Origin of the sequence: Martelella mediterranea DSM 17316 (genome assembly GCF_002043005.1) — a bacterium.
Taxonomy (GTDB): domain Bacteria; phylum Pseudomonadota; class Alphaproteobacteria; order Rhizobiales; family Rhizobiaceae; genus Martelella; species Martelella mediterranea.
On the sequence record NZ_CP020331.1, the window covers coordinates 1 to 57,671 of the forward strand.

Below are 57,671 nucleotides of genomic sequence, written 5' to 3' on the forward strand. Positions count from 1 at the left end.
ATGACCGAAACAGCCGCATACACCGCGACCGGCGACACAGCGGCAAAGATCGAAGATTATACCGAGCGTCTGTCGGCAGAGCTGCAGTCGATGCGCCACCGCATCTATCCGCCGGAGGCACGCAAGCAGTTCACGCGCACCTTTTCCACGCTCGATCTCGTCAAGCTGCTCGATGTGCCGGAAAGCACATTGCGGGCTATGACCATCGATGGCAAGGGGCCGCAGCCCTCGCGCGCCGATAATAACCGGCGCATCTATCAGGTCGGACAGCTTGCCGAGCTGCGACAGTTTCTGGCCGACCGCCGCCCGGACGACGCGCTCAGGCTTTGGCCGCGCCGCAGGGGAGGGGAGAAGCTGCAGGTCGTCGCCACCGCCAATTTCAAGGGCGGCAGCTCAAAGACCACGACATCGATCCACCTATCGCATTATCTGGCGCTGCAGGGCTACCGGGTGTTGTGCATCGATCTCGATCCGCAGGCTTCGATGACTTCGATCTTCGGCCTGCAGCCTGAATTCGATGTCGGCGAGAACGAGACCGTCTATGCGGCGCTGCGCTATGATAATGAGCGTCGACCGCTTTCCGATGTCATCCGCGAGAGCTATTTCCCCGGCATCGATCTCATCCCGGGCAATCTGGAACTGATGGATTTCGAGTTCGATACGCCGGCCTATCTCGCCCAGCGCGAGCGCGACGAGCTCGGCCTGTTCTTCGAGCGGCTGAAGAATGCGATCGCGTCGGTCGAGGGTGACTATGATTTCGTGGTGCTCGATACGCCGCCCTCGCTCGGCTATGCGACGCTGGCCGCGCTTTACGCGGCGACCGGCCTGATCGTGACGGTTCACCCGGCGATGCTGGACGTTGCCTCCTGCAACCAGTTCCTGATCATGATTTCCGATCTCGCCGATACGCTCGCCCAGTTCGGTGCCCGGTTCGATCACGATTTCCTGAAATTCCTGATGACCCGGGTCAATCCCAATGACGGGCCGCAGAAATACATGTCGAGCGTGATGCGGCGGCTGTTTGAAAACGATGTGCTGGTCTACGAGGCGATCGAATCGACCGCGATCGCCGGCGCCGGCGTTGCCAAGAAATCACTCTACGAACTGGAAAGCGGCGAGGTCGGTCGCGAGGCCCTGAAGCGCGCGATCGAGAGCGCCGACAATGTGAATGGTGAAATCCTGGCGCTTCTTCGGGCCGTATGGGGCAGGGCATCATGAAGAAGAACATCCTGAAAATGATGGCGGAAGCCAACAGTGAGGAGAAGGGACCGGAACCACCGGTCCCCTCGCCGCTTTCGCGTTCCAGGCGCGGTTCGTCCGTGGTCAGCAATGTCGGCAAGGCGCTGAACACGCTGTCGGAATCGAGCAGCGTCGTGCTCGATCCGGGCAAGATCGACGCCTCGCCCTATCGCGACCGGTTCGAAAGCGATGGCGAGGCGACTGAGGAAATCGAAAGCCTCGCGGCCTCGATCCGTGCCGAAGGGCAGAAAATGCCGGTTCTGGTCCGGCCGCACCCCAAGGCCGAAGGGCGCTATCAGCTCGCCTACGGCCATCGCCGGCTCGCCGCGATCCGGTTGCTCGCCGCCGAGAGCCGGACGCCCGCCGAGGTGACGATCCGCGCCTATGTCCGCCCGCTCGATGACCGGGAATTGCTGGTGGAGCAATCGCTCGAAAACGGCGTGCGCGAGAACCTCACCTGGATCGAGCAGGCGCTGTGGGCGGCGCAGCTGCGCGAGGCGGGTTTTTCCAGCGTCGCGATCGAGCCGGTGCTTGGCCTTTCCAAGACGCCGATCTCGCTGATGCTGAAAGTGGCCAATGCGGTGCCACACGATATCATTTTCGCCATCGGCCGCGCCAAGGGCGTCGGCCGGCCGAAATGGATGGCGCTTGCGGAAACCTGCCTGAAGGGCGGGGGAGAAGAAGCGGTATCCCGCATCCGCTCCATTCTTGAAAGCCAGGCTTTCCAGTCCGCCGATGCCGCGCAGCGCATCGATCTTGCGGTGAAGGCCGCGCGCGGCGGCCAAGACAGGCCTGCGGAGAAGTCCGTGCGCGAACTGGTCAGCAATGGCAGGAGCCTTGGCCGGATCGCTACGGGCGCCTCCGGCACCACGATATCGATCGCAAGGCAGGAATCCGGCTTCGCCGAATGGCTTTCCGAGCGCATGGATGCCCTCGCCGAGGAGTATTTTTCATCAACCACCGGCGCCAATCGCGAAGATTAAAAACAGCGATGGCCCGATGGGCGATAACCGAAACAGCAAAAGGAGAGAAACAGACAAAAGAAAAGGCCCCCAAACGACAAGCGTCCGGAAGCCGATAAGTTCTTAGCACCTACTGATTCGCATTTCCGGCCGTCCCAGTCAAGAGGCTGCAGTTCATTCCGTGGACTGCGGACGGGATTTCTTTTGCCTTTTTGAAAGGTGAACCTATGGACAATGCGATGACAACGACGCCCTTTGGGCGGCGGCCGATGTCGCTCGCGATGCTTTCAAACCAGAAAGTGGCGCGGGAGGCCCCGAAGGGGGCGCGGCTCAACAAGTGGAAACTGTTTCATACCGTGCGGGAAGCACGTACGGCGTTGGGGGCGAGCGATCGCGGCCTTGCGATCCTGAACGCGCTTTTGACCTTTTATCCCGAGAACGAACTCTGCGAGGAGACCGGCTTCGTGGTCTGGCCCTCCAACGAGCAGTTGATCGCGCGCGCCAACGGCATCTCGCCGGCGACGCTGCGCCGTCACCTGGCCGTCCTGGTCGAGTGCGGGTTGATCATCCGGCGCGACAGTCCGAACGGCAAGCGCTTCGCCAGGAAGGGCAGGGGAGGGCAGGTCGAGCAGGCCTATGGCTTCGACCTGTCGCCGCTGGTGGCCAGGGCGGCCGAGTTCGAGGCGATGGCCGCGCGGATCGCCGAGGAGCGCCTGGCGCTGAAATGCGCCCGCGAACGGCTGACATTGCTGCGCCGGGACATCGTCAAGATGATCGAGGCCGGGCTCGATGAGGGCGTTCCGGGCGACTGGGCGAAGATGAGCCGTGTTTACCGCGACATCATTGACCGGCTACCGCGCCTTCCAGACCTGGCGATCGCCGAAGATATTTGCGATGCCCTGGCTCTGCTGCATGAGGAAGTGCGTGAGACATTGGAATTTCACGTAAATTCGCAAAAAATAAACGCCAATGAGTCTCATGCTGAGCGCCACAAACAGAATTCAAACCCAGAATCCCAATCTGAATCTGAATATGGCTTAAGAAATAAATCAGAAGCGAGCGGCAGCGCCGACGAAACCGACAACCTGCACAGCCTGCCGAAGCGGGAATTGCCGCTGGCACTGGTGCTGGATGCCTGCGAGGGCTTTCGGGATCTGGCAAAGGGAGGCTCGATCCGTAACTGGCGGGACTTCCTGGGCATCGCCGAGATCGCCCGGCCAATGCTGGGCGTCAGCCCCAGCGCCTGGCGGGAGGCGGCCGAAATCATGGGCGACAAACAGGCCGCGATCACGTTGGCAGCGATCTACCAGCGCGGCGAGGCCGTCGTCAGCCCCGGCGGCTATCTCCGCAACCTGACGGAACGGGCGAGGGATGGCCAGTTCTCCGTCTGGCCGATGGTCATGGCGCTGCTGAGGGCAAGGATCGAGGCAGGGAATGCCACGCAGACACCGCCTACCGATGACGACGGGACAGGGGAGGACGGCCGTGACGATGGGTTGACCGTTTCTTCCGCTCTCGCCCGCTCCCTGAAGAAGCCGCGATCGTGAACAGGCAACCGTCGCCATCCGACGGCAGCGTCGCTTGTGAAAACGCTGTTGACGAACTATATATGACTACAGTGGTTACGAAGTAGGATTACGATAATGAGGGAAATTCAACTCAGAGATGCGAAGGCGACGTTTTCTGCTGTTGTCGATCAGGCCGTGCACGGCACGCCGTCGGTGATCACGCGGCGCGGTCGCAAGGAAGTGGTCGTCTTGTCCTATGAGGAATACGAAAAACTCGCGCATGTGCCCAGTTTCGGCCGGCTTCTGGCTGCCTATCCAGGCGAGGACAATACGATTGCCGAGCGCAGTGATAAACCCGGACGCGATGTCGCGTTTTGATGTATCTCGTCGATACCAATGTCATTTCGGCACTTGCGCCGTCGAAACGCGGAGGCGACGTGGCGCTGATCGGGTGGCTTGACAGGGCAAGCGATGCGCTTTTCTTGTCCACGGTGACGGCTGCCGAGGTGCGCGCCGGGATTGCCAAGGCGGAACGGGAACGATCGACGACGAAGGCAGAGCGCTTGCAGGCGTGGTGGCAGAGCATCGAATATCTATATGGCGAGAAAATTCTGCCATTCGATCTTTGCTGCGCCCATGCCGCAGGCGAGATTCTCGATGCCGCCCGCGCCCATCAGCCGGGCTTTGCCGATATCGCCATCGCCGCGACTGCAAAGGCCCATGGGTTGACGATCCTGACCCGCAATCTCCGCCATTTCGCACCGCTTGGCGTTCCGGTGCATGATCCGTTTCAGTCGCTGCCGGGTTGAAATACCTTTGTTGGAGGAGCGAGCAAAAGGCGACCATCTTCCAGGCCGATGCGCGTAAACCAGCGGTTTCTGATTGATGGCCCAAGCGCACTCGACCACGGTCGGCCAAGCAGTGAAATCAACGCGCCTATGGCGTGAAGCTCCCAAGCCTCAATAGGTTCGGATTGCCGCTTACAATGGATTTGATTTCGCTGTGGGACTCTTGACGGAGTAGAGTGCTCTACAGCCCCGCCGCCTTTGTGAGATTGACGCGGAACCGGTCACGCCTGCGCTGATAGCGCCTTGTCATTTCGGCGGAGGCATGGCCGAGCTGTTTCTGGATGTAGCGCTCGTCGACTTCGGCCGAGGAGGCGAGGCCCGCTCTCAAGGAGTGACCGGAGAACAGTTTTATCCGTTCGGCCTCGGGCAACTCGCCGCGAATGCCGGCGGCAAGAACGGTCTTCTTGATGAGGCGGGCAATCTCCTGGTCCTTCAGCCGTTCGGAACCGACGGCCTTGCCCTTGTCGGTGACCCGGCGAAACAGCGGGCCATGGCCGATCCTGCCGAGCTTCAGCCAGGTTTCCACGGCATGGACAGGGCAGGTGAGATCGGAGGAGCCGCGGCCGATCTCCACCTCGCGCCAGCCGGTCTTGCCGCGCAGCGTCACCAGCAGCCCCTTGTCGAGGATTTCGATCCAGCCGTTTCCGTCCTCGGTCTGGTCGCGGCCGCAATCGAGCGCGACGATCTCCGAGCGGCGCAACCCGCCGGCAAACCCCATCAGCAGCATGGCGCGATCGCGCAGGCCTCTGAGCGTGCCCCGGTCGAGCGTTTCGACCATGGCGATCAGCTCCTCGGGCAGGATCGCCTCCTTCTGGCGCGGGGGGGCGGCATGGCGATTGCGGATGCCGGCGAGCACGGTGGCGATATGCCGGTCGCGGCGATCGAGCGTGAGGCCGCGCTGCGCATAGTTCCACGCGATCGCCGACAGCCGCCGCTCGATGGTGGAAACCGCGCTCGGCTTTGCCCGCGGGGCCGCTTCCCCGGAGGCGAGGGCCGTGATGTAGAGACCGACGGTCTGCGGATCGGGCGGCAGGGTCGCAAGCTCCTTGCGCCGGCACCAGCTTGAAAAATGCGCCCAGTCGGCGGCATAGGCGCGCCTTGTATTGGCCGCGCTCGCGGCGTCGACGTAACCGCGGGCGCGTTCGACCAGCGGCGCGAGATGGCCCGTCAACGCGCCCGACGGCTGCAATTCATAAGCGGCGCTCGTGCCGAGAGACGGGCTGGCGTGCGGATCGACGTCGTTTTCGGGCATTGAGGGCCTCAAAATGGGGTTTTTCTCTATAATGAGCATTATGAACGATAATGCAAGATTATCAATCATAATAGCAAAAAGACAAGCTGTGCGCTTTATGTCGATTATGCTGGCATTAACTGCTCGTTTCGGTTAGCGTTGGCGCCATGGATTCGTACGCCGCGCCACCCGCCAGAACCGCCGCGACCACCGCGCCTTTGCCAGCTTGGACCCGCCCGCGCGGGCCCCAATTGAGCGAAGCCGATGCCGCCTTCTCGGCCGGTATCGCTCTGAAATCCCTTGATGATCTCGTTCGCTCCGAACCCGTCTGGGCCGGCTGCTGGCGCGAACGGCAGGCGCTGAAATGCGCCGCCGCCGCCGTCCGCCTGACCGGCCGGGGCGAGGACGAGGCGGCGCTGCGCGATGCCGTCCTGCTCACCGCCGCCGGCGACGATCCGGGCCCCGCCGGAACGATGTTTCTGGCCTACAAAAGGCTCGTCGCCCGAAAACCCGGCTTTTCTGTGAAACAGGTCGAAGAACTTGCCGACCTCATGGGGATCGCTTGGAATGATGATCTCGCGTCGATCCTAGAGCTGGCGGAAGCCGCGCTCCAGTCCGGTCGCGCCGTTCCCTTCGTGGTCGCCGACCTTGTGACCGCAATCCTCGCCGCCCGTCCGGACGCCGAACCTTTGGCCTGGGCGATGGCCGACATGCTGATCGCAACCCTGTTGAAGTGGAACCGGCCCGTACCTTTGATGATAGCGGAGCGTTACGGCCCTGCGTTTCGGACCATTGGGGGTAGGGGGCGTGTGCGGCCAGGCGAACCGGCTTTTGCCCGCGCGGTCTGTCTGGCGCTTGCCGACGGGGCCGGGGCCGCATTGCGGACGGCGGGTGCGATCGCGCGCCGGGCCGACATTCTTGTGGCCGTCGCCCTCAAGGTGCGGACGAAGGGGGCCGGCCCGGTCATTCAGACGCTCTTGGAGGAGGACGCCATGCCGGCTTCAGCGCCCGGCAGCAAGCTTTCCCGCTGGGCCGCAACCCGCCTGTTCGAACGGCTCGAAGGTTTCGGCGCCGTGCGCGAATTGTCGGGCCGTTCCTCCTTTCGGATTTTTGGATTGTGACGATGGCCGGAGCAGCGGAGAACAGGCCATCCCGCCGCAGGAAAGCGAATGCCGCAGATCAAAAGGCGGGAGGCGAACGCCTCTTTGATCGGGAGCTCGAGGCCTTGCCGCCCGAACTGCGCTGGCGCGAATGGATGCTGCGGGTCGAGGCGGTGATCTTCGCCGCCGCCGAGCCGGTCACCCGCGAGACGCTTTCCCGCGTCGTCGGCAAGGCCTGCAGCATCGATCTTCTGATCGACGATCTTCGTGAAGAACTCACCGGTCGGCCCTACGAGATCGTCGCGGTCGCCGGCGGCTGGCAGCACCGCAGCCGCCCCGCCTATGCCGACGCGATCCGCGCCTCTGCGGCGCCCACAAGGGGCGGGGTGTCAGCCCTTTCCGAATTCGAGTCCATGGTGCTGATGGCCGTCGGCTACTTCCAGCCCATCACCCGCGCCGAACTGTCAAAAATCTTCGGCAAGGAGGTCAGCCGCGACACCATCGGCGCGCTCCGAAGCGCCACCCTCATCGCCTCCGGCCCCCGCAGCCCGACACCCGGCGCGCCCTACACTTACGTCACGACGAAGCATTTCCTCTCCGCCTTCGGCATGGAAACGCTCCGCGACCTGCCCGATATCGAGGCGCTCGAGGATGCCGGGTTGCTGAGCCGCAAGGCCGTGCAGGAGGAGGCGATGGCGGCCGTGGGCGAGGGCGAGGAGGAGTGAGGCTGTTGCCGCATGGCGCGCGGAGGATTCAATGACCAGCTCCTGCGATGTTAGCGGCAAGCATGGTTGTTGGTGTGGTGGCCCTGCGTATGAAAGGCAGCCGATTGGGCGGTCTACCCTGCGTTCTAACTTGCGCGGATCACCCAGGTAGAAGGATGAATGCCGTCATCGGCACAAAGGGCCCGACCTCTTCTGGGCCTACAAATAGTTCATCGGCACGGCGGTGGTGTATTTCAACTCCTCCATACCGGTAAACGAAGAGATGTCGGTGAAATCGAGGCGGGCGATCAGCTGTTTGTAGACCGCGTCGTAGACCTCGACATCCGGCACCACCAGCCTCAGCAGATAATCCATTTCTCCGGTCAGGCGATAGGCCTCGACGATTTCGGGTATGTCGCTGATCGCGCGCCGAAAGCTCTCGAGCCAGTCCATGGAATGGCGCGAGGTGCGCACGGCGACAAAGACCGTCATGCCGACATTGGCCTTCCGGCGGTCGACGATTGCCACCTTGCGCGCAATCAGACCCGTTTCCTCGAGATTTTTGATACGCCGCCAGCATGCCGATACCGATAGCCCGACGGTGTCGGCGATATCGGTGACCGGCATATCGGCATTCTGCTGAAGAAGTTCGACGATCTTGCGGTCGCGATGATCAAGCATGGGAAACCAATCGCGTGGAATTATCTCTGAATAAAAAATAATCGCATAATATAAGGTTAATGCAAGAAATTATGGCAGGCTTCGGCCGTTTTCCTGCGATCTTCGATCTCATTTTGCAGCGCAACTGAGCTATCTTGCTTTAAAAGCATGAGGAGCAAGACCTTGAAAAAGACAATAGGCATGATCGGCGGCATGAGCTGGGAGTCGACCGCAGTTTACTATAAGGAGATCAATGAACTTGTGCGAAAGCGATTTGGCGGCCTGGTCTCGGCCGACATTCTCATGCGCTCGGTGGATTTCTCTGAAATCGTGGCCTGGCAGAAGGCTGGTCAATGGGACAAGGCGAGCGCCTATCTCGGGCAGGTCGGTCGGAATCTTCAGCGCGGCGGCGCGGATTGCGTACTGATCTGCACAAATACGATGCACATGATCGCAAATGAGGTTTCGGCGCAGTTCGATATCCCGCTCATCCACATCGTTGATGTGACCGGGCGGTCCTTGAAGGCGGTCGGCATGAAACGCCCGCTGCTGCTCGCAACCCGCTATACAATGGAGCAGGGGTTTTATCGGGATCGCCTTGAATCAGAGCATGGAATTTCAGCCATGGTGCCGGACGCAGCCGACCGGCAGGCCGTACACGATATCATCTTTGATGAGCTTTGCTGCGGCATCGTGCAGGATGCGTCGCGGGAGGTTTATCGCGGCGCGATCGAGAAGGCAAAAGCTGCCGGCTGCGACAGCGTTATTCTGGGGTGCACGGAGATCGGGTTGCTGATCGGGCCTGCCGATACCGATCTTCCCGTGTTCGACTCGACGAAGCTTCACGCGGCCGCGGCCGTCGATTTCGCCTGCGCGGAAGACCAGGACCGATTGCGGGAACCGGCCTGACGGCTAAATGCCGATGGCATGTAAATTGCTTGATCCATCCGTCAGATAGGGTGCTGAACAAGCATCTTATTTGGTAAAAGTTTCCAAAGAACGGAGGCGCCGCGCAAACCGCTTTCTCATTTCAGGGGGCAAAGACTGCTAGCTGCTATCGACATCGCATCACAGCAAGACAGGTGTCACTTGACCAACGATCTTTCACGAAAAAACAAAAGAAAGACCACAGAGGAGAACGACATGAATGGACTTAGAAAATCGGTACTGGCGCTTTCCGCCGGCATAGCGGCATCGGCGCTTGCGACGGGATTTTCGTTTGCCGCAGACGGTGATCCGATCAAGGTGGGCTATCAACTGCCGCTGACGGGCTCTACCGCGCAATACGGCAAGGATTTCCAGACGGCTGCCGAAATCGCGCTGGAAAAATTCAATGCGTCCGGCGAACTGCCGGTCCCGGTGGAAATCATCTATGAAGACTCGCGTTCGGATGCCAAGGAAGGCGTCACGATCGCACGCAAATTCGCCGACAATGACGAAATCGTCGCGGTGCTGGGCGATTTCACCTCGGGCGTCTCGATGGCCTCCGCCCAGGTCTATCAGCGCGAAGGCATGCCGCAGCTTTCCCAGACGGCATCGCATCCCGATTATACGAAGATCTCGCCCTATCAGTTTCGCAACATCACCACCCAGGCCCAGGAAGGTCCCTTCAACGCCGACTGGATGAATGAAGAAGGCTACAAGAAGATCGCCGTCATTTCCGAGCAGACGGACTGGGGTCAGACCGTGGTCGACAACTTCGCCGAAGAGGTGAAGGCGAATGGCGGCGAGATCGTCTTCTCGGAATATTTCAATCGCGGCCTGCCGGATTTCCGCTCGATCATCACCAAGATCGAGCGCGCCGAGCCGGACGCGATCTATACCGGCTTCTTCTATGAGGACGGCGCCAATTTCCTCAAGCAGGCCAAGCAGCTCGGCCTCGACATCCCGATCTTCTCCACCTCTGCGGCCTATAGCCCTCAGCTGATCGAGCTTGCGGGCACCGATGCCGACGGACTTCACCTAACGGCGACCTTCATGCCGAACGACGACCGCCCGGAAGTGCAGGAATTCGTGGCCGCCTGGGAAGAAGAGCGCGGCGACCTGCCGGGCCAGTTCCCCGCCCAGGCCTATGACGCCGTCAACATCATGCTCGACGCGATCGTCAGGGCCTATCCCGACGTCACCCGCGACAGCGTGCGCGATGCGCTTGCCGGAACCACCGATTTTCCGGGCGTGACGGGCGTGACGACCTTCGGCTCGGATCGCGAGCCGCAGAAGGAACTCACCAAGGCCGTTGTCGAAGGCGGTGAATTCACCCCGGTCTCCAACTGAGATCGATGGCGCCCGGCGGTCGCTTGATCTGCCGGGCTCTCCCGCTTTTCCGGAAACGCGCTATACTTGCGTCCCCTGGTGCGCCCGGCCAGAACCGGGCCGGCCACTCATGCGGAGTTACGCACCTTGCTTGATCCCTATTATCTGCAGCAATTGCTCATCGGCCTTTCGCTCGGCGTGACCTACGCCCTGATGGCGATCGGGTTCACCCTGATCTTCGGCGTTCTGAACGTCGTCAACTTTGCCCATGGCGAGGTCTATACAATAGGCGCTTTCGCCGGGCTCCTCGCAATCACGGCGTTCGCGCCGCCGCTGCTCATTGTCCTGTTCATCGCGCTGGCGATCGGCGCGCTCGCCGGTTTCGGGCTTGAGCGGATAGCGTTTCGTCCGTTCCGGCGGTTTTCGGATGAAGCGTCGCTGAAATCCCGCGCCATGCGCGAGGCGACGCTGATGTCGTCGCTTGCGGTTTCGATCGTGGTGCGCGAAGCGCTTGAGCTGATCTTCGGATCGCAGATGCAGGCCGTGCCTTTCGATTACATGATCAACAAGCCGATCCAGCTCGGCGCGGTGACGATTTCCAACGGCGACATCATCATTCTGGTGGTCGCCATCATCATGCTGGGCGGTCTGCAATATGTCCTGAAGCGCACCCGGATCGGCCTTGCCATTCGCGCCGTGTCCAACAATGCGCTCGGCGCGAAATATGTCGGCATCAACACCGACATGACGATCGTGTCGACCTTTGTCGTCGGTTCGATGATGGGGGCCGCCGCCGGCCTGCTTGTCGGGCTCTATTACGGCGCGATCTTCCCGGCCATGGGGTTCGTGCCCGGCATCAAGGCGTTCGTGGCTATGATCATGGGCGGTCTGACATCGATCCCCGGGGCGGTGATCTGCGCCCTGCTTCTCGGTCTTTCCGAAGGCCTGGCCACGACTTTCATCTCATCCAACTGGTCGGATATGGTGGCCTATGGCTTCCTGATCGTCACCCTCATCTTCTTCCCGCGCGGCCTGTTCGGCGCAAGGAGGGAACGTGTTTAAGCTCCCGTCCTCCCGCCTTTTGTCCGTCGGTCTGCCGCTCTTGCTGCTGTTCATCATCGTGCCGGCGGCTCTTTACGGCTTCGATCGCGGCTATTTCTATCAGATCGCAAGCCTTGTCCTGATCTTCGTTCTGCTGTCGGCGTCGCTCAACATGGTCTCCGGCACCTCCGGCCTGCTGCATCTCGGCCATGCCGCCTTCTACGGCGTTGGCGCCTATACCGCCGCCCTGCTTGGCGCCGATTACGGTATCGGTTTCACGCTGGGGCTGCCGCTCGCCGGACTTGTCGCCGCGCTCATCGCCTTTCTGGTGGCGCTGCCGACCATGCGGCTGGTGTCGATCTATTTCGCCGTGGCAACGCTCGCGATCGGGCAGATGCTCTATCTCATCATGCTGAACTGGGTCGGCTTTACCAAGGGGCCGAACGGCGTCATGCTGTTTGACGGCATGAGCGTGTTCGGCTTCTCCATCACCTCCGACACGGGGATTTATTTCGTCGTCGCCGTTGTCGTGACAGTTTCGATCTTCCTTATCCACCGCATCAGCCACTCCTATTACGGCAATGGGCTGAGAGCGCTGCGCGAGGACGACCAGTGCACCGATGCGATGGGCGTGAACACCGTCCGGCTGAAGATCGAAGTGTTTACGCTTTCGGCCTTCTTCGCGGGTCTCGCTGGCGCACTGTGGGCCTACACGACGGGCTATATTTCGCCAAAGGACTTCGATTTCTCGGTCTCGATCCAGATTCTGGCGATGGTGGTTGTCGGCGGGCTCGGCTCGCTGCCGGGGGCGATCATTGGCGCGGCGCTGCTGATCCTGTTGCCGGAGGTGCTGCGCGATGTCGGCGACTTCCGCAACATCGCGGTCGGCCTCGTCATGTTCCTGGCCATCCTGTTTCTGCCCAAGGGCCTCTTCGGCGAAGTGCCCGCTCTCTCCCTGATCCGCCGCCAGTTTGGCGACCGCTGGGCCGCGGCCCCGGGCGACAAGAAGGTGGGCTGGCGATGAACGTGCTCGAAATCCAGAACCTCTCGCGCCATTTCGGCGGGCTGAAGGCGGTTGACGACATCACCACCCATGTCGGCGAAGGCGAACTTGTCGGCCTGATCGGCCCGAACGGCGCCGGCAAGACGACGCTGTTCAACCTGATTTCCGGTTTCACGCCGGTGTCGGGCGGAAAGGTCCGGTTCAAGGGCGAGGACATTACCGGCCAGAAGCCCTTTGCGATCGCCAAGCGCGGCATGTCGCGCACCTTCCAGAATTTGCGCATCTTTCCCAACATGACCGTGTTCGACAACGTCTCCGTCGGCGCGCTGGGGGCGACCGGCATGAATTTCTTTCAGTCGATTGCAGGCGGTAGAAAGCGTGCCGAGACCATCTCGGAGGCAAGCTGGAAGGCGCTGGAGATGACGGGCCTGACCGAGGTTGCCGACGATCTTGCCGCCAACCTCTCCTATGGCCGCCGCAAATATCTGGAAATCGCCCGCGCGCTGGCGATGGATCCGCAATTCCTGATCCTCGATGAGCCGGCGGCGGGCCTGAACGACACGGAAACGGCGGAGCTCGCGACCTTTGTCAAACAGCTCAACGCTGACGGCCTGCCGATCATGCTGGTCGAGCATGACATGAACCTGGTGATGAGCATCTGCGAAAGGGTCGTCGTCATCGCGTCGGGCCGCAAGATCGCGGATGATGTGCCCTCCGTGGTTCGCAATGATCCCGTTGTTCTGGAAGCTTACCTTGGAGGCGACGAATGAGCGCGGTACTCGAAGTCGAAAACCTCACCGTTTCCATGGGCGTCCAGCAGATCCTCCATGGCGTCTCGCTGAGCGTCGAGGAGAAAGGCATTTACGGCGTGCTGGGCTCCAACGGGGTTGGCAAGACCACGCTGATGCGCGCCATTTCCGGCATCTACAAGCCGGATGGCGGCACGATCCGCTTCAAGGGCGAGGTGGTCAGCGGATTGCCCAGCCACGCCATCGTCAAGGCAGGCATTTCCCAGGCCCCGGAAGGCCGCCAGATTTTCTCCAACATGACGGTGCGGGAAAACCTGCTGATCGGCGGTGGCCGGCACGGACTTTCCGAACTCGATCATGTCGCCAGCCTGTTTCCGATCCTGAAGGAGCGCATCAACCAGGAGGCCGGGTCGCTTTCCGGCGGTGAACAGCAGATGCTCTGCATCGGCCGGGCCCTGATGGGAAAACCGGAAATCCTGCTTCTGGACGAGCCCTCGCTCGGCCTCGCGCCGAAAATCGTCAAGGCGATCTTTGATCTCATCGAGAGAATCCGCAGCGAAGGCCTGTCGATCCTGATCGTCGAGCAGAACGCCAAGTCGGTTCTGCGGATCACGGATCAGGCCGCCGTCATGGAAGGCGGCAAGATCGTGCTGCAGGGAGACGCAAAGGCGCTTGCCGCCGATCCACGCGTCGCGGAAGCCTATCTCGGAGGTCACGCGCATGTCTGAGCAGCGCCGTATCCCGATCATCGAGCAGCGCCGCATCGAGGCCAATGTTCTGGCAAGCGTCTACCAGGAGCTGAAGGCGCGCCGGGGCGAGGGCGAGGCGCGTTCCGTGATTGGCGATGCGGTGACGCGGGCGGCGATCCGGCAGGGCGAAAGCTTTGCTGGCGAACTCGACCACCCTGCGGATTTCGCTGATTTTTCCGCGATCCTTCCCAACTGGACGGCTGGCGGCGCGCTGGAAATGACTGTGCTGGAGGCGGGGCCGGAAACACTCTCCTTCAACGTCACCCGCTGCCGGTATGCGGAAATGTATCGGGCAATGGGGCTCGGCGATATCGGCGATCTCCTGTCGTGTAATCGCGACGGCGCGTTTTGCGAGGGCTTCAATCCGAAAATGAAGCTCAGACGCACCCAGACGATCATGTCCGGCGCAAGCCACTGCGATTTTCGCTACTCAATGGAAGATGAGGCGGCGCAATGACGCCGGCCAACAGGGAAGCTGAACAGAGATGCCTACATCCTTGAAGATATCCGACGCGCCGCAGGAAGGGCGCGCGGGGCTTGCCGCACTTGAAGCGCGTGTGAAAGACGATCTTGCCGTTCTCAAACTCCCGCCGGAGGATTGGACGGCCCGGAAGACCGCCGCAGATGGCGCGCCGCTTTATGACGTCGTCATCGTCGGCGCCGGCATGTTCGGGCTTTCGGCCGCCGGAAGCCTGATATTCAAGGGTATCCGCAACATCAAACTGCTGGATCGCGCGCCCGAGGGCAAGGAAGGGCCGTGGGTAACCTATGCGCGGATGCTGACCTTGCGGTCGAAGAAGGATCTGCCCGGCTCGCCCTTCGGCATCCCTTCGCTGACCTTCCGCTCATGGTATGTCGCCGCCTTCGGCGATGAGGCATGGGGGGCGCTCTATAAAATCCCGAACTCCGTATGGCAGGACTATCTGATCTGGCTCAGAAACGTGCTGGAACTGCCGGTCGACAACAACTGCGATGTCGTCGACCTTGCTCCCTCTCCGGACCATGTGGCGCTCACGACCGCGGATGGTCGGGTGCTCAGGGCCAAGCGCGTTGTGATCGCCACCGGCCGTCCGGGAGCGGGCGGCTTCAATCGCCCTCAGGGCGTGGCGGCCGATCTCTGGCCGGATCTGTCGGCGCACACCTGTGAAATGATCGATTTCGGCCGCCTCAAGGGCAAGTCCGTCGCCGTCATCGGCGCGGGTTCATCGGCCTGGGACAACGCCGCGACGGCGCTCGAAAGCGGGGCTGGCCGGGTGGAGATGTTCTGCCGCCGAAAGGCGCTGCCGCAGTTGAACAAGGGGCGCGCCAATGCCAATCCCGGTTTCTTCGCCGGCTGGCGCGGTCTTTCCGATGCGAAACGCTGGGAAATGGCTGTTTATCTGGAACGCATCCAGACCCCGCCGCCGCATGAAACCGTGCTCAGAACGACTGCCCATGACAATTTCGAGATCCATTTCGGCAAGCCGTTCAGAACGATCGCGCGCGCCGGCAACGGCGTTGAAATCACCTTCATGGACGGCGAGATCAGGCATTTCGACTTCCTGATTCTTGGCACCGGTTTTTCCGTCGACCTTGCACGGGAGCCTATGTTTTCCGCGCTGAAGGACCGCATCCTTACCTGGGGCGATTGTTATCAACCGCCGGAGGGCATAGCCAATGCCGGCCTCGCCCGGATGCCCTATCTCGGCGAAGGTTTCGAGCTCAGGGAGCGCGGCATTGAAGAAAGCGCGCTCGAGCGCATCCACATCTTCAACACCGGCTCATATCTGAGCTTCGGCACGCTCTCGCTCGATGTGCCGAGCGTCAATCCCGCCGGCGAGCACCTGGCCTCGCATATCGCCAGCCATCTCTTCGTCGACGACTTCGACGTTCTGTTCAAGCGCCTGAAAGACTGGGAAGAAGAACATGAACTGGCGCCAACGCCATTCTATGCGCCGGACTATGTCAACCGCGCATAGAGGGATCGTGTTCCGCAGCGTTCAAAGACAGCTACCGTGCTTTGATGGTGACGCCTCCGTTAACAGTTGCTGTCTTTGGTTGAGAAAGGCCGCATACGATTCTTCGCAAACCTTGTTCTGGCCCCTAACAATCGATACTTTCTTATCTCGTTTTTAGGCACGAAGGCGTCTGTAATTCGTGGGGCTATTCATGCCGCGCCAGTTCGGAACTAATCCGAAGAAGCCGAAACTTAACCCGATCGCCAGGCGCGGAGGGTAGCTTGATCTACGCCAGATCCTGCCCCGCAATCGGGGAGTGGCTCAATGTCGCTGAACCCCGGCTGCGTCCTCAATCGCTGGCCGGTGGAATTCTGGCGACCAGTCGCGTCAGGACATCGCCGGGTCCAGCCTCGATGAATTCCTTGGCACCCTCCGCCTTCAGGTGGGCGATGCCCGGCGCCCACAGCACTCTGGACGACAACTGATCCACCAGAAGGCTGCGGACCGAAGGTCCCGGATCGGTCGTGGCGGGATAGGCTCGGGCGGTCACGTTCGCTACCACCGGCAGGCGTGCTTGCCGGAACGCGATGGTTTTGAGATACGCTTGGAAACCGGCCGCCGCCAGCCTCATGAAGCGAGAGTGAAAGGCCGCTCCCACGGAAAGGGGAATGAAGGCGCGCGCGCCCGCCTTCATCATTTCCGCTTCCGCAGCGTCGATGGCCTTGAGCGAACCGGAGATCACCAGTTGATCGGGCGCGTTCACATTCGCGATATCCACGTCCGCGATGGCCGCGAGGCATTGCGTAACCGTCGCTTCATCGAGGCCGATCACGGCGGCCATGCCGCCCTCGCGCTGGCGCGCCATCAACTGGCCGCGGTGCGTCACCATGGAGAGCCCGGTGAGGAGGTCGAATGCGCCGGCGGCCTGCAGCGCATTGTATTCGCCGAGACTGTGGCCAATGAACCGGCTCGGTCGCTTTCCCGTCGCCAGAAGCTGTTCGCAGGTGAGAGCGTTGACGATATAGAGGCACGGCTGGGTGATGTCGGTCCGTCGCAGGGTTTCCTCATCGCCATTGAGGCAGGTTTCCCGGACGCTGAAACCGGCGATCCGGTCTATCCGGCTTTCGAGCGGGCCGAACATCCGGCTGGTGTCGAACAGTTCCTTGCCCATGCCGGGAAATTGTGATCCTTGTCCTGGAAACATGAATACGAGCATGGATTGGCTCTTTCTTGGATGGAATTGTTATGTCCGACCCCGTAGAGAGGGACGCGGGCCGCCTGCTGCCAGCGGCTTCCGGCACGGGGCCTGCAGCGGATACCGTTGATGTCTGGTGGATGGACCTCGGCCAATTCGGCCCTGAGAGGCAAGTGGCGGCACTCAGCCTTCTCGATTCTGGGGAGCGTGTCCGTCACGCCGCCTTCATATCCGAGCCGGCGCGCCAGCAGTTTCTCGCCGGCCGGGCGCTGGTGCGCACCTGCCTTTCCCGCTACGGCGGCCTGTCTCCGCACGAGTGGCGCTTTCGCGTGAACCGCTATGGGCGGCCCTTTGTCGATGAGCGCTGCGGGCCAAGCGGGCTCTATTTCAATCTTTCGCATACCGAGGGCATGGCGGTCTGCGCCATTGCGGGATTTGGCGAAATCGGCGTCGACGTCGAACGTTGCGACCGCCATGCGGCGATCGAGGAACTCGGCGAAACCGTGCTCGCACCTGCGGAACTGGCACAGCTGTCGGCCCTGAGGGGGGCCGAGCGACAAGAGCGGTTCTATCGATTCTGGACCCTCAAGGAAGCCTATCTGAAGGCCCGCGGCGTCGGCCTGTCGCGGCCGATGGCCGACATAAGGTTCGATCTGTCCGCGATGCTGCCTTCGGTCGCCTTTGCCGGCGTCGTTGACGATGCTGCGGCACGCTGGAGCTTTCGGATGATCGCTCCCGGCGCCGGACACATAGTGGCCGTGGCCGCGGCAGTGCCGGATGCGGCGCTGAGGCTGCGCGTGTTCGAGGCCACCTTGCCTTGAGGGATCGCTCTCGGATCCCGCTCCGGCAGGGAGTAGCCGCCGTCCTGCGCGCATCAGCGGTTTCCCGCGGACGGCGTCGCGGCAGCGATTGGACCGGGCGAGCGGTCGCGCCGGTTGCCGGCCGCCTCCATGGCATCCGCCTTATCCTTTTGCTCCATAACCTGTGCAATGCGGCGCGCGATCGCTTCGATGCAGGGTTGGCGCATGATCGAATAGTGATCGCCGTCGAGGCCGACGATTTCCATTTGCGGCATCAGTTCGCGCCATTCCCGACAGACGCGGTCGAAGCCCTTTTGAAGGCGAGCGGCAAACAGCAGGGCGGGAGCGCTGGAATGCGACGGGCGGTGGCGCTCCAGGGCTGTGCTCCCGGCCTCGAAGACGCGGTAGACGGTCTCGAGCCGGGCTGCCTCGGAGGCGACCCCGGCCTCCTCCAGCCGGTCCGATAGAACAGCGATACGGTCGCTGAGCGGAAAGGCGATCTCGCTTTCGTTCCACCGGTGCGGGCTCAGACCGGCGATCGCCTCGATATCGGCGGCGAAATGGAGAAAGCGCTTCCGATCGCAGACTGGCGCAGTGTCCGGGACGACGCTGTCGATCATGGCCAAAAGGCCGGGCGACCCGTCGAGGCGGCGCGCCATCTCCTGCACGACCAGTCCGCCGAGCGACCAGCCGGCCAGATGAAAGCGACCATCGGGCCGGATCTCTCTGATCTCATCGAGATAGCGTTCGGCCATGGCAGCGATCGAGGAGAGCGGCGTTTCTTCTCTGGAAGTGAGCCCTGGTGCACGCACGCCGTAGATCGCTCGCTCGTCCGTCAGAGATTGCGCCAGCAGGGCATAGCACATCACATTGCCGCCGATCGGGTGGATGCAGAACAGCGGCGCGATAGCATCATTCCCCTTGCGGATCGGAACGATCAGCGCGTCGTCCGCGGTGGCGCCGTCGCCGTTCGCGATCGCGTCGGCGAGCGATGCAATGGTCGGGTGGCTCATGAGCATCGCGAACGAAACGGTCGTGCCGCACCGCTTTTCCAGCCGCGCCATCAGGCGCATCCCGGCAAACGAGGAGCCGCCGAGCGCGAAGAAATTGTCGTCCCTGCCGATCGGTCCGGCAATCGCCAGCAGGTCCTGCCACAGGGCGGCAATTTCGGTCTCGAGCCCCGCGTGCGGGGCCGCGTATGGGCGCGTGTTGCGGACGGTCGCGGCGAAATCGGGCGCGGGCAGGGCGGTTCGAATGACCTTGCCGTTGTCGCTCAGCGGCAGCCTGTCGAGGATCATAAAAAATGCGGGGACCATATAGGCCGGCAAGGTCGCGCGCAGTCTTTCCCTCAGGGCTTTGATGTCGGGCGTTGCGCTGCGGGCCACGATATAGGCCACGAGGTGGCGGGTTCCGGTACTGTCGCTGGCAGCCGAGACGATCGCGCCTGCAACCTCCGGCATGGCAAGCAGGGCGGCCTCGACCTCTGCGCATTCCACGCGATAGCCCTGGATCTTGACCTGGAAATCCGTCCTGCCGAGAAACTCGATTTCGCCATCGGCGAGATAGCGGCCCATGTCGCCGGTGCGGTAGAGGCGTTCCCCGGTTCTTGGATGGATAATAAAATTCGCTGCGGTTTTTTCCGGATCCTGCCAGTAGCCGAGCGCCACGCCGATGCCGCCTATGTAGAGATCGCCGGAAACCCAGGGTGGGCAGAGCCGCAGCTCCTTGTCCAGCACATGAATCGACTGGTGGTCCATGGCATGGCCATAGGGGATCGACCGCCATTCCGGGTCCATGTCTTCGATCGGGTAGAGCACCGACCAGATGGATGCTTCCGTCGCCCCGCCAAGGCTGCAGATGTCCGCGGCGGGCGCGGCGATCCGGATCTGCGGGGGCAGTGAAAGCGGAATCCAGTCGCCGCTCAGCATGACGAGCCGCAACGAGGAAAGGACCGGTTCGCGGGCGTCCTCGGCGGCCAGCTGCATCAGGGCGGGAACGGAATTCCAGATCGTCACGGCGTGGTCGCGCACGAGCTTTTGCCAGTGCGCCGGGTCGCGGGTGCCGTCCCGATCGGGCATGACGATCGTCGCCCCGGCCGCAAGCGTGCCGAAGATGTCGTAAACGGAAAGATCGAAGCTGAGCGAGGAGAGGGCCAGCACCCGGTCGCTTGCCTTCAGTGCGAAGCGATCGTTGAGATCGACGATCGTGTTCCAGGCGCCGCGATGGTCGATCATGACGCCCTTCGGTATGCCGGTGGAGCCGGATGTGAAGATGACATAGGCGAGGTCCGTCGTCTTGCAGGCCGTCGTTGTTTGGACCGGGGCTGCTTCGGCAGGCTCATCGAGCCCGTCGACAGGGATTGTCTGAAGGGCCTCCGGCCAGGACAGGCGGGCCTCCAGTTCCTTGCGGGTGAGGGCGATCCGGGCGCCGCTACTCTTCATGAGAAGCGCGCGCCTTTCATCGGGCAGGTCGGGATCGACCGGCACATAGGCGGCGCCGGCATAAAGAATGCCCAGCACGGCCGCGACCTGTTCCCACCCCTTGTCGAGCACCACGGCAACAAGCGTCCCCGGCGCGGTTCGACTGTCACTCAGTGCACGGGCGACCGCCAGCGCGCGGCCGCGTAACCTCGCGTAGCTGATGCTGCCTGTCGACGAGATGATTGCGGTCCTCTCGGGATGGGAAACGGCCTGATGCTCGAACATCGCTTCCAGACGTTGTGGCTCCAGGGCGGGTGGTGCCGCCGGCGCGGGGTCGGGGCGGGTCCTGGCCAGGGGATCGTCCTGGTCCCAGAGCGCCTCATCTTCAGCAAGAGCCGTCATCAGTGCGAGATGGGCTTCGCTTAGTTTTTCGACAAAGCCGGTGGGGAAGATTTCCGCCGCATAGTCCCAATTGAAGATCGCTGAACCGTCGGGACCGAAATGGAGCTGATGGTCCAGATGGACCTGCGGCACCTGCAGGCGCGACACCTGGTGGCGGATTGCGGCGGGTGCCGGTTCGGTTGCGGAAGGGCGGGGGGCGCTGACAGCCGTGAACGTGACGGGAACGCCGATGGTTGCCCCCGCGCCGGATCGCTGCTGCAGCGCCCGGGTTATGTCGAGGCCGCTGACTTCCATATGTTCGACATCGCGCAGGAATTGCGACTGGAGCGCCCGCGCCCGGCCGCCGAAGCCCGTGTCGGCGGACCGATCCACTTCAAGCAGGATCGTCGTGCCGAAATTGCCGATCGTGCGCTCGGCATCGGGAAGATACTGGAACCGGCCGGAATGCAGCAGGGTGATCGCGAAATCCTCGCTTCCCGAGGCGCGCGCAAGCACTTCGGAATAGGCCGCGCAGGCGAGCAGGCTTGGCGTAAGCCGCCGGGCCGCGCAGATGCGCATCAGCTTTTGCCACTTAGCCTTCGGAAGGGTGCGGGCGATATGGCGGAATGTCGGCCGTGCACCCGGCTGAAGCCGAGGGCTCAGTGGCAAAGCGGGCGGGCCGGGGAAGGTTTGAAGGCGCTGATGCCAGTAGGACCATGCGCGTTCCCGGCGCGCGCCGGCGCGTCGTTCGCGCTGATCTTCGACATAGGCGGGAAAGCGCAGCGCGATCTCCGGCAGGTCCGTCTCGGGTTCACGGATCAGCGCGGTCAGTTCCTGCAGCAGGATGTGAAAGCTCCACCCGTCCATCATCCACAGCGCGAATGAAATATGCAGGCGCAGGCCGGCGTCGTCGCGGGTGGCGCGGATATCGAATTGCGGCCAGCGGTCCGGCGGCAGATCGCGCGCCTGCATCGCCGCGCGAAGTTCGCTGCGGCGCGCTTCGGCCTGTTGGGCGCCAAGGCCGCGCAGATCGATGCATTCGGGCCGATAGAAGGGTACGCTCGCCAGGATGCGCTGTTCGCCATTGTCGCAGATGACCGCGCGCAGCATTTCATGGCGCCTGATCAGGGCGTTGAGCGCAGTTTCGAGGGTCTGTGGGTCGTCGCCGGGCAGGTCTGCTTCGCCGCAATAGCGCGCTGGTACGCTTAGTTCGAGCGAGCCGGATTGCCCGACCCAGTAGGCCTGCTGAATGCCCTCAAGCAGAAACTGCGCATCGACCCGTTCCCTCATGTTTTCGCGCTGGCCCATGCGTCCTCCCCATTTGTGCCTCCGCCCTGGCTTGCCGGATCGGAGTCTAGACTTTCCTTGTATTAATATACTAGTGTAATTTGGCTTTCAAGTTTATGCGAGTTTGCCGTTCAACGGGAGGATAGGCGGATGAACGACGATATCGGCAATGACGGTTGGAATGCCGGGCCGGCTTCCTCGCGACAGGGTGCGGAGGCCCATGATGCGGCGGTGCGGACGGCGCTGGCGCTTCGGGGCGGTTTTCCGGATGACTGGGTCGTACCCCGGAAAGACATCGATCACGACGTCGTCATCGTCGGGGGCGGCCAATCGGGCGTGGCGATCGCCCTTGCGCTCAAGCGGGCGGGGATCACACGCGTGAGCGTCATCGACGCCGCGCGCAGCGGCGAGGAGGGGATTTGGCGCACGACGGCACGCATGAAATCTCTCCGCTCTCCCAAGCAGCTCCCCGGGCCGGAACTGGATGTGCCTGAAATGAGCTTCCGTGCCTGGTACGCCGCCCGCACCGGCGATGAGGCCTATGATGCGCTGCAATCCATACCGCGGCTGGTATGGGCGCAGTATCTCGACTGGTTCAGGATCATCGCCGGCGTGACGGTGCGTTATCAAACGCGGCTTGATAGGGTCGAAAGCAGCGAAAACGGCCTGCGTCTCGCCTTGTCGGTTGAAGGCGAAGAACGCATCGAGACGTGTCGGAAAGTGGTTCTCGCCACCGGCTTTCTGGGCGGCGGTTGCGCCCGCATTCCCGACTGGATCAAAAATGAGCTTCCGCCCGAACGGTATGCCCATGCCGATACCATGGTCGATTTCACGGCCCTGAAGGGGCGCAGGCTGGCCGTTTTTGGCGCCGCCTCTTCGGCCTTCGACGCCGCTGCGGTTGCGCTTGAGACCGGCGTCCAATCGGTGCACATGTTCTGCCGGCAGGATGATCTGGAGCGCTATTCGCGCATGCGGGTTCTCTATTATCCAGGATCGGTCGAGCACTTTCCGCGCCTGCTTGACCGACACCGGTGGCACATCATGAATGCGCTCTGCTGCCGTGCCCAAGGCCCGGTACCAGAAACGGTGCGCCGCGCCACGCAGTTTCAGAACTTTCATCTTCATCTGGGCGCTCGCGATGCCCTGCCGGTGTTTGACGGTCGTTCGATCGTGATCGGGGACCTCGCATTCGACTATGTCATCGCGGGCACGGGCTATGGCGTTGATCTCGCCGCGCGACCGGAACTCGCCAGCGTTTCTGACGGGATTGCCTTGTGGGGGGATCGCTATCAGCCGCCCAAGGAGGAACGGAACGAGGAGCTCGCGCGGTATCCTTATCTCACACCGGGATTTGGCCTGACGGCGAAAGGGCCGGACCGGCGCGTCGAGGACATTCACCTCTTCAACGCGGCGGCGATGCTGAGTAACGGCCGCAATCCCGCGGAGATCAGCGGGTTCCGGCATGGGATACCGCAATTGGTGACGGCGATCGGCGCTGATCTTTACACGGCCGACGCCGAAATGCACGTGAAGCGGGCGTTGACGCCGGTCGAGCCTATCCTGAGCGCAGACGAATACAGGCACAGCATCTGGACCGAGCGCGCTCCGGCGGTCTCGCGGAAAGACCGCGCCATCCAGCCCGTCCGGCAAGATGACGCCTGTTAATATCAGAAGTCCGGAAAGGACGCGCTCCGGTTGTTCTCGGACGGGTGAGCCAAGGCTGGATTTTGTTTTAGATTCAAGAAAGGGAGACTATGATGAGCGAACCAACGGTGATCGACGAAGCCGGCCTTCAGGCGCGGATACGCGACATCGCCGGCGTACTTCTGCGGGCCGAAACGCCTGCCGCCGAAGACCATTTTCTGGCGCTTGGGGGCGACTCCCTGCTCGCGACGGTCTTTGCCCGCAAGGTCGAGGTCGAATGCGGGCTGCGCCCGTCGCTTGAGGAGATATTCACGCTGTCCTTTGCCGAAATGGCCGAGGCGCTTGCGGGGCGCCAGGACGGCGCCGCGCGGCCGTAGCGGCCCGGCAGCAGCCGGGCCTCAGTAACTGGCGGCCTTTATCAGGTGTCGGCGCGTACCTGCTGGCGCTGGCCGCCGAGGCCCTCGATGCCGAGTTCGACCGTGTCGCCGGCTTTCAGATAGCGCGGCGGCTTCAGTCCCTGACCCACGCCGGGCGGAGTGCCGGTCGAAATGATGTCGCCCGGGTGCAGCGTCATGAAGTCGGACAGATAGCTCACCACATGGGCGACGCCGTAGACCATCGTGGCCGACGAGCCATCCTGCATCGTCTCGCCATTGACCTTCAGCCACATCTTCAGGTTCTGCGGGTCGGCAATCTCGTCGCGCGTGACCAGCCAGGGACCGACAGGGCCGAACGTGTCGCAGGACTTGCCCTTGGTCCACTGACCGGACCGCCGGGTCTGGAAGTCGCGCTCGGAGACGTCGTTGATCACGCAGTAGCCGGCAACGTGTTCGAGCGCCTCATCGCGGGAGACGTGCTTGGCGCACTTGCCGATGACGACGCCGAGTTCGACCTCCCAATCCGTCGCGGTGGAGTTGCGCGGGATGACGATGTCATCATTGGGCCCGACGATCGCCGATGTGGCCTTCATGAAGATCACCGGCTCCGGTGGTACCTCCATGCCGGATTCGGCGGCGTGGTCGGCGAAATTCAGCCCGATACAGATGAATTTGCCGGTGCCCGAAACACAGGGGCCGAGGCGTGATGCTGCCTCCGCCATGGGCAGCGCCTCGGGATCGAGGTCTTTCGTCCATGAAAGGTCTTCAAGCCATTTGCCGGCAATGTCATCGACGATCCCCGAAAGGTCGCGAATGTTGCCGTCCTTGTCGAGCAGCCCGGGGCGTTCCTCGCCAGCGGGTCCATAACGCAGCAGTTTCAATAGAGTATCTCCGCAAATCAGTAGGTGGTTCGACCGCCGGAAAGATCGAAGGCGGCGGCAGTGGTGAAGCTGTTTTCGCGCGAAACCAGCCATGCGACCATCGCTGCGGCCTCGTCGACCTCCAATAGGCGGCCACGGGGGATGCGCGAGCGCATATATTCGATGTGCTCTTCGGTGAGCTGTTCGAGAATGCGGGTCTGTGCCGTCGCCGGCGTGATGCAGTTGACCGCAATATCGTATTGCGCAAGCTCCTTGCCGAGCGACTTCGTCATCCCCATTACCGCGGCTTTCGAGGCGGAATAGGCGGCAGCGTTGGGGTTGCCTTCCTTGCCAGCGACGGAGGCGATATTGACGATCCGCCCGTAATTGCGTGCCTTCATGCCCGGTACCACCGCGCGGTTGACGTAGAAGGTGCCGTTGACATTGATGTCGATGACTTTCTTCCACATCTCGATGTCATAATTGTCGAGAGGTGCGGCGGCGCCCGCGATGCCTGCGGAATTGACGAGGATCGATATCTTGCCGCTTGCCTTCTCAGTGGCGGCAGCAGCGGCTTCCACCGATGACCAGTCCGAAATGTCCGCGATCTGGACGGTTGCCGCCTCGCCTATTTCGGCGCGAGCCTGTTCCAGCCTGTCTTTATCGATATCCCACAGGGTGACCGTCGCACCGGATGCGACGATGCGTCGGGCCATGGCGAAGCCCAGTCCCTGGGCGCCTCCGGTAACGACGGCGTGTTCGCCTTCAAGGTCGATCTTGTTCATAGGTTCGCTTCCTCCTCATTGTGTGCGCGACCGCCTCGAGACGCCATGTCCCGGCATTTTCCTGCATGGCGGATACGCTGATATATCCCTTGAATAGTCTAATTATATTAGTGTAACAGTTTGGGCAAGGCCTGGTTTCACCGGGCGAATTTCGCAAGGGAGGCGGCTTTGAAGGCGACTGACGAACGGAAGGTGAGACGGACGGATCTTAACGTGACCAGGCTCGGCATGGGGTGCGCCTCGCTCGGCGGGCTGTTCGCCCCGGTGGATGCGCCGACATGTCTTGCGACGCTGCAGGCCGCCTGGGACTGCGGCATTCGTTATTTCGATGCCGCTCCGATGTACGGGCTCGGCCGGGCGGAACATATGCTCGGCTATTTCCTGCGCGAGCAAGTCGGCGCGCGCTCGAGCATCGTCAGCACCAAGGTTGGGCGCCTGATGGCGCGGGACCGCCCTGGCCGGGAACTGCCGCCCGAGGCCGACAAGAACCCCCTCGATCCGGGCTGGCGGAATGGGCTGCCCCTTCGGGAAGTGTTCGACTATTCCTATGACGGCCTGATGCGCAGTTTCGACGACAGCCTCCAGCGCATGGGGCGAGCGGACGTTGATATCCTTTACGTGCACGATATCGGCAAGCTGACCCATGCCGAGCTTGCGGAGCATCACTGGAACGCATTGACCAAGGGCGGCGGCTTCCGTGCATTGTCCGATCTGCGTGACGCCGGCATCATCAAGGGCTTCGGTCTCGGCGTCAACGAGGCCGAGGTCGTGATGGCGGCCATGGATGAGGCGGAGCTGGATTGCACCCTGCTTGCAGGTCGCCATACCCTGCTCGACCAGAGCGCCGATGCTCTGCTCGAACGCGCCGCCCGCGAGAATATGGCAATCGTCATCGGCGGCGTATTCAACTCGGGCATTCTCGCCTCGGCAGCCGGCGGCAATCTCAAATTCGATTATCAGGATGCGCCCGAGGCGATCGTCAGAAAGGTCGGCGAGTTGCGGGCGGTGTGCGGCGAGTTCGACGTGCCGCTTGCCGCCGCGGCCATTCAGTATCCGTTCCGCCACGAAGCCGTCACCTCGGTGCTGATCGGCGCCAAGCACCCCGACAGGGTGAAGCAGAATGTCGACTGGTTCGAGATGACATTGCCGGAGGAGCTGTGGCAGACGCTCGCGGCGCGCGGATTGGCAGGGTAGGGGCGGCTGAGGCGCCCCTACATGGTGGCGCCCAGGCTCCAGGGCACGAATTCATTGTCGCCATAACCGAGCGTTTCCGATTTCGTCCTGCCGCCTGAGGCCACTCTGAGAATCTCGTTGAAGATCTCCTCGCCCTTGGCGGCGAGCGAGACGCCTTCCAGCACATCGCCGCAATTGACGTCCATATCGTCGTTCATCTGTTCGTAGATGAAGGAGTTGGAGGCGAGCTTGATCGACGGCGTCGGCTTGCAGCCGAAGGCGGAGCCCCGGCCGGTGGTAAAGCAGAGCACATTGGCGCCGCCGGCCACCTGGCCGGTCGCCGAAACCGGATCGTATCCGGGGGTATCCATGAACACCAGCCCGCGCTCGCGGATCGGCTCGGCATATTCGAGAACAGCGCGAAGATTGGTGCTGCCGCCCTTGGCCGCGGCGCCGAGCGATTTCTCGAGGATCGTCGTCAGGCCGCCGAGCTTGTTTCCTGGCGAGGGATTGTTGTTCATTTCCATATCGTGGCGGGCTGTGTAGTCTTCCCACCAGCGGATCCGCTCAATCAGCTTTTCCCCGACCTCGCGGTTTTCCGCGCGCCGCGTCAGAAGGTGTTCCGCACCGTAAATTTCGGGCGTTTCCGACAGAACGGCCGTGCCGCCATGGGCAACCAGCATATCGACCGCCGCGCCCAGTGCCGGATTTGCGCTGATGCCGGAATAGCCATCCGAGCCGCCGCATTGCAGCGCCAGAACGAGTTCGGAAACCGGTTGGGTGGTCCGCCGCGCGGCATTGACGGTCGGCAGCATGTCGATGATCGCCTTGACGCCGGCATCGACGGTTTTGCGCGTGCCCCCGGTTTCCTGGATGGTCATGGTGCGGAAGGTCTCGCTCTCCGTGATATCGTAGGATTTCATCCAGCGCGGAATCTGGAACGCCTCGCAACCCAGTCCCACCATCAGCACGCCGCCGACATTCGGGTTGGTTGCAAAGCCCCATTGGGTGCGCTTGAGCACGTCGTAGGCCGGCCCCTTCACATCGATGCCACAGCCCGTGCCGTGGACGAGCGAGATCACGCCGTCGACATTGGGATACTCATCGAGCACGCCGGACCGGTTGATTTCATCGGCTATGAAACGGGCGACGCTCGCCGAGCAGTTCACCGAAGTCAGCGTCGCGATGTAATTGCGGGTTCCAACCCTGCCGTTGGCCCTCCGAAATCCCTCGAAGGTCGCGCGGGCGCTGTCATCGACAAAGCGTGTGGGATGCGTATTGGTGCCGAATTCATAACTGCGCTCGAAGGAATGGAGGTAGACATTGTGCTCGTGAACCCAGGCGCCGGGGACGATATCCTCGCGTGCAAAGCCGATGGTCTGACCGTATTTCACGATCGGCTCGTCCTTGCCGATCTTGCGTATGGCCATCTTGTGGCCGCGGGGAATATTGGCCAGCGCCGTAACGGCATGGGCCTCCTCTCCCTTCTTGAGCGGGTCCACGACCAGCAGGATATTGTCTGTGTCGGATAGTTTTATGAAACGTGTCATTTGCCAACTCTGAAAGACCGCGGATTCGTCATCCGGTAAAATCGAATTTGTATACTAATATAACAATGGCATCCTAAGCAAGTGCGAGCCTTGTCGCATCAGCAAATCACGCCGAGATACAACGGAGAGGAGCGGATGCGGAGTCCGCTGGCGCGGTGGGCGGAATGGCGCGCCGGAGCATTCTCCGCTGATGTGGAGGTTATCTATCTGTTTGTTTTTGCGCCTTTAGCGGAGGGGGGCGATTCAGCCTGACTGCACCGCCGAAAGCCTGCGTACCGGTTCAGGGGAGGTGAAAGACTTCTTCCAGGGACGCCCACCACTCGCCGGAGGCGCGGGTAGCAAGCGGCGCCTGCATCGGGCCGCACAGTTCCCACCATTTCTTCATGGCGGGCGATCCGGCCATTCGGGCCGCATCGGCGGCGAAGTCGTTGCCATGATATTCCCAGTAGGCGAACAGAAGGTTCTCGGGCTCGCGCAGGAAGATCGAATAGTTGCGGATATTGGCCTTGCCGAGCAAGTCGAGAATTTCCGGCCAGACGGCGGCGTGGACGCGCTTGTATTCCGCGATCGCCTCGGGTTTCACGCCGATGCAGTGAGCCATTCTTTGCATACGGTCGCTCCTCTTCGCTGCAGGAATCAGTCGGTAAGATCGCCCGCGACTTCCAGCGTATTGAGGAGCGATGTATTGAGGTGGCTCTCCATGGCGCGCGCCGCGCCCTCCGCATCGCTACGGGAGAGCGCCTCCAGAATGGCCTCGTGCTGCTCGATCGTCTGGGCGCCATAGCCCGGTCTCGGGATCGCCAGATAGCGGCCGCGGTCCATCTGGGCCTTGGAAATATCCACCGCGCGCCAGATCGACGGGAAACCGCTAATTTCGGCAATGGTGCGGTGAAAAACATCGTCGAGCTGGATAGCGTTGGCATATCGGCCGCGGGAAATCGCCAGCCGGTGGGCGGCGATATTGTCTTCCAGCAGTTCGGCGGTGGCGGGCGTGAAATTGGCTGCGGCGTGGCGCGCGCTTTCCATCTCGAGCGCGCGGCGGATCACATAGGCCTCTTCCAGGTCCTTGCGACTGATCGGCGCGACATAGGTGCCGGTCTGGGCGAGGATCTTCACCATCCCTTCATCGCTGATGCGCTTCACGGCTTCGCGCACCGGTGTGCGCGATACGCCGAGTGCTTCGGCAATCGCGATCTCGTTGATCGGCTCGCCCGGCTTCAGCTTTCCGCCCACGATCATGGTGCGGATCATCTGATATATCTGGTCCCTCAAAGGCAGGGATCGGTTCAATGTCGAGGGATCGAATTCCATAGGTTCGTTCCAGTTTGCGGCGCGCCTACGGCCATTATTATATTAGCATGTCAAACGCTTACCGGCATGTCAAATATTATCTGGACTGTCGAACCCCGGTCTCGGCGCGGCCTCGGCTTTTCGGCAGAATGTCTTCCAAGGATGCTTGTCAGTCCTATTATATTAGTGTAATAGACTGCGGAAATAGCTTCTCGTAATTGCTTGACCGCCATCCCTTTAGGGCGAGACCGGGATTCGGGTGAGAGAGATCGCGCTTGAATAAGCTATTATACTAACATAACGTGAGGGTGGGCATTGTTTGGAGGCGATGTCCCTTTCCAGAGGAGGAAGCAGGCCGATATGACCGAAGCTCATTTCGCGCTGGACATGAGGGGCATCACCAAGACGTTTCCTGGCGTCAAGGCGCTCTCCAATGTCAATTTCAGGGTCAAATTCGGTACTGTGCACGCGGTCGTCGGCGAGAACGGCGCGGGCAAGTCCACGCTGATGAAGGTCCTGAACGGATCCTACGCGCCCACCAGCGGCACGATCCGCGTCGCCGACAAGGAGGTGCGGATGCGCCGTCCGGCCGATGCGCAGGCGCTCGGTATCCGCATGGTCCATCAGGAAATCAATCTGGTGCCGGATCTCAGCGTGGCGGAAAACGTGTTTCTTGGGCGCATGCCCGGGCGCTGGGGCTATCTGCGCCGCAGCGAACTGGTCTCCCGCACACAGGCGATCCTGGCCGAACTTGGCGCCATCGTGAACCCGCGCGACCGCCTGGGCGATCTGTCGATCAGCCAGCAGCAGCTTGTCGAAATCGCCAAGGCCTATGCCGCCAACCCGCGCATCATCGTTCTGGACGAACCGACGTCCAGTCTGAGCGAACACGAAACGGCGGCGCTGTTCAGGATCCTGCGAAAGATGCGCGATGACGGCATCGCGATCGTCTATATCAGCCACCGCGTCAAGGAAGTCCTGCAGATCGCCGACGAGGTGACTGTTCTGCGCGACGGCGCCATGATCGAGACGCGACCGATCTCTGGTATCACCGCCAGCGAAATGATCCGCCTGATGGTCGGACGAGAAGTCGGCAATGTGTTTCCGAAAAGCCCGGCGACCATCGGCGCTCCGGTTCTCCGCGTCGAAAATATCGGCGACGGCACCCATTTCCACGATGTCAGCTTCGAGGTGCGGGCCGGTGAAATTCTTGGTCTAACGGGGCTTGTCGGTGCCGGGCGGACCGAGCTGGCTCAAGCGATCTTCGGTCTCTCTCGCCTTGTCGAGGGCACGGTGACGCTGAACGGCCGGCCGCTTTCGATCGAGACGCCGGCCGATGCGGTGCGCGCCGGCATTGCCTATGTGCCGGAAGACCGCAAGGGCGACGGCATCATTCCCGAAATGTGCATTCGGGAAAACATCAGCCTTCCGGTGTTGAGGAAGCTCAGCCGGATCGGGCGCATCAGCCGCAGCGCGGACCGCGCGCTGGCCAGCGAGTATGTGAGGCAGTTCGCCATCTCACCACCTGACGGGGAACGGCGCATCAACCTGCTTTCCGGCGGCAATCAGCAAAAGGCGGTTATCGCGAAATGGCTGGCGGCAAAGCCCAGCGTGCTGATTCTGGACGAGCCGACGCGCGGCGTCGATGTCGGCGCCAAGGCGGAAATTCATAACATCATCGGCAGGCTTGTCGGAGAGGGCATGGCGGTAGTGATGATCTCCTCCGAACTCCCTGAAGTCATGGGCGTGTGCGACCGCGTCGTGGTCATGCGGGGCGGGCGCGCATCGGCGCCGCTCCTCAGAGAAGAGCTGAGCGAGGAACGGATCATGACACTGGCGACGGACGAGGAGGCGGCATGAGCGATCTGACCGCCGGCAGCATGAAAAAGACAGAACGATTTACACGCGCCCACTGGCTTGTCGAGATTGCCTCGCGTGCCGGGCTGCTGTTCGCAATTCTGGCAGTGATCCTCTACGGCTCGTTCGCTAGCCCCGCATTCTTTTCCACGGGCAACTTCGTCAATGTCCTGACATCGATGTCGATCGTCGGCATTGTCGTGGTCGGCATGACATTTGTGCTCGTCGTCGGTGGGCTTGCCGATCTTTCGGTACCGGCGACGATTGCCTGCGGGGCGATTCTTTCGCTCGGGCTGCAGCCAATGATCGGGCCGGTTCCGGCCTTCGTCGTGGCGATCGCGCTTGCGGGCGTCATCGGCTCTCTCAACGGAGCGTTGGTCGGCTATGCCGGCATCAATCCCATCATAGCGACGCTCGGGGTCGGCACAGTGGGTCTTGGCATCGTCCAGGCGGCGGTTGGCGGCGTCATCGTCTATGGGACCAATCCGGCTTCAGCCGAACTGGTGAAGGGTCGCTTGTTCGGCATACCGGTCGTGGTCATCATCTTCGCCGTCATTGCCGTGATTGGCCATCTCATCCTGTCCCGTTCCTATTGGGGGCGCTGGACCACAGCAACCGGCGGGAATTACTCGGCCGCCAGGGCAAGCGCGGTTCCCGTGCGCGCGGTCAAGGCCGGAGCCTTCGTCATCACCGGCATCGCTGCAGGCATCAGCGGAGGACTTCTCGGCTTGACGCTGCAAAGCGCGCGGCCTCTGGTGGGCACTGGCTATGAGTTCAGCGCGATCACGGCCGTCGTGGTCGGCGGGGTTTCGATCATGGGCGGATTCGGTTCGGTTCCGCGCGCGATTGCCGGCCTCGTCTTCGTGCAATTGCTGACCAATGTCATGGTGCTCGAGGGCGTGCGCACGCCGGTTCAGGGCTTTGTTCTCGGCATTCTGATCGCAGGCGCCGTCGGCATGGATGCCGCCCTGCGCAGAAGAGGAGGCGTCTGATGCGCATGCTCGCACTGGCCCTTCAATACCGGGTCGCAATCATTCTCGGCCTGACGCTTCTGGTGTCCGCGCTGGTCGTTCCGGGGTTTCTCAACCTAACGACGCTCAGCCTCGGCTTCGACCGCGCCGCGACCATCGGTCTGATCGCGATCGGGCTGACGGTGCTGCTGATCGCCGGCCAGATCGACCTTTCGGCCGGGTCCGTGTTCGCCTTGTCCGGCATCGTCTCGGTCATGCTGCAGCCGCAACTGGGCATTCTGCCCGCCGCAGTGGTGGGGATCGTGGTCGGCATGCTCTGCGGCGCGATCAATGGGCTCCTGGTGGTCGGGCTGAAGGTCAACGCACTGGTTCTGACGCTGGCGACGATGCTGATCTTCCGCTCTGTCGCCCACTGGCTCACCGACAGCCAGCCGGTCAGCGGCATCGACATCATGTTCTCGCTGAAGATGTCGCAGCTCTATTTCGACATCTTCACCATCCGCAGCGCATTGTTCCTGCTCGCCATTCTGGTGCTCCATTTCTGGCTGACCCGCACCATTCCCGGGCGCAACGTCTTTGCGGTCGGCTCCAATGCGGTGGCGGCGAAGGAGAGCGGCATCGCTTCCGGACGCATCATCTTCATGAGTTTCGTCTTCGCCGGCGCCATGGCCGGGGTCGCGGGCGTGCTGCAGAGCCTGGTGACCAATACCGGCTCTCCGGTGTTCGGGTCGGAACTCATTGTCGTGGTGATCGCGGCGGTCGTCGTTGGCGGCACGAGGCTCGAGGGCGGCAAGGGGTCGGCGCTCGGCACGCTTGGCGGGGTGCTGACCATCGGCGCGCTGACGATCGCAATGGAATTCCAGTCGGTGCCCGCCTACATCCAGCAGGTCGTTTCAGGTTGCATCCTGATCCTGCTGGTCGTGCTGGACCGTACCGTGAGCATAAGGCGCCCCGCTGCGCCGGTTATCGAAGGCAAGTTTATCACTGAAGGAGGAAACGCATGACTGGGAAGAAAACGATTTTGGGTTTGGCCGTTGCGGGCATGATGGCCTCGGCCGGCTTCGCGCACGCCAAGACCGTCTGTTATGTAAACGCTGCGGATTCGCACGCTTATGCAACGCCGGCAAACGAGGCGCTGCTCGCAAGCGCCAAGGAACAGGGGTTGGAAATCCTGAGCCTGAGCCAGGACTTTGACGTCCAGAAGGGCACGGAGCAGCTGAACACCTGCGTGGCCCGCGGCGTCGATGCCATCATTCTGTGGCCGCTCGATCCGCAGGCCTATATTCCGGGACTCGCCCGCGCGCAGCAGGCCAAGATCCCGGCAATCATCATCAATTCGCCGATGAGCGACGATGCAAAGCCGTTCCTCAAGTCCTTCACCGGTCCCGACGTTTACGAGGAAGGTGAAATGGCTGCCGATGCGCTCAACGAGGCGCTGGGCGGAGAGGGCTCCGTCGTCGTGATCGCCGGCCAGGCCGGCAACGGCACGACGATTGGTCGCGTCGGCGGCTTCACGGATCGCCTTGCGGAGATCGGCTCCAATATCGAGGTTCTCGATACTGTGAATGCCGACTTCGACCAGCAGAAGGCGCTGGTGATGAGCCGCGACCTGATCACCCGTTTCGGCGACAAGATCCAGGGCGTCTATGCCAATGACGACACCATGGCCCGCGGCTTCATCGATGCATGGAAGGAAGCGAAGCCTTCTGAGGACATGCCACCGATCGTCGGCATCAACGGCCAGAAGGATGCCTTCGAATCGATCCGCAGCGGCGACATGTACGCAACGATCGTCCAGTCGCCGGCCGAAGATGGCCGTCTGGCGGCCGAGACCGTCGGCAAGATCCTCAATGGCGAGGATGTCGCGGATCGCCTGCCCATTCCGCTGACCGTGGTCACGATCGACAATGTCGAATCCGTCGAACCGGCGTTCTGATAATGACCGCCGGCCCGGTGCATGCCGGGCCGGCTTCCCCTTGATGGGGCGGCGCCCATGCGATTGGGAGGCCTGACGATCGATTGCGCAACTCCGCAGGAGGGCAAGGATGAAATTCAGCCTTATCTTCTTTTCCAATTCCTACCCGGATGATGCCGGCGGAGCCTATGGCGCAATCTCCGAATTCGCGCGATTTGGCGACGATCACGGCTTCGAGGCGGTTTGGGTTCCCGAACGACATTTCCACAGCATGGGCGGAATCTACCCCGACCCGGCCGTGATGGCGGCCTATCTTGCCGCGATCACGAAAAAAATTCGGCTCAGGGCCGGCAGCATCGTCGTGCCTCTGCATCATCCGGCCAGCATCGTTGAATCTTGGTCGATGGTCGACAACATGTCACATGGGCGGGTCGATCTCGCGCTTGCCAGTGGCTGGAACGTCAATGACTTCGTGCTTGCCCCGGAGGCCTATGGCGATCTTCGCGGCATATGGCTCGCGCGTGTCGCGGAAATCCGCGCCCTGTGGGCCGGCCGGCCGCAGACCTATCGCAACGGCGCTGGCAAGGATATTCAGATCACCACCCATCCGCGACCGGTGCAGCCTGAGCCCGATCTCTGGCTGACGGCGACGAAGCAGCCCGAAACCTTTCGCACGGCCGGCGAAATGGGCATGAATGTGCTGACCATGCTCGCCGGGATTTCGCTGGAGCAATTGGCGGAAAAAACCAGACTTTACAGGGCAGGGCGGGCCTCGGCCGGCCTCGATCCGGACGGCGGCACAGTATCGCTGATGCTGCATACCTATGTGCATGAAGACCCCGAAAGCGTCCATAACGCCGTGCGCGCGCCGTTCCTGCAATACATCCGGACCAGCCTGCTCAGCCATCTCCAGGGCGGCGCGGTTGATGCCGGCCGCAGCCTATCCGATGAAGAGATCGATGAGATGGCGGAATACTCGTTCGAGCGCTATTTCGAAACGGCGGCATTGTTCGGCACGGTCGATCAGACGCGGCGGTTCGCGCTGGAAGCGGAGCGGGCCGGCGTCGACGAGATCGCCTGTCTTCTGGATTACGGCCCCTCGTTGAGCGACATCCGCGCCAACCTTCCCTATCTCGCCGAACTCAAGAAGAGCTTTGAAACAGCCGATGCCGGATATCAGTAAAGCCGCATCCCCGCGCGAAAATGCGGAAGGGATGGCGATCGTCGGCATGTCCTGCCGGTTTCCCGGCAGCATGGGGTGCGAGGCCTATTATCAGTCGCTGCTAAGCGGGGCAGACCTGTTCTCGCCGCCCCCGCGCGAGCGCTGGTCCTGGTGCGCCGATGATGCGGTCGTGGTTCGCAGGATGGGTGGGCTTGACGATGTCTTCAGTTTTGACAACGCGCTTTTCCGCCTGTCTCCGCGCGAGGCCGAAACCATGGATCCGCACCAGCGGCTGTTGCTGGAGGAGGTCTGGCTGGCGATCGAGGATGCCGGCTACCATCCGGAAATCTTTGCGCGACGGAGCACGGGCGTGTTCGCGGCGATTTATAATCAGGACTTTCAGTTCTACACGCGGGCGGGCGATTGGGACGAAATCTCGCGCATGTATCTCGCCATGGGGAGCGCGCATTCGATTGTGCCGAACCGGGTCTCCTACGTCTTTGATCTTCACGGGCCGAGCGAGGTGGTCGATACCGCCTGTTCGAGCGCGCTCGTCGCGCTCCACCGCGCCGTCGAGGCGATCCGCAACGGCGAGTGCGAACAGGCCGTGGTCGGCGGCGCCAGCCTGCTCCTGGAGCCGAGCCGGCTGGTGATGCTGCAGGATCTCGGTCTTCTGGCCATTGACGGCGATTGCATGCCTTTCGACCGGGACTCCGGCGGCCAGGTTCTGGGCGAAGGGGTCGCCGCGATCATCGTCAAGCCGCTGGCGCGCGCACGGAAGGACCGGGATTTCGTCTATGCGGTCATCGGCGGAACCGGCGTCAATCATCAGGGCGCGCGTTCGGGCGGTCTGACGAGGCCGAGCGCCGCCGCCCAGGCCGATCTCATGCGCCGGACCTATGCCCGCCATCGGATCGATCCGGAAACGATCCGATATGTCGAGGCGCACGGCAATGGCGGCAGTGGCGATGTCAGCGAACTGCTCGCCTTTCAGGATGTGCTGCCGGCCGGCACGCCGGTCGGCTCCGTCAAGGGCAATATCGGTTTTCTGGAAGCTGCGGGCGGTCTTTCGCAGGTCATCAAGGTGGTGATGGCCATGCGCCATGGCGTGCTGCCCGGCACGCGCTCTCACCGGCACCTGCTGGAGGACGAGGCGCTCAGCGATGAGGCCTGCCGGATCCTGCAAGCCGATACCCTGCTGGAGGCGCTTCGCGGAGAGGGGAAGCAGCCGTTCACGGTCGCCGTTCACGCCTACGGCCTTGGCGGATGCAACGCCCATGTGGTGCTGAGGGAGCCGTGCTCAATAGCGCGTGCCGGCATGACCGAGGCAGCCTTGCCGCTCCTGTTTTCAGGCGAGGACGTCACGCAGACGGCAGAACTGGTAGAACGATTTCTGCTCTGGCTTGCCGAAGATCCCGCCGTGTCGCTTTCAGATATGGCCTTCACGCTTGCAACAGGTCGCCCGGCGCGCCGGCATCGGTTGGCGATCATGGCGTCAACGCCTGCTGAGGCTGCGACGCGCTGCCGGGCATGGCTCGCATCCGACCGCGCGGAGCGCGCCGAAGGCCACCCCCTCGATGACATTGTGCGCGACTGGCTCGCCGGCGGCGCGCCGGACTGGAACCTGCACCTTTCCGGATCGAGGATTGGCATTCCGCTCACTGCCTGGCGGCGCCGACACTATCCGCTGCCGCCCCTGAAAGGCGGCGCCTCTGGCGAAGTCCCGGCTTGACCGGGCGAGATTGACCCGCCCGGTCGGCCTCAAACCTTGGCAGCCCTCTGGTTTTCGATCTCCTCGGCCATGCTTTCGATGGTTGGATGGCGGATAAACCAGCGCGGGGTGATCCCGACGCCGAACAGGCGGGTGAGTTGCGAGGAAAGCTTGACGGCCATGATCGAATCCACCCCCATGCTTGCAAATCGGGCCGTCCGGTCGACCTCGTCCGAACGCAGCATGGACGCAATCTCAGCGGTCAGAATGTCGGCGACGGTTTCCGGCTGCGATTGGGCGGTCGGGCCGGCATCAACCGCGACGTCCTGCGCCATGAATGCCGCGAGTTCCGCAATGGACTGGTGGCGCAGCAGTTCCTTCGGGGTCAGCCGCCGCCCGAGCGCCTTGTCAACGAGGACGATCAGCCGGATCGCCATCACGGAATCAAGACCGATCGCAGAGAAGCGCGTCTGTGGGTCGAGGTCGTTGATCTTCAGAAGGTCGCCGATGATGGCGGTCAATGTGGTTTCCAGCGGGGCGGATCGTTCCGAAACCGAAATTGCCGGACGCGCGCGAGGCGTATCGCCGGTATCCGGCTGTGCCGGGCTCCCGGCTTTTGCCGGAGGTCTCTTGGTCTCGGCTTCGGGCATGCTTGCCGGTGCGATGGCGGGTCCCCGGAGGAGCGCGTTTTCACGGTCGAGTGCAGTCCAAATCTCGTTGCTCCGGCCGTAGAGCATGATCGTTTCCGGCGAGTCCTCAGCCATCGCGGACCGGAACGCCTGGAGGCCCACATCAAGGTCGAGGAAGGCAAAGCCCAGTGAGGCAAACCATGTGTCGAATTCCGGGGTGACGTATCTGTCCCATTTCCAGCGCGACCAGCAGATCGCCTTGCTCAGGCCACGACGGCGGCCCGCCGCGACTTCGCCGGCACGCCAGGCGGCGAAACTGTTCTGGAACGCGCAGCCATAGGCATAGTCCGATCCTCCGGCAAGCCCAAGCGAAGCCAGCGAGGAGAAGGCCACGAAGAAATCGAGATCGAGCGCCGCCGTCGCCCGGTCGAGATTGATCGTTCCTTGAACCTTCGCGGCCGAAACTTTGTCGAAAGTGTCCCAGTTCTTGCGGAAAATATAGGCGTCGTCATGGGCGGTGACCAGATTGACGATTCCGTCGATCTTCCCATGTTCTGTCAGGATCTGCCCGATGAGCTCGTCCGTCCGGGCGCCATCGGTGATGTCGCACTGCCTGTAAAGCGCACGCCCGCGCATGCCGGAGGAAAGGGTCGCGATCGCGGCGTTCTGGTTGGCTTCGGCCACCGATCGGCCACAGGCGATGAAAGTCGCGTCAATGTCCTTGCCGAGCCTTGCGATGAGACGCCGTCCAAGCTCGCCGGCGCCACCGGGAACAAGATAGACCCCGCCATCGCGGAACCAGACCGGGGCCGGTGTCCTTTCGGCTTCGCCCTCGCTGAGAACGCGCGTCGTCCGGTCCGGATTGAAGCGCAGACAGGCCGGCACGGCAGGCGGTCTGGATGTGATCTCGGCAAGCGTCAGCGACTGCCAGTCGGACGCAGCCTCCGTCCCGAAGAACAGAGTGTGGAGCCGCAGATGCGCATTCTCGAGAAAGGCGGATTTCGCAAAGGCGGTGATCGCGTCGATGGCCGGGCGGCGCGCAAAGTCTTCCAAGGCTACATGGAATATATCGATCTCGCGGCCGAACGCGTCTTCCATCAGAGCGCTGGCGAGGCAGAAGGCCAGTTCCGGCTCCGTGCGGGACGGGTCCGGCGCGTCCGATGACGGAAGCACGATCACCGCCTCGGGTTCGGCACCCGAGCATTGCCAGACGTCGAGCGACGGCCGGAAGCAATGTTCCTCTTCCGAGAAGACTGACGAGATGACCGTCGCCGTTCCAGCCAACGCTCTTTCGAAGGCGGGCATATGGGCGGCAATCTGTTCCTCGCTCCGGCCGATCATCCACAGGCATTTGCTGCTCCAGATGCGCGGCTCCGCCTGGGCGGGCCTCGTGCGCCAGCCGGGTCGCAGGCCGATGAGTTCGGGCTCGGAAGCGCTGGCGACCTCTTCGAGGCGCGGCTCGAACCAGCAGCTTCGGCTCCGCCAGGGCACGATTGGCAGGGAAACGCGGCGTGCCTGATCGATCGCCGGCCAGTTTACATGCCCGCCCTCAAGCCAGACTGCGACGTGGTCGGGCAGCGACAGTCTTCGAGCGGTTGCCGCGTCGGCTATGATGGCGTCGTCGGTCGCAATGCCCGATATGATGGCGTTGAGCCGATCGACAAGGGTCTCGGTATCGGCAACCTTGATGACCACGCGCACCGGCCGGCTTTCTCCGCGCTGCTGCAGCGTGAAGGCGATGTCCTTCAGAAGGTGCGCCGGGTCGGTTTGCGCCTTAAGTGCAGGAATGGCTTCGGCGATGGCTGCCGCATGGTCCTGAAGATCGGCCTCGGTGAAGGCCGTCAGTGGAATGAACATGGGATCGACGCTGGCCGGTGAACGGCCGGACGGCAGGTGTTGCGCCAGCGCGACCGATGCATTGGCCCCTCCGAAGCCGAAGGAATTCACGAGCGCGGCAAGCGGGGCATCGGGCGCAGGCCACGGCCCGGTCTCAGCCTGAAGGCTGAGCCCGTCCTCGAACACGATATGGGGATTGAGCGTTTTGAAATTCGAGAGACCCGGCAGCCTGCGGTCCCGTATCGCCATGGCCACGTTGATGACGCCCGCGACGCCCGCCGCCGGCTCCAGATGGCCGATATTGGTCTTGACCGATCCGACGGTGCAAGGGGAAGGCGGCAGATGCCGATCCGCGCGAACCTGCCGGAAGGCGCTCTTGACCGCCTCGATTTCGATCGGGTCGCCGAGTTCCGTGCCGGTTCCGTGCATTTCGACGTAGGAAATATCGTTCGGCGTCAGCCCCGCATCTTCCATGGCGCTGATCATCAGCCTCGCCTGCGCGCGGCTGTTGGGCGCGGTGAGCGATGCGGCCTTGCCGCCGTGATTGACGGCGCTGCCCTTGATCACGGCGTAGACGCGGTCGTGGTCGCGCTCGGCATCGGCGAGCGTCTTGAGCAGCAGCACGCCGACGCCTTCTCCCCGCACATAGCCGTCAGCCGCGGCATCGAAGGTGCGGCATTGGCCCGTTGGCGACAGGACGCCCAACTGTCGGCCCATGATGAACATGTCAGGAGTCAGCAGCAGGTTGACCCCGCCGGCCACAGCCATCGTGCATTCGCCGCGGCGTATGGCCTGCACGGCGCTGTGAATGGCAACCAGGCTGCTCGAGCAGGCCGTGTCGATGGCCGCGCTCGGGCCATGGACGTCCAGCAAAAACGAGACGCGATTGGCGATCATGGCATGGGCATTGCCGGTGCAGGCCTGTGCACTGGTCAGGCCGCGCTGATCGATAAGCCTCTGGTAATCCTGAAACTGGACACCGGCGAAGACGCCGACCGATTGACCGGCGAGCGCACGGGGATCGTGGCCAGCATCCCATATTGCTTCCCAGGCCCCAGTCAGAAACAGGCGGTGCTGGGGATCCATGAATTCCGCCTCGTATTGCGAAATTCCGAAGAAATCAGGCGCGAACTGGTCTTCGCCTTCGATGAAGGCCCCCCATTTGACATCCGTGCGACCGCTTTCGCTGAAAGGGTCGCCCTCAATGCTTTTCCAGTTCCAGCGCCGACGCGGTATTTCCGTGATGCTGTTCCGTGTTGCGATCTGGTTTTTCCAGAACTGTTCCTTTGAGTGCGCGCCCGGCAAACGGCATGAAATCCCCACAATGGCAATATCGTGGCCTTCGTGGTCGCCGTGGTGCCGCGTGTCTTTTTCAGGAGTCGGGGCCTTGGAAGGGTTATCGCTCGCTGCCCAGTGCTCGTCGAGATGTTCGGCAAGCTCGTTCAGGGTCGGGAAGGTGAAGAGCGTTATGGTGTCGACGGGGTGGCCGAAACTGTCGGAGAGCCGGGCGGCGAAGAGTTTGAGCGATGCCGAATCGAAACCCAGATTGCCCAGGGTCTCATCGACATCGATCCCGGTTTCGCTGATTTCGAGGATTGCGGCGGCGAGACCCTTCAGGGTCGGGAGGGTCGGGGTCGCGGATCTCATGAAGGCTCTCCTGTTCCAGGTCGCACAGGGTCGGATGGCGCGGTCATCCCGTGCCGTGGTTCGGTTTCGCGGGCGACCTGCGCTTCGGCCGTCTCGAACCAGATGTGCTTGCGGGAAAACGGATAGACGGGCGCCGAAACGCGCCGGGCGCGGCTTTCGCCATAAAGCGCGGCAAAGTCGGGCTTTCCATCGGCGATCCATTGCCTTGCGAATGCGACCGCCAGTTCGACCAGTTCATCGCCCGACCCCGGCATGGCCGCGTCTGCAGAGGATAAAAGGATGCGGGCGTCGCTGCGGCCTTCGAGCCAGTTATCGAGGGTTTCCGAAAGCGAGGGCCAGCTCTCTGCAAGGAAGGCGATCCGTTGCGGCAGGCAGACGCGTCCGCACTGGAATGTGTAGAGGAAGTCCGAAAGTGCCGGGGCATCGCCGCTGCCGGCGAAGCCGGCGAGGGCGCGAACATAACGCTCGAGCCCTGCTTGCGTCTTCGCCGAGACCGGGAGGATGGGGAGCACGTGGTCGTTTCCGATGCGGGTGGATGCCGCGCTCACCGGCGGCGGTTCCTCCAGCACGACATGGCCCAGGGCCCCGCCGAAGCCGAAGGCGCTGACGCCGGCGCGGCGCGGCAATATCGCGCCGGAAGCATTCGTCGGTCTCGTCCAGTCTCCCGTCTGTCTTGCGAGGCGCAACCGCGTGCCGGTCGTCTTGCACATCGTGTTCGGGTCGGTGAGTGTCGGGTGTCCGGGAATTTGGCCGTGGCGCATGGCCAGCAGAACCTTGATGAAGCCGGCCAGTCCGGAGACCGCTTCGAGGTGGCCGATATTGGGCTTCAGCGAACCGACAAGGCAGGGCGGACCGCCTTCGCTCCCTCCGGCTTCCGCCGCCATCGCCTCGTCCGCCTTGCGCAAGGCATTGAATTCGATCGGATCACCGAGCGGCGTTCCCGTTCCGTGGGCCTCGATATAGGTTATCGACCGGGGGGCGATTTGGGAGCGTCGCCATGCCTTGATGATCAGGTCCTTCTGCGCCGCAGGGTTCGGCGCGGTCAGCCAGTTGGCGCGGCCACCGTGACAGATTGCCGAACCAAGCATGAGGCCGTGGATGTGATCGCCATCGGCCTCTGCGCGCCAAAGCGGCTTCAGCAGCAAGAAGGTCGCGCCTTCGCCGCGGGCATAGCCGTTTGCGGCGGAATCGAAGCTTCGGGTACATCCGTCCGGGCTGAGGGCGCCTTCTTCGGCCAGCCCCTCGGAAAGGGTCGAACTCAAGATGACATTGACTGCGCCGACCAGCGCTGCCTCGCAGTCGCCGGCGCGGATGGCCTGGGCGGCAAGGTGCAGTGCGGTCAGCCCACCGGAGCAAGCGGTATCGACCGCGATGCTGGGGCCCGTAAGGCCAAGGCTGAACGAGATCCGGTTGGCGACGAGCGCACTGGCGACACCGGTCGGCAGATGGCCCGTGGGTGCCAGCTCGGCCTTCTGCATGCACTCCTCATAGTCGGATTTTCCGGTGGCGACAAAGACGCCGGTGTCCAGTTTCGCAAGATCAGCAGGCCGCCAGCCGGCCTCCTCGACGCAGTGCCAGGCCGATTCCAGCGCCAGCCGCTGGATCGGGTCCATCAGGCGGGCTTCTTCGTCCGAGATCGCGAAGAAGTCGGCGTCGAAACCTGAAACGTCCTCAAGATAGCCGGCGGGCCCCAGACCGGATGCTTCCGGCCGGGTATCGGGCGGCGGGCCGACGCTCTCTTTGCAGGCGGTCAGATTCTGCCAGAAAAGCGCGAGGCTGCCCGCGCCTGGAAGCCGCGCGTCGAGGCCGATGATCGCGATCGGCTCCGCGCGGTCTGCGCCAAAGCGGGACTGACTGTCTTCCATTGCGCCCGTCATCACCATCAGCTCTGGCTTTCCCGGCTGTTCGCGCCGAGCGCGGCCCTCAGGCTCGCGATCATGTCCTGGCGCGACGTGCCGGCGGGCTGTGGGTCCGGCGGGGCCTCGGCGGGTGCGGCCAGATGGGCGGCGAGCCGGGCAGGTGTCGGATGTTCCCAGATCACGGTCGGATCGAGCGAGAGCGAAAACCTCCGGTTCAGCGCCGCCACGAACTGCGCCGCCAGAACCGAATCCAGGCCGATCGCGCCGAAACTGTCGCCAGTGCGCCGCTCCTTTTCTCCGACCAGCTTTTGCAACTCCTCCATCAGGCTTTGCAGTAGTTCACCCGCCTGCAAGCTGGCGTAGCTTGCTGTTCGGGGACGGGTCTGCGTCTCCAGCGGCTTGATATCGCCGGCCAGATAAAGGTCGCGGGTCAGGCGGCGCTGGACCTTTCCGCTTGTGGTCTTGGGAAGAGAGGCAGGCGGGATGAACACCACGTCCGCCAGGGTGATATCATGCTCCTGATAGACCGCTTCGCGCACGATGCTTTCGAGTTCGGCGAAATCCGTCGAGTGGCGGGCGGTGCGCTCGACCTCGTGCACCACCACGACCGCATCGCCGTTTTCGGTGTCGATTGCGAAGGCCGCGCCATTCACGGTGCGGAAGGCCGGGTGGCAGTCCTTGGTGGTCAGTTCGATGTCCTGCGGATAGATGTTGCGTCCCCGCAGGATGATGACATCCTTCAGCCGTCCGGCAATGAACAGCTCGCGGGCGTGCAGCACGCCGAGGTCGCCGGTGCGCAGGAAGCCGGAGCGGTTTGTCCCGCTCGGGCTCTGGCCGAATGTCTTGCCGCTTTCTTCGGGCGCCCGCCAGTATCCTGATGTGATGCTGCCGCCGCGAACCCAGACCTCGCCGATCTCGCCTTCTGCGCAGGGGGAAAGAGTCTCGGGGTCGACGATCGCGATTTCCATGTCGTCGGCCGGGCGGCCCGAACTCACCAGCTCGACGGCGTCGCCGTCTTCCTGCGCCCTGACAAACCGGCCGGCGGCGAGGGCGCGCCTGTCGGCGGACACGATGACGGGCGGCTCGCCGACCCGCGACGTGGTGCTGAGCAGTGTCGCTTCCGCCAGCCCATAGGCCGGGAAGAACGCATCCGCGGCAAAGCCGTAGGGACCGAAGCGTTCCTGGAAGCTGTGCAGCGTCGAGGCGTGGATCGGTTCCGCGGCATTGAGGGCATTGCGCCACGTCCGCAGATCGACGCCGTCCATCTGGTCGTCGCGGATCGCCTTGACGCAGAGCCTGTACCCGAAATCAGAGGACATGCTGGTTGTGGCGCGATAGCGGCTGATGGCCTGAAGCCAGAACGCCGGATTGCCGCTGAATGAGGCCGGGCTCATCATATAGCAGGTGGCGCCGACAAAAAGGGTCTGGATGACGATGCCGATCAGGCCGAGATCGTGAAACAGCGGCAGCCAGCTTACGATCACGGTATCCTCATCATGGCCCATATGTCGCGCCGTGAGGTCTGCATTGTGCATCAGGTTGCCGTGGCTGACCATGACCCCCTTTGGGTTGCTGGTCGAGCCGGAGGTATATTGCAGAAAGGCGATGTCGGTGGATTTCGGCAAGGCCGCGTCCCAGGCCTCCGCCGCGTCCTCCTCGATCAGGTCCTCGATGCAGAGGAATTCCAGCGCGCTGATCGAAGGGTAGGGGCGGGACCAGGCCATGATCTTGTCGAAGAGCGCGCGACAGGTGAGGATCAGTCGCGGTCGGCAATCCGCCACGATCGCCTCGAATGTCATCCAGCTGCGCTTGTTGGGCTTCGGCGTGTGGGCCGGAACGGCGATCGCGCCGCCGAACAGGGTTCCGAGAAACCCGATGACGAATTCGCTGCCCTGCGGAAACAGCAGCAGCACGCGCTCGCCGACGGCTTGCCTCCGCTGGAGCGCGCCGCCGATGCGCCTGCATGCCTCATCGAGGTGGGCGTAGCTGATGTGGCCCTGCTCTTCCGTACCGTTTCGGAGGTTCACATAGGCGATCTTCGGCCCCAGCCGTTGGGCGTTGTCTCGAACCACGTGAACGACGGATTCGGGTAGGGTGGTGGGCATGCGATCTCCTCCTGCGGCGCTTGCCGGTATCCCTCCTCCGGGCCGGCGGCCTCGCGATGCTGCGCTCAGCCAATAACACTAATATAATAGTATTATTCTCGATGTTGTAAATGCGTGGCTGTCCTCAACAGGTGTCACAGCCATGATTCTGATACGTGACGAACGCGCGACGCCGCGCGCGTATACCTTTCACGCCGACAGGGCGGGGTCGCTTGGGGCGGGGAAGGCCGGAAGGCCGTAGAAACGGACTGCATTGCCGCCAAAAATTCCCGGATCGCGGGCGAGATGCGCGGGCAGGGCCGCCATCGTCGCGGCCAGCACGTCGGCGTAGTTTCCCGCCGGACGGCAGACAGGCCAGTCGCTGCCAAAGATGAGGCGTTGCGGGCCGAAAACGTCGAGCGCGTGATTGATGGCGGGACTGAGGTCGTCCACGCTCCACGCCGTGGCGTCGGCTTCGGTGATCAGTCCGGAAAGCTTGCAGAAGAGCGTGTCGAATTCCGCCAGACGGGCAAGGCCGTCCTTCCAGAAGCCGAGGTCTCCGGAAGCGATCGGCGGCTTGGCCAAATGGTCGATAACCGCGCGTAGGCCCGGCACCAGGCGAAGAGTCTCCGCGACATGCGGAAGGTGGAGCGCGAGGACGAGAAAATCGAACGTAAGGTCCTGCTCCGCCAATTTCTCCAGCGCCTTGAGGACGCGCGGGCGGACGATCCAGGCATCATCGGCGATATCCTGAAGCATCGGCCGCAGGCCCAGAAATTTCGGACGTTCGGCATATCTGGAAAGCGTGCTCGCAAACTGCGCGTCCTCCATATCAAGCCAGCCGACAACTCCGGCCACGAAATCCGTCTTTTCGGCGATATCCAGCAGGAAATCGGTCTCCGCCTGCGTCGGCGCGGCCTGGATCAGAACCGTGCGCCGGATGCCGAACCGCGAAAGAAGCGGGGCGAGGTCGCAGACGAGGTAATCCCGCTGCAGGATTTCCGGGGCGCCGGGCATCCAGGGATAGTCGCCGCGCGCGCGGTTCCAGAGATGATGATGCGCATCGACAAGCATGACGTGTCCGCAAGGTTCGAAAGGCGGCGGCCGGTCGCAGGGCTTCTACGCCGGCCGCGCGTTTCAGGTCGTAAGACGTTGATCGGCGAGGGCGTCGTTGAGGTCGAAGGACTGAACGTCGATCAGCATTTCGGTCTCCATGCGCTGGAACTTGCCATGGAGATAGATCTTGTTCGGACGCGATGAGGCCGAATTGACTTCGTGGGACTTGCCGTGCGGGATATGGATCGAGCTTGCGTCCCGGCTGAGCTTGAACTCGACGCCCGAAAGGTAAAGGGCGAGGGCGAAATCCAGATCCTCGGCACCCCAGGTCGCGTAGTTCTCGTCATACAGGAAGCGTTCGCCCAGCGTTTCGCGACGAACCGAGAGGTTGCAGCCCCAGGATATCGCCCATGGCGCGGGCAGGTCCATCAGGTTTTCGCCGAACTTGCGATAGGTCCGTTCGCGCATGTCGGCGAACCGGTCTTCAGCCCGGAAACGTTCAAGCATGGCTTCGACATTATCGAGATCTAGGGTCTCCAATGCCCGACCCAGCGCTTCGTCTTCATTGCCGGTATTGCTGAAGCCGAAAACATAGCCGATGACGAGGGCGGACGGCGACGAATGCGCCTCGACATGCGCGCGCACGCAGCCCTGCGAAACAACCACCCCGCAGTCGAGAAGGATGCAAATCTCGCCTTCCGCCAGTTCAAGACCGAGGTTGCGCGCCCGCGCCAGGCGGTAGCCCTTGTCCTTTTGGTAGATATAGCGGATCTGGCAATCCGCAGTGTCAATGAAGGTGCGCACCAGTTCATAGGTGGCGTCCGACGAGCCGTCATCGACAATGATGATCTCGAAAGCGTCTGCCGGCATGTCGCTGGCCACAAGGGACTGAAGGGTCTTGGCGAGCATCTTCTCCCTGTTGTAGGTCGGAACGACGACTGTCGCTTTGAACCTGGTGTTGTTGCGCATGACTTGTGCCCCTCCCCGAGCGCTATTCCATAGCAAGACGACGCGGTGACCTTTTCACGTCTAACTTGAAAATCCTAATATATTAATGTAATGACACCTGTCAACGGCGGCTCTGCACCGCCTCCATAGGGGGCAAAACAAGATCTGCTTCCGCAGACACCCGGTTTGAAGGGTAACGCCACACGAAGGCTCTGACGGCGGTGATCCAAGAGGCCTATATCCAGGGTGTATCTCGGTGGAAATATAAGGCCACGTCGGGTCAGCTTTCACTGGCAAACAACAGATTGCGTCCGGATCCTGATCCTTGTTCTATGTCCTCAGGTAACGCTGTGCCTGCTGCATGCAGGTTGAAGCGGCGACTGCACGGGGCGCGGCATTCCTTTTTCCAAGAGAAGGCGACTAACGGGACAGCGCGCGGAAAATTGCCTTGCCAAGGCGAACGATTGCGTCAAGCTTTGCGTACGCGGTGGCGAAGCGTTTCCCTTGGGTTCCTCGCAATCAGGCAATCATGCCGCCCAAGGCGAGGGTCAGCGAATTGTCTAGATGCTGTTGCAAGGCGCTTTTGGCCGCCTCCGCATGTCCTTCACGCATCGGGATGAGGAAAGCGAGATGCTCGCGTCCGACGCGTTCGGCATTGAACCGGGTGACGCGCAGCCGGTATTGCACGGCCATCCGGATCTTGATCGCCGTCACCCGATAGACGTTGAGAAACAGCTCGTTATGCATACTCCCGATCAGCGCGTTGTGCATCGACCAGTCTGATGGTGCCCCTCTGCCTGCTTCTCGTCGGTCTTCTTGTCATCACGTTCTGGCCCCAGCTCACGCTCTGGCTGCCGTCAGTGGTCGGCAACTAGCTAAAAAGCCTCAGAGGTTGCCCCTGTCGCCGCAGCCTTGGCGGCGGCCGTCAGCGGGGTGAGTGTCGGCGCTCTCTCTCCGCGGTTGATCTTGCGCCTGTTTTTGGGGCCAGATCGTTCGCCGAGATGTTTGCCCCCGAGCTTTGGTGTCTTGGCTCGGCATTGCCAACTTGTTCAGCCACACTGACCTGGCTAAAGGGTGGTGATGGGAATTCTCCGCCCGGTTGACGTTACGATGCCCCTCGGGCCGATCTGTCAGGTCTTCACCGGTTTGAGAGCGCTCCGGGCGTAATGCTGGGCGATGACCGCGCAGATCATCAGTTGCATCTGGTGAAACAGCATCAATGGCAGAACGATCGCGCCGACGCTTTGTCCGGCAAAGATCGCGCCGGCCATCGGGACGCCGCTTGCAAGGCTTTTCTTCGATCCGCAAAACACGATGGCGATCTCATCGGCACGCGAAAAGCCCAGTGCCCGGCTGCCGAACATGGTCAGCGTCAGTACCACAGCCAGCATCAGCGCGTTGATGACCACCAGTTCGCCCAGATCGGCGAGCGAGAGCTGATGCCAGAGCCCTTCGGCAACCGCCGTGGAAAAGGCGAGATAAACCACCATCAGGATCGATCCGCGATCCACCGGCGACAGAATCTTCTTGTGGCCGCGCACCCATCCGCCGATCCACGGCATAAGGAGCTGGCCGAGGATGAAGGGTACAAGCAATTGCAGCAGAATCTGGTAAAGCGCATCAAAGGAAAATCCGCCATGTCCGCCGGCAGTCAGCATGATGCCGATCAGCAGCGGGGTCGCGAACATGCCGACGATGTTGGAGGCGGTCGCCGCGCAGATCGCCGCCGGCACATTGCCGCCAGCCATCGAAGTGAAGGCGATCGAGGACTGCACGGTGGATGGCAGCACGGCGATGAACAGGATGCCGGCCAGCATGCCATCGGGCAGCTCGAACGGCAAAAGATGGGCAATGCCGAAGCCCAGCAGCGGGAAGATGCCGAAAGTCGTCGCGAGAATGGCGAGGTGCAGACGCCAGTGCAAAAGACCGCCGAGCACCACCTGGCGCGACAATCGGGCGCCCTGGAGAAAAAACAGCAGTGCGATGGCGCATTTGGTGGCAATCGCGAACCAGCCCGCCGCCGCGCCGGTCACCGGCAGCAATGAGGCCAGAGCCACGGTGGCGAGCAGAAGAAGGGTGAACTGATCGGGCAGAAAACGACGCATGTCTGTCCTTGGGAAATATTTGCCTTTCAGCCTCAGCGCGCGCGCGGATCGAGCGCGTCGCGCAGGCCGTCGCCGAGAAGGTTGAAGGCAAGGACTGTGGAAAAAATCGCGATCCCGGGCCACATCGCCATCCACGGCGCACTGGAGATGAAGCGCTGCGCGGTGTTCAGCATCGAACCCCAGGAAGGGTCAGGCGGTTGCAGGCCGAGACCAAGGAATGACAGGCTTGCCTCGGAGATAATGGCGGAGGCGATCGTCAACGTCGCCTGCACGGTGAGTTGCGGCAGGATATTGGGCAGGATGTGACGCACCGCAATGCGCCAGCGCGGATTGCCGACGACGCTCGCCGCCTCGACATATTCCTCGTTCCGGATCGACAGCACCTGTCCGCGCGACAACCGGATGAACAGCGGCGTCGCGGTAATGCCGATGGCGATCATCGCATTGGTAAGGCTTGGCCCGAGGAACGAGGCGAGCGCGATGGCGAGAATCAGCGACGGGCAGGCGAGCAGCGCGTCCGTGAACCGGCTGATCAAACCGTCTATGACGCCCCCGAGAAAACCAGCGGCAAGGCCGAGCGGCACGCCGATGGCGATCGCGATGGCGACCGAGGTGAGGCCGGCAAGAAGCGAAGCGCGCGTGCCCCATATGATGCGGGAGAGAATGTCGCGGCCGACCTCGTCCGTTCCCATCCAGTGGGCAAGCGAGGGCGCCTGACGCACCGCGGTCCAGCTCTGCGCGGTCGGATCGTAAGGGGCAAGCAGCGGGGCGAAGATGGCGACGAACAGCATGAACAGAACGACGCCGAGGCCGACCAGGGCGCTCTTGCGCTTCCGCAAACGCCGCCAGACGCGACTCTGAAAAAGGCCGAGGATGGGCGAGCGTGTGGCCTTCTCGGTTTCCGGGATCGCTGACATGGTTAGCCTCGCAGTCTCGGATTGACGAGTATGTACCCGATATCCGCCAGAAGGTTGAGAAGGATGTAGAACACGGCCGTGACCAGCACCACGCCCTGCACCACCGGATAGTCGCGGGTAAACACCGCATCGACGATGAGCTTGCCGAAGCCGGGGATGGTGAATATCTGCTCGGTCAGCACGGCGCCACCGAGCAGGGTGCCGAATTCGAGTGCGCCGAGCGTGATGATCGGCGTCAGCGCGTTGCGCATCGCGTGCTTGAAGACGACTTTCCATTCGCTGAGGCCCTTGGCGCGGGCGGTGCGCACATAGTCGCTTTCCAGCGCCTGCAACATGGCCCCGCGGGTGTGGCGCATGATAATGCCGGCAATCGCCGTGCCGAGCACGAAGGCCGGCATGACGGTCGTCGCCAGATTCATCCGCAAATCCTTGAACGGGCTGACATAGCCGGACGCAGGCAGCCAGCCGAGATGCACTGAGAAGAACAGAATCAGCAGAATGCCGAGCCAGAAATTCGGAACCGAGATACCGGCAAGCGAAACCACATTGGCCGAATAATCGATGGCGCTGTTGGGACGCAGAGCCGAAACAATACCGCCGGCGATACCGAGAACCATCGCAACGACAATGCCCATGACCGCGAGCTGCAGCGTCACCGGCAGTTTCAAGATGATGAGGTCGAGCACCGGCAGGTTGTGGCGCATCGACATGCCGAGATCGCCGGCAAGCACGCCCTTTACCCAAAACAGGTACTGGACGGGAATTGGCTGGTCGAGATGGTATTGCGCGCGGATGGCGGCGATCATCTCGTCACTCGGGTTTTCACCGGCAAGCATCAGCGCCGGATCTCCGGGGAGGAGATGCTGCAACGAGAAGATGATCATCGACAGGATGATCAGCGTCGGGATGAGCTGCAGCAGGCGTCGCGCGATAAGCGATGTCATGGCGCGGCCCTCCCTTCGGCTGCAAAGGCCTCGAAGGCGGAAAACAGCGCTTCCAGGCGCGGATCGCGGCTTTCCCGTCCGTCGAGGCCGAGGTCAGCCACCGGCAGGTCGCGCCAGAACGGACAGGCATTGGCATGGCCGTACGCATCCGCTTCCAGCGCCATCGGCACGGACGTGCATTCGGCGCGCGCATGCGGGCAGCGGGTATGCAGACGGCAGCCGGAGGGGGGAGCGATCGGGCTCGGCAGATCGCCCACGAGCCTTTCGGACGCCGGTGGCCTGATGGTGCGCGTCGCCGCGACCGGGATCGAAGACAGAAGCGCACGCGTATAAGGGTGGCGGGGGGCGGCGAAAATCTGCGCCGAGGTGCCGAGCTCGACCAGCTTGCCGAGATACATCACCGCAATGCGGTCGCTGATATGTTTCACCACGCTCAGATCATGCGAGATGAAGATGAAGGCGAGGTTGAAGCGCGCCTGAAGATCCTTCAGAAGGTTCAGGATCTGCGACTGGATGGAGACATCGAGCGCGGAAACGGCCTCGTCGCAGACAATCACCTTCGGTTCCGAGGCGAGCGCGCGGGCAATGACCACGCGCTGACGCTGGCCGCCGGAAAACTCGTTCGGATAGCGATTGGCCTGTTCTGGCCTGAGGCCGACGAGGCTCAGAAGTTCATCAACGCGCGCGCGGCGTCTGGATGCCGGCAGGATATTGTAGAGCTTCAGGGGCTCGGCGATCGTCTGCCCGATCGTCATGCGCGGATTGAGCGAGGCATAAGGATCCTGGAAGATCAACTGGACATGCCGGCGGCGCAAGCGCAATTCATGATGGCCGAGCGCGGTGATATCCTCACCGTCGAGAAAGACCTTGCCGGTGGTGGGTTCGATCAGGCGCATCATCATCCGGCCAAGCGTCGACTTGCCGCAGCCGGATTCACCGACGACGGCGAGCGTCTCCCCGGGCATCAGTTTCAGTGAAACGTCGTCGACCGCCTGGACTTTGGCCTTCGGGCGACCGAGGAGGTCACGCTTGACGACGAAATGACAACTGAGGTCCTTCACTTCGAGGATCGGGGTCTGAAAATCGGTCAAGGGACTAGCTCCTCGAGCGGGGTGCGCCAGCAGCGGCTGAAATGGCCGTCGCGAACTTCGTGAAGCGGCTGTGCCTCGGCGCATTTTTCCATGCGGAAGGGACAGCGTTCAGCAAAGCGGCAGCCGGTGGGCGGCGCCGACATGTCCGGCACCATGCCGGTGATCGTGGCCAGCCGTTCACGGGCTGCATCAAGGCGCGGCAACGAGCCTAGCAGGCCTACGGTGTAGGGATGCTGGGGAAAGGCGAAGAGCTGTTCGACGGTGCCCTGCTCGACCACCTGCCCCGCATACATCACGATCACATCGTCGCAGCTTTCAGCAACAACGCCGAGATCGTGGGTGATGAGAATGATGGCCGTGCCGGTCTTCTGCTGCAGTTCGCGCATCAGGTCCAGCACCTGCGCCTGTACGGTCACATCGAGTGCGGTGGTTGGCTCGTCGGCAATCAGCAATTCCGGATCGCAGGCCAGCGCTATGGCGATCATCACCCGCTGGCGCATGCCGCCGGAGAGATTGTGAGGATATTGATCAAACCGCACCTCGGGCGACGGGATGCGCACCAGCCGCAGCATCTCGATTGCCCGTTCACGGGCCTCGCGCTTGGCCATGTCGGTGTGGCGCAGGATGACTTCCATCACCTGGTCGCCGACCGTGTAGGACGGGTTCAGCGAGGTCATCGGCTCCTGAAAGATCATCGCCATCCGGTTGCCGCGCAGGTTGCGCAACACGCTTTCAGGTTCATGCAGAAGGTCCCGGCCGCCGAAGCGGATGTGGCCCGAGATTTCGGCACTGTGTTTCGGCAAAAGCCGGAGGATCGAAAGCGACGTCACGCTCTTGCCGCTGCCGGATTCGCCCACAACGGCGAGCGTACGCCCGTGCTTGACGGTAAAACTCACCCCGTCGACCGCCGTCGTCGTCCGGTCATCGCCGTGGAAGACAACGCTCAGTCCGTCAATTTCTAGCACATTTTTGCGGGAAGCATCGGCCCTGAGGGCCGATGCGCTGTCGTCCGTGTCTGTCATAACCGTCGGTATCACTCGGCGGTCACGCCCGTCAGGCGGATGATGCCGTCCGGATAGGCCTTGAAGCCCTGGACATCCGAGTCCATCGCGAAGATCCACTTCGAGTGGTAGAGATAGACGATCGGCAGATCTTCCTGCAGGATCGAGATCACTTCGCTGTAGATTTCCTTGCGTGCATCCGGGTCCTTCAGGGCCCGGGCTTCGGCAAGCAGCTTGTCCATGTCCTCGTTGCAGTAGTGGGCGTCATTGCCGGCCGCGCCGCAGGAGAGCATCGGCGTGATGTTGAGATCGGGGTCGACGCGACCGCTCCAGCCAACCAGATGGGCCTCGAACTTACCCTGGCGGGCGATATCGAGTAGCGTCATCAGTTCCGTCGGCTTGATCGAGACGTTGATACCGATCTCGCCGACCATGGCCTGGACAAGCTGCATGACCTGCTGGCGTTCCGCATCGGTCGGCACCAGAACCTCGAGGTCGACGCTCTCGACGCCGGCTTCGGCCATCTTGGCCTTGGCGGCCTCGACATCACGGGCGGGAACCGGGAATTCCTGATCGTACCAGAAGCTCTGCGGCGGGAAGGGCTGGTTGCCGGTGGCGGCCTGACCCTCGAACACGACCTGGTTCAGCGCGTCGCGGTCGATGGCGAGGCTGAAGGCCTGACGCACCAGTGCCTTCTTGCCGGCGTCGAGATTGGCGCCTTCTCCGCCGATGTCGAAGGTGACGCCGTAATAGCCGAGACCGACGACAGGCAGCACGGAGAAGTCCGCGTCCGCTTCGGTAGCAGCCACATCGGTCGCGGCGAGGCGTTCCATCAGGTCGAGCTGGCCGGAGCGCAGGTTGAGCAGGCGAACGTTGGAATCCGGCATGCCGCGGAAGATGAGCTCATCAAATGAGTAGCTGTCGGCATCGTAATAATCGTCGAATTTTTCGAGAACGATGCGGTCCTGGGCGACGTGTTCGACGAATTTGTACGGACCCGAGCAGACCGGAGCATTGGTGAAGTTTTCACCCAGTTCCTCGCCGGCCTTCGGGCTGATGACCATGCCGGCACGGTCGGAAAGGGCCGCCAGCAGCGGAACCGACGGGGCCGAAAGGTTGATCGTGACGGTGGTGCCGTCAACGACGTCGATCGACGAAATGGCGCTGATCTCGGATTTGCGGCGCGAGGTCGGCATGTTGAGGTTGCGTTCGAGATTGTACTTGATCGCCTCGGCATTGATCGGCGTGCCGTCATGGAACACCGCATCGTCGCGCAGGTGCAGCGTCAGGGCGGTGGAGTCATCGTTCCACTCCCAGCTCGTCGCCAGCTTCGGCGCGATCTGGCCCTGTTCGTCAATATCGACGATCTTGTCGCAGAGCGACTGCAGAACGTGACGGCCCACGAAGCTCCAGTTGGTGGCCGGATCGAGCGTGTCCGGATCATCCTGCAGGCCGATATTGAGCACGGACTGGGCTGCGGCGGGGCTTGCGGCCATGGCCCCAAGGGCGAGGCTTGCGAGCAGTGCAAGGTGAATTGGCGTTTTCATTATTCCCTCATTTTTGGTTGGTACGTTAAGTTGGGTCGGATCGAAGCCCTAGCGTGCGACGGCGTAGCCCTGCACGCCACGCGGGTTGGCTCCCGCCTTCAGCAGAAGCGAGGCGCCATCCATTTCTCGCGCCACCGCCGAAAGCCGGCCTTCCGACCAGTCATCGCCGATGGTAAGCTTGTGGCCGCGCCGGGCAAGTTCGGCGCGGGTCTGTTCGCCATAGCGTCCTTCTATGGTGACGGCGCCGAGGCTGATCTCGCGCGGCCAGAAGGAACTTGGCAGATGGTCCGTGTGGAAGGAAGGCGCGTCGATCGCCTCCTGCAAGTTCATGCCGGCGTGGACATGACGCAGGAACATGATCAACTGCCACTGGTCCTGCTGATCGCCGCCGGGCGTGCCAAAGGCCATGTAGGGCTTGCAGTCGCGGAACACGGTCGAAGGCGTCAACGTCGTTCGCGGGCGAACGGAGGGCTTCAGCGACGAATTAAGCCCTTCTTCCAGCCAGAACATCTGGGCGCGGGTGGTCAGGCAGAAGCCGAGGCCAGGAATGACCGGGTTCGACTGCAGCCAGCCGCCGGACGGCGTGGCCGAGACCATGTTGCCCCAGCGATCGACCGTGGAGACCTGCACGGTGTCGCCGCGCTGGGCGCCTTCACGGGTCAGTGTCGGCTCGCCTGCCGCATCATTGGGAAGTTTTTGCTCCTTCGCCACCGTCGGTTCGCCGCCGCCGAGGCCGGGCTGGGCGATCGTTCCAACCTTTCGATGCGGCGGCATCGGCGGATTGCGGCCGTCCGGCCTGCCGGGGCGCACTTCGAGAGAGGCTTCATCGCCGATCAGCGCGCGACGGGTGTCTGCATAGGCGTCTGACAGCAGCGTTGCCATCGGTACGTCGCCGCCATCGCCATACCAGCTTTCGCGGTCGGCCATGGCGAGCTTGGCGGCCTCAACGACGAGATGGACGAAGTCGGGTCCCATCGGGTCGACCGAGGCGATGTCCGTGCCCTTCAGGATGTTCAGCATCTGCAGCAGGACCGGACCTTGCGACCACGGACCGCATTTGAACACTTCGTAGTCGCCATAGGTCGTGGAGACCGGCGCTTCGATCTTCGGCGTGAAATTCGCCATGTCGTCGGCCGTGATCAGACCGCGATGGTGACGCCCGGAGACATCCCAGACGTCCTCGTTCTCGCAGAACGCCGCGATCTTCTCCGCCACCGGCCCGCGATACCAGAAATCGAGGGCGGCCTGGATACGGGCTTCGCGCGTGGAGGCCTTGTTTGCCTGCTTCAGAAGTTCGGTGTAGAGCGCCGCCAGTTCACGATTGCGGAACAGCTTGCCGGTTTCCGGCGCCTTGCCACCGGGAAGATAGGTTGCCGCAGAGGTTGGCCAGTGGGTTTCGAACAGCGGCCGCATGGCGGCGATGGTGTTGGCGATGCGCGGCACGAGCGGGTGGCCGTTCTCGGCGTAGCCGATCGCGGGCGCCAACACATCTTCGAGTTCGGCCGTGCCATAGTCGCGCAACAGCGTCAGCCACGCCCCGAATGCGCCGGGAACGCAGGCGGCGAGCATGCCCGTGCCCGGAATGAGATCGAGGCCAAGGCCGCGATAATGCTCGATCGTGGCCTTGGCAGGAACCGGCCCTTGGCCGGAAATCACCACGGGTTTGTCGGCGCCAGCCGGCGACACGATGATTGGAACCTCACCACCTGGACCGTTCAGATGCGGCTCGACCACCTGGAGTACGAAGCCTGCGGCAACTGCCGCGTCAAAGGCCGTGTGGCCCTTCTCGAGAATGGACATGCCGACGGCAGCGGAAAGCCAATGCGTGGATGAGACGGCACCAAAAGTGCCCCTGAGTTCGGGTCGGGTCGTGAATGCCATAATCTCAGCCTCTGGACGCGCTATGAACCAAACGATCCGATTGTCGACAATCAGGTCGTGTTTTGCTTATAAGAATACAATAATCGGCACCCGAACGAGGAAACAACCGAGTTCTCCGATTTTTTGTGCACATACTGTATACTAACGTGTCATATGGCAAGTGCATTGTGTAATTTATCATCTTAAGGCTGGGGCGATCTGGTTCTCTTTGCGCCAGTCTGGATGTAAGGAAATGAAAATGCTGGAAAAAACATCGGCGCAAAAGATGAGCCTCGGGGACAGGATCGCGGGAGAACTTGAAGAGCAGGTCATCAGCGGAGGCATTCCCGCCGGAGCCAAACTTGATGAAACCGCCATCGCTGCCCAGTTTTCGGTGTCCCGCACGCCGGTGCGCGAGGCGCTTCACATCCTCTGCGGTCGCGGGCTTGCCGATCGTATTGCATACAAGGGCGTCGTGGTCACGCGTATCTCGCCGGCGCGCATCGATGAGATGTTCGAGGCGATGGCAGAGCTTGAGGCGGTCTGCGGACGGCTTGCCTGTCACCGTATGACGATGAGCGAGCGTGCCGAACTCCAGAAACTGCATCGCGAGATGGAAGGTCTCGCCGCGATTGCTGACAGCAGTGCCTACGAGGCATTGAACACCCGCTTCCATACGCTGATCTTCGCTGGTTGTCACAACACCGATATCATCGCCTCGGCAGAGGCGCTGCGGTTGAAGCTCGCACCGTTCCGCAAATACCAGCTTGGGGATGCCGGCCGGC

Annotated in this window: 48 protein-coding genes (1 of these 48 running past the window's edge); 26 read left to right on the forward strand and 22 right to left on the reverse strand. The window is 62.5% G+C overall.

All coding sequences use genetic code 11. The features are described from left to right. From repA to Mame_RS21780, 5 genes are all read left to right on the forward strand, one after another. Positions 1 to 1,218, forward strand: coding sequence for a plasmid partitioning protein RepA (gene repA, locus Mame_RS21760; protein ID WP_018067777.1), 1,218 nt, complete (start codon positions 1 to 3; stop codon positions 1,216 to 1,218). Then, positions 1,215 to 2,222 (forward strand): plasmid partitioning protein RepB, encoded by a 1,008-nt coding sequence (gene repB / locus Mame_RS21765; protein ID WP_026173991.1) that lies wholly within the window; start codon positions 1,215 to 1,217, stop codon positions 2,220 to 2,222. The genes repA and repB overlap by 4 nt, the downstream gene beginning before the upstream one ends. A gap of 206 nt (positions 2,223 to 2,428) precedes the next feature. After that, entirely contained in the window at positions 2,429 to 3,748 is a 1,320-nt protein-coding gene (gene repC / locus Mame_RS21770; protein WP_018067137.1) for a plasmid replication protein RepC, read from the forward strand. Positions 3,749 to 3,844: 96 nt separating this feature from the next. Further along, entirely contained in the window at positions 3,845 to 4,087 is a 243-nt protein-coding gene (locus tag Mame_RS21775; protein ID WP_018067886.1) for a type II toxin-antitoxin system Phd/YefM family antitoxin, read from the forward strand. Further along, a complete protein-coding gene (locus Mame_RS21780) occupies positions 4,087 to 4,518 on the forward strand; it encodes a type II toxin-antitoxin system VapC family toxin (protein WP_018067887.1) in 432 nt (143 codons plus the stop codon). The genes Mame_RS21775 and Mame_RS21780 overlap by 1 nt, the downstream gene beginning before the upstream one ends. Before the next feature lie 220 nt (positions 4,519 to 4,738). Here the strand turns inward: Mame_RS21780 and Mame_RS21785 are convergent, their stop codons facing one another. Then, entirely contained in the window at positions 4,739 to 5,809 is a 1,071-nt protein-coding gene (locus Mame_RS21785; RefSeq protein ID WP_018067752.1) for a site-specific integrase, read from the reverse strand. A gap of 146 nt (positions 5,810 to 5,955) precedes the next feature. Between Mame_RS21785 and Mame_RS21790 the strand changes: the two genes are divergently transcribed. Both Mame_RS21790 and scpB read left to right on the forward strand, forming a co-directional pair. Continuing rightward, entirely contained in the window at positions 5,956 to 6,909 is a 954-nt protein-coding gene (locus Mame_RS21790) for a DUF1403 family protein (RefSeq protein ID WP_026173983.1), read from the forward strand. A 2-nt stretch (positions 6,910 to 6,911) separates the two neighbouring features. Continuing rightward, complete coding sequence (gene scpB, locus Mame_RS21795) at positions 6,912 to 7,613, forward strand: SMC-Scp complex subunit ScpB (RefSeq protein ID WP_079921015.1); 702 nt, start codon at positions 6,912 to 6,914, stop codon at positions 7,611 to 7,613. A gap of 198 nt (positions 7,614 to 7,811) precedes the next feature. Here scpB and Mame_RS21800 read toward each other — a convergent pair whose 3' ends face one another. Then, the gene (locus tag Mame_RS21800; protein WP_018066989.1) at positions 7,812 to 8,273 is read right to left on the reverse strand and encodes an Lrp/AsnC family transcriptional regulator; all 462 of its coding nucleotides are present in this window, start codon (positions 8,271 to 8,273) and stop codon (positions 7,812 to 7,814) included. 180 nt (positions 8,274 to 8,453) lie between these two features. Between Mame_RS21800 and Mame_RS21805 the strand changes: the two genes are divergently transcribed. The 8 genes from Mame_RS21805 to Mame_RS21840 all read left to right on the forward strand — a co-directional run bounded on the left by Mame_RS21805 (position 8,454) and on the right by Mame_RS21840 (position 16,005). Next, positions 8,454 to 9,161 carry an aspartate/glutamate racemase family protein gene (locus tag Mame_RS21805; RefSeq protein WP_018066990.1) on the forward strand — a complete coding sequence of 236 codons (708 nt, stop codon included), beginning with the start codon at positions 8,454 to 8,456 and terminating at the stop codon, positions 9,159 to 9,161. A 234-nt stretch (positions 9,162 to 9,395) separates the two neighbouring features. Further along, complete coding sequence (locus Mame_RS21810) at positions 9,396 to 10,526, forward strand: ABC transporter substrate-binding protein (protein ID WP_018066991.1); 1,131 nt, start codon at positions 9,396 to 9,398, stop codon at positions 10,524 to 10,526. Positions 10,527 to 10,652: 126 nt separating this feature from the next. After that, on the forward strand, positions 10,653 to 11,567 hold the full coding sequence (locus Mame_RS21815) for a branched-chain amino acid ABC transporter permease (RefSeq protein ID WP_018066992.1): 915 nt from the start codon (positions 10,653 to 10,655) through the stop codon (positions 11,565 to 11,567). Then, entirely contained in the window at positions 11,560 to 12,570 is a 1,011-nt protein-coding gene (locus Mame_RS21820) for a branched-chain amino acid ABC transporter permease (RefSeq protein WP_155122252.1), read from the forward strand. The genes Mame_RS21815 and Mame_RS21820 overlap by 8 nt, the downstream gene beginning before the upstream one ends. Next, positions 12,567 to 13,319 carry an ABC transporter ATP-binding protein gene (locus Mame_RS21825; protein ID WP_018066994.1) on the forward strand — a complete coding sequence of 251 codons (753 nt, stop codon included), beginning with the start codon at positions 12,567 to 12,569 and terminating at the stop codon, positions 13,317 to 13,319. Before Mame_RS21820 ends, Mame_RS21825 begins: the two co-directional genes overlap by 4 nt. After that, positions 13,316 to 14,026 carry an ABC transporter ATP-binding protein gene (locus Mame_RS21830; protein ID WP_018066995.1) on the forward strand — a complete coding sequence of 237 codons (711 nt, stop codon included), beginning with the start codon at positions 13,316 to 13,318 and terminating at the stop codon, positions 14,024 to 14,026. Before Mame_RS21825 ends, Mame_RS21830 begins: the two co-directional genes overlap by 4 nt. Next, the gene (locus Mame_RS21835; protein WP_018066996.1) at positions 14,019 to 14,504 is read left to right on the forward strand and encodes an L-2-amino-thiazoline-4-carboxylic acid hydrolase; all 486 of its coding nucleotides are present in this window, start codon (positions 14,019 to 14,021) and stop codon (positions 14,502 to 14,504) included. Before Mame_RS21830 ends, Mame_RS21835 begins: the two co-directional genes overlap by 8 nt. A gap of 28 nt (positions 14,505 to 14,532) precedes the next feature. Beyond that, positions 14,533 to 16,005, forward strand: a complete 1,473-nt coding sequence (locus Mame_RS21840; protein ID WP_079921016.1) for an NAD(P)-binding domain-containing protein — start codon at positions 14,533 to 14,535, stop codon at positions 16,003 to 16,005. A 328-nt stretch (positions 16,006 to 16,333) separates the two neighbouring features. Here the strand turns inward: Mame_RS21840 and Mame_RS21845 are convergent, their stop codons facing one another. After that, a complete protein-coding gene (locus Mame_RS21845; protein ID WP_018066998.1) occupies positions 16,334 to 17,155 on the reverse strand; it encodes an ACP S-malonyltransferase in 822 nt (273 codons plus the stop codon). 74 nt (positions 17,156 to 17,229) lie between these two features. On the opposite strand from Mame_RS21845, the gene Mame_RS21850 reads away from it, so the two are divergent. Continuing rightward, on the forward strand, positions 17,230 to 18,000 hold the full coding sequence (locus Mame_RS21850; RefSeq protein WP_079921017.1) for a 4'-phosphopantetheinyl transferase family protein: 771 nt from the start codon (positions 17,230 to 17,232) through the stop codon (positions 17,998 to 18,000). Between the two features lie 53 nt (positions 18,001 to 18,053). Here Mame_RS21850 and Mame_RS21855 read toward each other — a convergent pair whose 3' ends face one another. Continuing rightward, entirely contained in the window at positions 18,054 to 22,088 is a 4,035-nt protein-coding gene (locus Mame_RS21855; RefSeq protein ID WP_018067000.1) for a non-ribosomal peptide synthetase, read from the reverse strand. Positions 22,089 to 22,217: 129 nt separating this feature from the next. Here Mame_RS21855 and Mame_RS21860 point away from each other — a divergent pair, with 129 nt between their 5' ends. Next, entirely contained in the window at positions 22,218 to 23,732 is a 1,515-nt protein-coding gene (locus Mame_RS21860) for an FAD/NAD(P)-binding protein (protein ID WP_018067001.1), read from the forward strand. Positions 23,733 to 23,824: 92 nt separating this feature from the next. Beyond that, on the forward strand, positions 23,825 to 24,088 hold the full coding sequence (locus Mame_RS21865) for a phosphopantetheine-binding protein (RefSeq protein ID WP_018067002.1): 264 nt from the start codon (positions 23,825 to 23,827) through the stop codon (positions 24,086 to 24,088). A 41-nt stretch (positions 24,089 to 24,129) separates the two neighbouring features. On the opposite strand, the gene Mame_RS21870 is transcribed toward Mame_RS21865, so the two are convergent. Further along, a complete protein-coding gene (locus Mame_RS21870; RefSeq protein ID WP_018067003.1) occupies positions 24,130 to 24,969 on the reverse strand; it encodes a fumarylacetoacetate hydrolase family protein in 840 nt (279 codons plus the stop codon). A 17-nt stretch (positions 24,970 to 24,986) separates the two neighbouring features. After that, positions 24,987 to 25,733 (reverse strand): SDR family NAD(P)-dependent oxidoreductase, encoded by a 747-nt coding sequence (locus tag Mame_RS21875; RefSeq protein WP_018067004.1) that lies wholly within the window; start codon positions 25,731 to 25,733, stop codon positions 24,987 to 24,989. A gap of 228 nt (positions 25,734 to 25,961) precedes the next feature. Between Mame_RS21875 and Mame_RS21880 the strand changes: the two genes are divergently transcribed. After that, the gene (locus Mame_RS21880; protein ID WP_079921019.1) at positions 25,962 to 26,927 is read left to right on the forward strand and encodes an aldo/keto reductase; all 966 of its coding nucleotides are present in this window, start codon (positions 25,962 to 25,964) and stop codon (positions 26,925 to 26,927) included. Between the two features lie 17 nt (positions 26,928 to 26,944). On the opposite strand, the gene Mame_RS21885 is transcribed toward Mame_RS21880, so the two are convergent. From Mame_RS21885 to Mame_RS21895, 3 genes are all read right to left on the reverse strand, one after another. Continuing rightward, positions 26,945 to 28,456 (reverse strand): UxaA family hydrolase, encoded by a 1,512-nt coding sequence (locus tag Mame_RS21885; protein WP_018067006.1) that lies wholly within the window; start codon positions 28,454 to 28,456, stop codon positions 26,945 to 26,947. Positions 28,457 to 28,736: 280 nt separating this feature from the next. After that, positions 28,737 to 29,066 carry an L-rhamnose mutarotase gene (locus tag Mame_RS21890; protein ID WP_026173862.1) on the reverse strand — a complete coding sequence of 110 codons (330 nt, stop codon included), beginning with the start codon at positions 29,064 to 29,066 and terminating at the stop codon, positions 28,737 to 28,739. A gap of 26 nt (positions 29,067 to 29,092) precedes the next feature. Next, on the reverse strand, positions 29,093 to 29,767 hold the full coding sequence (locus Mame_RS21895) for a GntR family transcriptional regulator (protein WP_018067008.1): 675 nt from the start codon (positions 29,765 to 29,767) through the stop codon (positions 29,093 to 29,095). 339 nt (positions 29,768 to 30,106) lie between these two features. Here Mame_RS21895 and Mame_RS21900 point away from each other — a divergent pair, with 339 nt between their 5' ends. From Mame_RS21900 to Mame_RS21925, 6 genes are all read left to right on the forward strand, one after another. After that, positions 30,107 to 31,606 (forward strand): sugar ABC transporter ATP-binding protein, encoded by a 1,500-nt coding sequence (locus tag Mame_RS21900; RefSeq protein ID WP_018067009.1) that lies wholly within the window; start codon positions 30,107 to 30,109, stop codon positions 31,604 to 31,606. After that, positions 31,603 to 32,595, forward strand: a complete 993-nt coding sequence (locus tag Mame_RS21905) for an ABC transporter permease (protein ID WP_018067010.1) — start codon at positions 31,603 to 31,605, stop codon at positions 32,593 to 32,595. Before Mame_RS21900 ends, Mame_RS21905 begins: the two co-directional genes overlap by 4 nt. Next, positions 32,595 to 33,578, forward strand: a complete 984-nt coding sequence (locus Mame_RS21910) for an ABC transporter permease (protein ID WP_018067011.1) — start codon at positions 32,595 to 32,597, stop codon at positions 33,576 to 33,578. Before Mame_RS21905 ends, Mame_RS21910 begins: the two co-directional genes overlap by 1 nt. Next, positions 33,575 to 34,510 (forward strand): sugar ABC transporter substrate-binding protein, encoded by a 936-nt coding sequence (locus Mame_RS21915; RefSeq protein WP_033411010.1) that lies wholly within the window; start codon positions 33,575 to 33,577, stop codon positions 34,508 to 34,510. The genes Mame_RS21910 and Mame_RS21915 overlap by 4 nt, the downstream gene beginning before the upstream one ends. 109 nt (positions 34,511 to 34,619) lie before the next feature. After that, positions 34,620 to 35,672, forward strand: coding sequence for a MupA/Atu3671 family FMN-dependent luciferase-like monooxygenase (locus Mame_RS21920; protein ID WP_018067013.1), 1,053 nt, complete (start codon positions 34,620 to 34,622; stop codon positions 35,670 to 35,672). After that, a complete protein-coding gene (locus tag Mame_RS21925) occupies positions 35,656 to 37,383 on the forward strand; it encodes a beta-ketoacyl synthase N-terminal-like domain-containing protein (RefSeq protein WP_018067014.1) in 1,728 nt (575 codons plus the stop codon). Before Mame_RS21920 ends, Mame_RS21925 begins: the two co-directional genes overlap by 17 nt. Positions 37,384 to 37,412: 29 nt before the next feature. On the opposite strand, the gene Mame_RS21930 is transcribed toward Mame_RS21925, so the two are convergent. From Mame_RS21930 to Mame_RS21990, 13 genes are all read right to left on the reverse strand, one after another. Then, complete coding sequence (locus Mame_RS21930; RefSeq protein WP_018067015.1) at positions 37,413 to 41,474, reverse strand: SDR family NAD(P)-dependent oxidoreductase; 4,062 nt, start codon at positions 41,472 to 41,474, stop codon at positions 37,413 to 37,415. After that, on the reverse strand, positions 41,471 to 43,357 hold the full coding sequence (locus Mame_RS21935; RefSeq protein WP_018067016.1) for a beta-ketoacyl [acyl carrier protein] synthase domain-containing protein: 1,887 nt from the start codon (positions 43,355 to 43,357) through the stop codon (positions 41,471 to 41,473). Before Mame_RS21935 ends, Mame_RS21930 begins: the two co-directional genes overlap by 4 nt. Beyond that, the gene (locus Mame_RS21940; protein WP_018067017.1) at positions 43,357 to 45,438 is read right to left on the reverse strand and encodes an AMP-binding protein; all 2,082 of its coding nucleotides are present in this window, start codon (positions 45,436 to 45,438) and stop codon (positions 43,357 to 43,359) included. The genes Mame_RS21935 and Mame_RS21940 overlap by 1 nt, the downstream gene beginning before the upstream one ends. 189 nt (positions 45,439 to 45,627) lie before the next feature. After that, a complete protein-coding gene (locus Mame_RS21945) occupies positions 45,628 to 46,491 on the reverse strand; it encodes an amidohydrolase family protein (protein WP_018067018.1) in 864 nt (287 codons plus the stop codon). Positions 46,492 to 46,554: 63 nt separating this feature from the next. Next, positions 46,555 to 47,442, reverse strand: coding sequence for a glycosyltransferase (locus tag Mame_RS21950; protein ID WP_018067019.1), 888 nt, complete (start codon positions 47,440 to 47,442; stop codon positions 46,555 to 46,557). 498 nt (positions 47,443 to 47,940) lie between these two features. Next, positions 47,941 to 48,192 (reverse strand): FCD domain-containing protein, encoded by a 252-nt coding sequence (locus Mame_RS21955; RefSeq protein WP_018067020.1) that lies wholly within the window; start codon positions 48,190 to 48,192, stop codon positions 47,941 to 47,943. A 359-nt stretch (positions 48,193 to 48,551) separates the two neighbouring features. Beyond that, positions 48,552 to 49,526, reverse strand: coding sequence for a bile acid:sodium symporter family protein (locus Mame_RS21960; RefSeq protein WP_018067022.1), 975 nt, complete (start codon positions 49,524 to 49,526; stop codon positions 48,552 to 48,554). Positions 49,527 to 49,558: 32 nt separating this feature from the next. Continuing rightward, positions 49,559 to 50,443, reverse strand: coding sequence for an ABC transporter permease (locus Mame_RS21965; protein WP_018067023.1), 885 nt, complete (start codon positions 50,441 to 50,443; stop codon positions 49,559 to 49,561). A 2-nt stretch (positions 50,444 to 50,445) separates the two neighbouring features. Beyond that, a complete protein-coding gene (locus Mame_RS21970; RefSeq protein ID WP_018067024.1) occupies positions 50,446 to 51,387 on the reverse strand; it encodes an ABC transporter permease in 942 nt (313 codons plus the stop codon). Then, the gene (locus Mame_RS21975) at positions 51,384 to 52,478 is read right to left on the reverse strand and encodes an ABC transporter ATP-binding protein (protein ID WP_018067025.1); all 1,095 of its coding nucleotides are present in this window, start codon (positions 52,476 to 52,478) and stop codon (positions 51,384 to 51,386) included. The genes Mame_RS21970 and Mame_RS21975 overlap by 4 nt, the downstream gene beginning before the upstream one ends. Further along, positions 52,475 to 53,500, reverse strand: coding sequence for an ABC transporter ATP-binding protein (locus tag Mame_RS21980; RefSeq protein ID WP_018067026.1), 1,026 nt, complete (start codon positions 53,498 to 53,500; stop codon positions 52,475 to 52,477). The genes Mame_RS21975 and Mame_RS21980 overlap by 4 nt, the downstream gene beginning before the upstream one ends. An 11-nt stretch (positions 53,501 to 53,511) precedes the next feature. Further along, positions 53,512 to 55,026, reverse strand: coding sequence for an ABC transporter substrate-binding protein (locus Mame_RS21985; protein WP_018067027.1), 1,515 nt, complete (start codon positions 55,024 to 55,026; stop codon positions 53,512 to 53,514). A 48-nt stretch (positions 55,027 to 55,074) separates the two neighbouring features. After that, complete coding sequence (locus Mame_RS21990; RefSeq protein WP_018067028.1) at positions 55,075 to 56,907, reverse strand: gamma-glutamyltransferase family protein; 1,833 nt, start codon at positions 56,905 to 56,907, stop codon at positions 55,075 to 55,077. A gap of 238 nt (positions 56,908 to 57,145) precedes the next feature. Here Mame_RS21990 and Mame_RS21995 point away from each other — a divergent pair, with 238 nt between their 5' ends. Beyond that, positions 57,146 to 57,671, forward strand: the 5' portion of a protein-coding gene (locus Mame_RS21995) for a GntR family transcriptional regulator (RefSeq protein WP_018067029.1). 164 nt of this gene lie beyond the right edge of the window; only the first 526 of its 690 coding nucleotides appear in the window; the start codon lies at positions 57,146 to 57,148; its stop codon lies off the right edge, out of view.

What these genes read in the sequence shown, in the direction of transcription:
- repA (WP_018067777.1), top strand. Translation starts at nt 1, where the DNA reads ATGACCGAAACAGCCGCATACACCGCGACCGGCGACACAGCGGCAAAG.
- repB (WP_026173991.1), top strand. Translation starts at nt 1,215, where the DNA reads ATGAAGAAGAACATCCTGAAAATGATGGCGGAAGCCAACAGTGAGGAG.
- repC (WP_018067137.1), top strand. Translation starts at nt 2,429, where the DNA reads ATGGACAATGCGATGACAACGACGCCCTTTGGGCGGCGGCCGATGTCG.
- Mame_RS21775 (WP_018067886.1), top strand. Translation starts at nt 3,845, where the DNA reads ATGAGGGAAATTCAACTCAGAGATGCGAAGGCGACGTTTTCTGCTGTT.
- Mame_RS21780 (WP_018067887.1), top strand. Translation starts at nt 4,087, where the DNA reads ATGTATCTCGTCGATACCAATGTCATTTCGGCACTTGCGCCGTCGAAA.
- Mame_RS21785 (WP_018067752.1), bottom strand. Translation starts at nt 5,809, where the DNA reads ATGCCCGAAAACGACGTCGATCCGCACGCCAGCCCGTCTCTCGGCACG.
- Mame_RS21790 (WP_026173983.1), top strand. Translation starts at nt 5,956, where the DNA reads ATGGATTCGTACGCCGCGCCACCCGCCAGAACCGCCGCGACCACCGCG.
- scpB (WP_079921015.1), top strand. Translation starts at nt 6,912, where the DNA reads ATGGCCGGAGCAGCGGAGAACAGGCCATCCCGCCGCAGGAAAGCGAAT.
- Mame_RS21800 (WP_018066989.1), bottom strand. Translation starts at nt 8,273, where the DNA reads ATGCTTGATCATCGCGACCGCAAGATCGTCGAACTTCTTCAGCAGAAT.
- Mame_RS21805 (WP_018066990.1), top strand. Translation starts at nt 8,454, where the DNA reads ATGATCGGCGGCATGAGCTGGGAGTCGACCGCAGTTTACTATAAGGAG.
- Mame_RS21810 (WP_018066991.1), top strand. Translation starts at nt 9,396, where the DNA reads ATGAATGGACTTAGAAAATCGGTACTGGCGCTTTCCGCCGGCATAGCG.
- Mame_RS21825 (WP_018066994.1), top strand. Translation starts at nt 12,567, where the DNA reads ATGAACGTGCTCGAAATCCAGAACCTCTCGCGCCATTTCGGCGGGCTG.
- Mame_RS21830 (WP_018066995.1), top strand. Translation starts at nt 13,316, where the DNA reads ATGAGCGCGGTACTCGAAGTCGAAAACCTCACCGTTTCCATGGGCGTC.
- Mame_RS21835 (WP_018066996.1), top strand. Translation starts at nt 14,019, where the DNA reads ATGTCTGAGCAGCGCCGTATCCCGATCATCGAGCAGCGCCGCATCGAG.
- Mame_RS21840 (WP_079921016.1), top strand. Translation starts at nt 14,533, where the DNA reads ATGCCTACATCCTTGAAGATATCCGACGCGCCGCAGGAAGGGCGCGCG.
- Mame_RS21845 (WP_018066998.1), bottom strand. Translation starts at nt 17,155, where the DNA reads ATGGGCAAGGAACTGTTCGACACCAGCCGGATGTTCGGCCCGCTCGAA.
- Mame_RS21850 (WP_079921017.1), top strand. Translation starts at nt 17,230, where the DNA reads ATGTCCGACCCCGTAGAGAGGGACGCGGGCCGCCTGCTGCCAGCGGCT.
- Mame_RS21855 (WP_018067000.1), bottom strand. Translation starts at nt 22,088, where the DNA reads ATGGGCCAGCGCGAAAACATGAGGGAACGGGTCGATGCGCAGTTTCTG.
- Mame_RS21860 (WP_018067001.1), top strand. Translation starts at nt 22,218, where the DNA reads ATGAACGACGATATCGGCAATGACGGTTGGAATGCCGGGCCGGCTTCC.
- Mame_RS21865 (WP_018067002.1), top strand. Translation starts at nt 23,825, where the DNA reads ATGAGCGAACCAACGGTGATCGACGAAGCCGGCCTTCAGGCGCGGATA.
- Mame_RS21875 (WP_018067004.1), bottom strand. Translation starts at nt 25,733, where the DNA reads ATGAACAAGATCGACCTTGAAGGCGAACACGCCGTCGTTACCGGAGGC.
- Mame_RS21880 (WP_079921019.1), top strand. Translation starts at nt 25,962, where the DNA reads ATGGGGTGCGCCTCGCTCGGCGGGCTGTTCGCCCCGGTGGATGCGCCG.
- Mame_RS21885 (WP_018067006.1), bottom strand. Translation starts at nt 28,456, where the DNA reads ATGACACGTTTCATAAAACTATCCGACACAGACAATATCCTGCTGGTC.
- Mame_RS21890 (WP_026173862.1), bottom strand. Translation starts at nt 29,066, where the DNA reads ATGCAAAGAATGGCTCACTGCATCGGCGTGAAACCCGAGGCGATCGCG.
- Mame_RS21895 (WP_018067008.1), bottom strand. Translation starts at nt 29,767, where the DNA reads ATGGAATTCGATCCCTCGACATTGAACCGATCCCTGCCTTTGAGGGAC.
- Mame_RS21900 (WP_018067009.1), top strand. Translation starts at nt 30,107, where the DNA reads ATGACCGAAGCTCATTTCGCGCTGGACATGAGGGGCATCACCAAGACG.
- Mame_RS21905 (WP_018067010.1), top strand. Translation starts at nt 31,603, where the DNA reads ATGAGCGATCTGACCGCCGGCAGCATGAAAAAGACAGAACGATTTACA.
- Mame_RS21910 (WP_018067011.1), top strand. Translation starts at nt 32,595, where the DNA reads ATGCGCATGCTCGCACTGGCCCTTCAATACCGGGTCGCAATCATTCTC.
- Mame_RS21915 (WP_033411010.1), top strand. Translation starts at nt 33,575, where the DNA reads ATGACTGGGAAGAAAACGATTTTGGGTTTGGCCGTTGCGGGCATGATG.
- Mame_RS21920 (WP_018067013.1), top strand. Translation starts at nt 34,620, where the DNA reads ATGAAATTCAGCCTTATCTTCTTTTCCAATTCCTACCCGGATGATGCC.
- Mame_RS21925 (WP_018067014.1), top strand. Translation starts at nt 35,656, where the DNA reads ATGCCGGATATCAGTAAAGCCGCATCCCCGCGCGAAAATGCGGAAGGG.
- Mame_RS21930 (WP_018067015.1), bottom strand. Translation starts at nt 41,474, where the DNA reads ATGAGATCCGCGACCCCGACCCTCCCGACCCTGAAGGGTCTCGCCGCC.
- Mame_RS21935 (WP_018067016.1), bottom strand. Translation starts at nt 43,357, where the DNA reads ATGGTGATGACGGGCGCAATGGAAGACAGTCAGTCCCGCTTTGGCGCA.
- Mame_RS21940 (WP_018067017.1), bottom strand. Translation starts at nt 45,438, where the DNA reads ATGCCCACCACCCTACCCGAATCCGTCGTTCACGTGGTTCGAGACAAC.
- Mame_RS21945 (WP_018067018.1), bottom strand. Translation starts at nt 46,491, where the DNA reads ATGCTTGTCGATGCGCATCATCATCTCTGGAACCGCGCGCGCGGCGAC.
- Mame_RS21950 (WP_018067019.1), bottom strand. Translation starts at nt 47,442, where the DNA reads ATGCGCAACAACACCAGGTTCAAAGCGACAGTCGTCGTTCCGACCTAC.
- Mame_RS21955 (WP_018067020.1), bottom strand. Translation starts at nt 48,192, where the DNA reads ATGCACAACGCGCTGATCGGGAGTATGCATAACGAGCTGTTTCTCAAC.
- Mame_RS21960 (WP_018067022.1), bottom strand. Translation starts at nt 49,526, where the DNA reads ATGCGTCGTTTTCTGCCCGATCAGTTCACCCTTCTTCTGCTCGCCACC.
- Mame_RS21965 (WP_018067023.1), bottom strand. Translation starts at nt 50,443, where the DNA reads ATGTCAGCGATCCCGGAAACCGAGAAGGCCACACGCTCGCCCATCCTC.
- Mame_RS21970 (WP_018067024.1), bottom strand. Translation starts at nt 51,387, where the DNA reads ATGACATCGCTTATCGCGCGACGCCTGCTGCAGCTCATCCCGACGCTG.
- Mame_RS21980 (WP_018067026.1), bottom strand. Translation starts at nt 53,500, where the DNA reads ATGACAGACACGGACGACAGCGCATCGGCCCTCAGGGCCGATGCTTCC.
- Mame_RS21985 (WP_018067027.1), bottom strand. Translation starts at nt 55,026, where the DNA reads ATGAAAACGCCAATTCACCTTGCACTGCTCGCAAGCCTCGCCCTTGGG.
- Mame_RS21990 (WP_018067028.1), bottom strand. Translation starts at nt 56,907, where the DNA reads ATGGCATTCACGACCCGACCCGAACTCAGGGGCACTTTTGGTGCCGTC.